The 56057-nt window shown below is 65.7% G+C and carries 58 protein-coding genes (1 of these 58 running past the window's edge); 52 read left to right on the forward strand and 6 right to left on the reverse strand.

Annotated elements, in window-relative coordinates; all coding sequences use genetic code 11:
• Nucleotides 1-394 precede the first annotated feature (394 nt).
• The 20 genes from AC1DXX_RS10610 to AC1DXX_RS10705 all read left to right on the forward strand — a co-directional run bounded on the left by AC1DXX_RS10610 (nt 395) and on the right by AC1DXX_RS10705 (nt 22408).
• Nucleotides 395-1474, forward strand: a complete 1080-nt coding sequence (locus AC1DXX_RS10610; protein ID WP_478134143.1) for a pilus assembly protein PilM — start codon at nt 395-397, stop codon at nt 1472-1474.
• On the forward strand, nt 1471-2091 hold the full coding sequence (locus tag AC1DXX_RS10615) for a PilN domain-containing protein (RefSeq protein ID WP_478134144.1): 621 nt from the start codon (nt 1471-1473) through the stop codon (nt 2089-2091). The genes AC1DXX_RS10610 and AC1DXX_RS10615 overlap by 4 nt, the downstream gene beginning before the upstream one ends.
• 6 nt (nt 2092-2097) lie before the next feature.
• Entirely contained in the window at nt 2098-2775 is a 678-nt protein-coding gene (locus AC1DXX_RS10620; protein WP_478134145.1) for a type IV pilus inner membrane component PilO, read from the forward strand.
• A complete protein-coding gene (locus tag AC1DXX_RS10625) occupies nt 2772-3311 on the forward strand; it encodes a pilus assembly protein PilP (RefSeq protein ID WP_478134146.1) in 540 nt (179 codons plus the stop codon). Before AC1DXX_RS10620 ends, AC1DXX_RS10625 begins: the two co-directional genes overlap by 4 nt.
• On the forward strand, nt 3308-5458 hold the full coding sequence (locus AC1DXX_RS10630) for a type IV pilus secretin PilQ (protein WP_478134147.1): 2151 nt from the start codon (nt 3308-3310) through the stop codon (nt 5456-5458). The genes AC1DXX_RS10625 and AC1DXX_RS10630 overlap by 4 nt, the downstream gene beginning before the upstream one ends.
• A gap of 23 nt (nt 5459-5481) precedes the next feature.
• Entirely contained in the window at nt 5482-6030 is a 549-nt protein-coding gene (locus AC1DXX_RS10635; RefSeq protein ID WP_478134148.1) for a shikimate kinase, read from the forward strand.
• Between the two features lie 34 nt (nt 6031-6064).
• Entirely contained in the window at nt 6065-7174 is a 1110-nt protein-coding gene (gene aroB / locus AC1DXX_RS10640) for a 3-dehydroquinate synthase (RefSeq protein WP_478134149.1), read from the forward strand.
• A gap of 61 nt (nt 7175-7235) precedes the next feature.
• A complete protein-coding gene (locus AC1DXX_RS10645; RefSeq protein WP_478134150.1) occupies nt 7236-8366 on the forward strand; it encodes a deoxyguanosinetriphosphate triphosphohydrolase in 1131 nt (376 codons plus the stop codon).
• The gene (locus AC1DXX_RS10650; RefSeq protein ID WP_478134151.1) at nt 8363-9619 is read left to right on the forward strand and encodes an MFS transporter; all 1257 of its coding nucleotides are present in this window, start codon (nt 8363-8365) and stop codon (nt 9617-9619) included. The genes AC1DXX_RS10645 and AC1DXX_RS10650 overlap by 4 nt, the downstream gene beginning before the upstream one ends.
• Nucleotides 9616-10191, forward strand: a complete 576-nt coding sequence (locus tag AC1DXX_RS10655) for a DUF1415 domain-containing protein (RefSeq protein WP_478134152.1) — start codon at nt 9616-9618, stop codon at nt 10189-10191. The genes AC1DXX_RS10650 and AC1DXX_RS10655 overlap by 4 nt, the downstream gene beginning before the upstream one ends.
• Nucleotides 10188-11069: a class I SAM-dependent methyltransferase gene (locus AC1DXX_RS10660; protein ID WP_478134153.1), complete on the forward strand. Its 882-nt coding sequence runs from the start codon at nt 10188-10190 to the stop codon at nt 11067-11069. The genes AC1DXX_RS10655 and AC1DXX_RS10660 overlap by 4 nt, the downstream gene beginning before the upstream one ends.
• Nucleotides 11070-11137: 68 nt before the next feature.
• On the forward strand, nt 11138-11833 hold the full coding sequence (locus AC1DXX_RS10665) for a transposase (RefSeq protein ID WP_478134154.1): 696 nt from the start codon (nt 11138-11140) through the stop codon (nt 11831-11833).
• A 185-nt stretch (nt 11834-12018) separates the two neighbouring features.
• Nucleotides 12019-16773 (forward strand): glutamate synthase-related protein, encoded by a 4755-nt coding sequence (locus AC1DXX_RS10670; protein ID WP_478134155.1) that lies wholly within the window; start codon nt 12019-12021, stop codon nt 16771-16773.
• Nucleotides 16774-16811: 38 nt separating this feature from the next.
• Nucleotides 16812-18290 (forward strand): glutamate synthase subunit beta, encoded by a 1479-nt coding sequence (locus AC1DXX_RS10675; RefSeq protein ID WP_478134156.1) that lies wholly within the window; start codon nt 16812-16814, stop codon nt 18288-18290.
• Nucleotides 18291-18355: 65 nt separating this feature from the next.
• Complete coding sequence (locus tag AC1DXX_RS10680; RefSeq protein ID WP_478134157.1) at nt 18356-19216, forward strand: ABC transporter ATP-binding protein; 861 nt, start codon at nt 18356-18358, stop codon at nt 19214-19216.
• Nucleotides 19213-19995: a lipid asymmetry maintenance ABC transporter permease subunit MlaE gene (mlaE, locus tag AC1DXX_RS10685; RefSeq protein ID WP_478134158.1), complete on the forward strand. Its 783-nt coding sequence runs from the start codon at nt 19213-19215 to the stop codon at nt 19993-19995. The genes AC1DXX_RS10680 and mlaE overlap by 4 nt, the downstream gene beginning before the upstream one ends.
• A 37-nt stretch (nt 19996-20032) precedes the next feature.
• Entirely contained in the window at nt 20033-20524 is a 492-nt protein-coding gene (gene mlaD / locus AC1DXX_RS10690; RefSeq protein WP_478134159.1) for an outer membrane lipid asymmetry maintenance protein MlaD, read from the forward strand.
• A gap of 26 nt (nt 20525-20550) precedes the next feature.
• Complete coding sequence (locus AC1DXX_RS10695; RefSeq protein WP_478134160.1) at nt 20551-21294, forward strand: MlaA family lipoprotein; 744 nt, start codon at nt 20551-20553, stop codon at nt 21292-21294.
• 169 nt (nt 21295-21463) lie between these two features.
• Entirely contained in the window at nt 21464-22120 is a 657-nt protein-coding gene (locus tag AC1DXX_RS10700; RefSeq protein ID WP_478134161.1) for an MlaC/ttg2D family ABC transporter substrate-binding protein, read from the forward strand.
• A 12-nt stretch (nt 22121-22132) separates the two neighbouring features.
• A complete protein-coding gene (locus AC1DXX_RS10705; RefSeq protein WP_478134162.1) occupies nt 22133-22408 on the forward strand; it encodes an STAS domain-containing protein in 276 nt (91 codons plus the stop codon).
• 4 nt (nt 22409-22412) lie between these two features.
• Here AC1DXX_RS10705 and AC1DXX_RS10710 read toward each other — a convergent pair whose 3' ends face one another.
• The gene (locus tag AC1DXX_RS10710; RefSeq protein ID WP_478134163.1) at nt 22413-23771 is read right to left on the reverse strand and encodes a serine hydrolase domain-containing protein; all 1359 of its coding nucleotides are present in this window, start codon (nt 23769-23771) and stop codon (nt 22413-22415) included.
• Between the two features lie 392 nt (nt 23772-24163).
• Between AC1DXX_RS10710 and AC1DXX_RS10715 the strand changes: the two genes are divergently transcribed.
• The 14 genes from AC1DXX_RS10715 to AC1DXX_RS10780 all read left to right on the forward strand — a co-directional run bounded on the left by AC1DXX_RS10715 (nt 24164) and on the right by AC1DXX_RS10780 (nt 35586).
• A complete protein-coding gene (locus AC1DXX_RS10715) occupies nt 24164-25111 on the forward strand; it encodes an ABC transporter ATP-binding protein (protein WP_478134164.1) in 948 nt (315 codons plus the stop codon).
• 82 nt (nt 25112-25193) lie between these two features.
• Nucleotides 25194-25958 carry an ABC transporter permease gene (locus AC1DXX_RS10720; protein ID WP_478134165.1) on the forward strand — a complete coding sequence of 255 codons (765 nt, stop codon included), beginning with the start codon at nt 25194-25196 and terminating at the stop codon, nt 25956-25958.
• Nucleotides 25959-25977: 19 nt separating this feature from the next.
• A complete protein-coding gene (locus tag AC1DXX_RS10725; protein ID WP_478134166.1) occupies nt 25978-26220 on the forward strand; it encodes a BolA family protein in 243 nt (80 codons plus the stop codon).
• A 50-nt stretch (nt 26221-26270) separates the two neighbouring features.
• Nucleotides 26271-27560, forward strand: coding sequence for a UDP-N-acetylglucosamine 1-carboxyvinyltransferase (gene murA / locus AC1DXX_RS10730; protein ID WP_478134167.1), 1290 nt, complete (start codon nt 26271-26273; stop codon nt 27558-27560).
• The gene (gene hisG, locus AC1DXX_RS10735; protein WP_478134168.1) at nt 27557-28198 is read left to right on the forward strand and encodes an ATP phosphoribosyltransferase; all 642 of its coding nucleotides are present in this window, start codon (nt 27557-27559) and stop codon (nt 28196-28198) included. The genes murA and hisG overlap by 4 nt, the downstream gene beginning before the upstream one ends.
• Nucleotides 28199-28206: 8 nt before the next feature.
• Nucleotides 28207-28617, forward strand: a complete 411-nt coding sequence (locus AC1DXX_RS10740) for a hypothetical protein (protein WP_478134169.1) — start codon at nt 28207-28209, stop codon at nt 28615-28617.
• 37 nt (nt 28618-28654) lie between these two features.
• A complete protein-coding gene (gene hisD / locus AC1DXX_RS10745; protein WP_478134170.1) occupies nt 28655-29977 on the forward strand; it encodes a histidinol dehydrogenase in 1323 nt (440 codons plus the stop codon).
• A gap of 38 nt (nt 29978-30015) precedes the next feature.
• Nucleotides 30016-30834, forward strand: coding sequence for a hypothetical protein (locus AC1DXX_RS10750; RefSeq protein WP_478134171.1), 819 nt, complete (start codon nt 30016-30018; stop codon nt 30832-30834).
• Between the two features lie 4 nt (nt 30835-30838).
• A complete protein-coding gene (locus tag AC1DXX_RS10755; RefSeq protein WP_478134172.1) occupies nt 30839-31210 on the forward strand; it encodes a hypothetical protein in 372 nt (123 codons plus the stop codon).
• Nucleotides 31207-32298 (forward strand): histidinol-phosphate transaminase, encoded by a 1092-nt coding sequence (gene hisC / locus AC1DXX_RS10760; protein WP_478134173.1) that lies wholly within the window; start codon nt 31207-31209, stop codon nt 32296-32298. The genes AC1DXX_RS10755 and hisC overlap by 4 nt, the downstream gene beginning before the upstream one ends.
• On the forward strand, nt 32295-32912 hold the full coding sequence (gene hisB / locus AC1DXX_RS10765) for an imidazoleglycerol-phosphate dehydratase HisB (protein WP_478134174.1): 618 nt from the start codon (nt 32295-32297) through the stop codon (nt 32910-32912). Before hisC ends, hisB begins: the two co-directional genes overlap by 4 nt.
• A gap of 19 nt (nt 32913-32931) precedes the next feature.
• The gene (gene hisH / locus AC1DXX_RS10770; protein WP_478134175.1) at nt 32932-33588 is read left to right on the forward strand and encodes an imidazole glycerol phosphate synthase subunit HisH; all 657 of its coding nucleotides are present in this window, start codon (nt 32932-32934) and stop codon (nt 33586-33588) included.
• A 63-nt stretch (nt 33589-33651) separates the two neighbouring features.
• Nucleotides 33652-34395 (forward strand): 1-(5-phosphoribosyl)-5-[(5-phosphoribosylamino)methylideneamino]imidazole-4-carboxamide isomerase, encoded by a 744-nt coding sequence (gene hisA, locus AC1DXX_RS10775; RefSeq protein ID WP_478134176.1) that lies wholly within the window; start codon nt 33652-33654, stop codon nt 34393-34395.
• A gap of 18 nt (nt 34396-34413) precedes the next feature.
• Nucleotides 34414-35586, forward strand: coding sequence for an AAA family ATPase (locus AC1DXX_RS10780; RefSeq protein WP_478134177.1), 1173 nt, complete (start codon nt 34414-34416; stop codon nt 35584-35586).
• Between the two features lie 39 nt (nt 35587-35625).
• On the opposite strand, the gene AC1DXX_RS10785 is transcribed toward AC1DXX_RS10780, so the two are convergent.
• Together AC1DXX_RS10785 and AC1DXX_RS10790 are read right to left on the reverse strand one after the other, a co-directional pair.
• Nucleotides 35626-36549 (reverse strand): amino acid ABC transporter substrate-binding protein, encoded by a 924-nt coding sequence (locus AC1DXX_RS10785; protein ID WP_478134178.1) that lies wholly within the window; start codon nt 36547-36549, stop codon nt 35626-35628.
• 8 nt (nt 36550-36557) lie between these two features.
• Entirely contained in the window at nt 36558-37865 is a 1308-nt protein-coding gene (locus AC1DXX_RS10790; protein WP_478134179.1) for a dicarboxylate/amino acid:cation symporter, read from the reverse strand.
• A 169-nt stretch (nt 37866-38034) separates the two neighbouring features.
• Here AC1DXX_RS10790 and AC1DXX_RS10795 point away from each other — a divergent pair, with 169 nt between their 5' ends.
• The 9 genes from AC1DXX_RS10795 (at nt 38035) to tatC (ending at nt 42887) form a co-directional block, all read left to right on the forward strand.
• The gene (locus tag AC1DXX_RS10795; protein ID WP_478134180.1) at nt 38035-38871 is read left to right on the forward strand and encodes a D-hexose-6-phosphate mutarotase; all 837 of its coding nucleotides are present in this window, start codon (nt 38035-38037) and stop codon (nt 38869-38871) included.
• Between the two features lie 20 nt (nt 38872-38891).
• Entirely contained in the window at nt 38892-39677 is a 786-nt protein-coding gene (gene hisF, locus AC1DXX_RS10800) for an imidazole glycerol phosphate synthase subunit HisF (RefSeq protein WP_478134181.1), read from the forward strand.
• Between the two features lie 31 nt (nt 39678-39708).
• Entirely contained in the window at nt 39709-40098 is a 390-nt protein-coding gene (gene hisI, locus AC1DXX_RS10805; protein ID WP_478134182.1) for a phosphoribosyl-AMP cyclohydrolase, read from the forward strand.
• Nucleotides 40095-40475, forward strand: coding sequence for a phosphoribosyl-ATP diphosphatase (locus tag AC1DXX_RS10810; RefSeq protein WP_478134183.1), 381 nt, complete (start codon nt 40095-40097; stop codon nt 40473-40475). The genes hisI and AC1DXX_RS10810 overlap by 4 nt, the downstream gene beginning before the upstream one ends.
• Before the next feature lie 11 nt (nt 40476-40486).
• A complete protein-coding gene (locus tag AC1DXX_RS10815) occupies nt 40487-40876 on the forward strand; it encodes a DUF4870 family protein (protein ID WP_478134184.1) in 390 nt (129 codons plus the stop codon).
• A complete protein-coding gene (locus tag AC1DXX_RS10820) occupies nt 40866-41225 on the forward strand; it encodes a histidine triad nucleotide-binding protein (protein WP_478134185.1) in 360 nt (119 codons plus the stop codon). Before AC1DXX_RS10815 ends, AC1DXX_RS10820 begins: the two co-directional genes overlap by 11 nt.
• A 65-nt stretch (nt 41226-41290) precedes the next feature.
• Nucleotides 41291-41539, forward strand: coding sequence for a Sec-independent protein translocase subunit TatA (gene tatA, locus AC1DXX_RS10825; RefSeq protein WP_478134186.1), 249 nt, complete (start codon nt 41291-41293; stop codon nt 41537-41539).
• 13 nt (nt 41540-41552) lie between these two features.
• Nucleotides 41553-42011, forward strand: coding sequence for a Sec-independent protein translocase protein TatB (tatB, locus tag AC1DXX_RS10830; RefSeq protein WP_478134187.1), 459 nt, complete (start codon nt 41553-41555; stop codon nt 42009-42011).
• 66 nt (nt 42012-42077) lie between these two features.
• Entirely contained in the window at nt 42078-42887 is an 810-nt protein-coding gene (tatC, locus tag AC1DXX_RS10835) for a twin-arginine translocase subunit TatC (protein WP_478134188.1), read from the forward strand.
• Between the two features lie 6 nt (nt 42888-42893).
• Here the strand turns inward: tatC and AC1DXX_RS10840 are convergent, their stop codons facing one another.
• Nucleotides 42894-44054 carry a S1C family serine protease gene (locus AC1DXX_RS10840; RefSeq protein ID WP_478134189.1) on the reverse strand — a complete coding sequence of 387 codons (1161 nt, stop codon included), beginning with the start codon at nt 44052-44054 and terminating at the stop codon, nt 42894-42896.
• A 289-nt stretch (nt 44055-44343) separates the two neighbouring features.
• On the opposite strand from AC1DXX_RS10840, the gene AC1DXX_RS10845 reads away from it, so the two are divergent.
• From AC1DXX_RS10845 to pdxA, 3 genes are all read left to right on the forward strand, one after another.
• A complete protein-coding gene (locus tag AC1DXX_RS10845; RefSeq protein WP_478134190.1) occupies nt 44344-45696 on the forward strand; it encodes an MFS transporter in 1353 nt (450 codons plus the stop codon).
• On the forward strand, nt 45693-46466 hold the full coding sequence (locus AC1DXX_RS10850; protein WP_478134191.1) for a Nif3-like dinuclear metal center hexameric protein: 774 nt from the start codon (nt 45693-45695) through the stop codon (nt 46464-46466). Before AC1DXX_RS10845 ends, AC1DXX_RS10850 begins: the two co-directional genes overlap by 4 nt.
• Before the next feature lie 129 nt (nt 46467-46595).
• Nucleotides 46596-47636, forward strand: coding sequence for a 4-hydroxythreonine-4-phosphate dehydrogenase PdxA (pdxA, locus tag AC1DXX_RS10855; protein WP_478134192.1), 1041 nt, complete (start codon nt 46596-46598; stop codon nt 47634-47636).
• Here the strand turns inward: pdxA and mscL are convergent.
• Nucleotides 47633-48055: a large conductance mechanosensitive channel protein MscL gene (gene mscL / locus AC1DXX_RS10860; RefSeq protein WP_478134193.1), complete on the reverse strand. Its 423-nt coding sequence runs from the start codon at nt 48053-48055 to the stop codon at nt 47633-47635. The two genes, pdxA and mscL, sit on opposite strands and share 4 nt — an antisense overlap.
• Nucleotides 48052-50604, reverse strand: coding sequence for a tetratricopeptide repeat protein (locus tag AC1DXX_RS10865; RefSeq protein ID WP_478134194.1), 2553 nt, complete (start codon nt 50602-50604; stop codon nt 48052-48054). The genes mscL and AC1DXX_RS10865 overlap by 4 nt, the downstream gene beginning before the upstream one ends.
• A 466-nt stretch (nt 50605-51070) precedes the next feature.
• On the opposite strand from AC1DXX_RS10865, the gene AC1DXX_RS10870 reads away from it, so the two are divergent.
• The 6 genes from AC1DXX_RS10870 to AC1DXX_RS10895 all read left to right on the forward strand — a co-directional run.
• Complete coding sequence (locus AC1DXX_RS10870) at nt 51071-51736, forward strand: LuxR C-terminal-related transcriptional regulator (protein ID WP_478134195.1); 666 nt, start codon at nt 51071-51073, stop codon at nt 51734-51736.
• A 157-nt stretch (nt 51737-51893) separates the two neighbouring features.
• Nucleotides 51894-52511 carry a ubiquinol-cytochrome c reductase iron-sulfur subunit gene (petA, locus tag AC1DXX_RS10875; RefSeq protein WP_478134196.1) on the forward strand — a complete coding sequence of 206 codons (618 nt, stop codon included), beginning with the start codon at nt 51894-51896 and terminating at the stop codon, nt 52509-52511.
• A 14-nt stretch (nt 52512-52525) separates the two neighbouring features.
• Complete coding sequence (locus AC1DXX_RS10880; RefSeq protein ID WP_478134197.1) at nt 52526-53962, forward strand: cytochrome b; 1437 nt, start codon at nt 52526-52528, stop codon at nt 53960-53962.
• A 37-nt stretch (nt 53963-53999) separates the two neighbouring features.
• Nucleotides 54000-54773: a cytochrome c1 gene (locus AC1DXX_RS10885; RefSeq protein ID WP_478134198.1), complete on the forward strand. Its 774-nt coding sequence runs from the start codon at nt 54000-54002 to the stop codon at nt 54771-54773.
• A 95-nt stretch (nt 54774-54868) separates the two neighbouring features.
• Complete coding sequence (locus tag AC1DXX_RS10890; RefSeq protein ID WP_062473683.1) at nt 54869-55480, forward strand: glutathione S-transferase N-terminal domain-containing protein; 612 nt, start codon at nt 54869-54871, stop codon at nt 55478-55480.
• A gap of 43 nt (nt 55481-55523) precedes the next feature.
• Nucleotides 55524-56057: the 5' portion of a ClpXP protease specificity-enhancing factor gene (locus tag AC1DXX_RS10895; RefSeq protein ID WP_478134199.1), read on the forward strand. 33 nt of this gene lie beyond the right edge of the window; 534 of the gene's 567 nt are visible here — the first part of the coding sequence; the start codon lies at nt 55524-55526; the stop codon falls past the right edge of the window.

Raw genomic sequence — 56057 nt, forward strand, 5'->3', positions numbered from 1 at the left:
CGCCAGGGCCACAGCGACCACGCACAGCACCGCCAGCGCGCTGGCCGCAACGATGCCGAGCCCCCAGAATACGAAGCGCAGCAGCCATTTCAGCCAGGCTGGGCGTGCGGGGGGAGGGGTCTTGGCTGGCCCTTTGGGGCGTGAAGTTTCTTGCATGGAGGCCCGGAGAGTCACCGGACATTATAAAAAGCCGCATCTCCGGCGCGATCCGATCTTTGTTACCCCGTGCACTCCTAATCCAAAAGTTACAGAATGCGGCTTTGACGTCAGGTTTTGACAACGATTGTCCGTTTTGGCCCCCCGGGTTGCTTGGTTGCCGCTACGCCTGCTGCTAGAGTGCAACCGTACGCATATTTTTCTATTGGTTACAAATACAGGGGGAGAGGGACCTAACTTGGCTGCTCTTGGATCATTGTTTCGTCGTCAAAACGCCCCCTTGCTTGGGCTGGATGTCAGTTCGTCCAGCGTCAAGCTGGTCGAGCTCGGCCGCGAGGCCAGCGGCAAGCTGGTTCTGGAGCGCTGCGCCATCGAGCCCCTGGAACGCGGCTGGATCACTGACGGTAACGTCGAGAAATTCGACGAGGTGGCCGAGGCCGTCCGGCGCGTCGTGCGCAAGAGCGGCACCAAGACGCGCAACGTGGCGCTTGCGCTGCCGCCGTCGGCCGTGATCACCAAGAAGATCATTCTTCCCGGTGGCATGAGCGAGCAGGAGCTCGAGATTCAGGTCGAGTCCGAAGCCAATCAATACATCCCCTTCTCGCTCGACGAAGTCAGCCTCGACTTCTGCGTGACAGGGCCAAGCACCACGTCCGCCGGTGATGTGGAAGTGCTGATCGCTGCATCCCGCAAGGAGAAGGTCCAGGACCGCGAAGGCCTGGCGGAAGCGGCTGGCCTGAAGGCCATGATCCTCGACGTCGAGTCTTATGCCTCGCGCCTTGCGACCGCGCGCCTGATCGAGCAACTGCCCGGCAAGGGCGTTGATTCGATCGTGGCGCTGTTCGAGGTGGGGGCGTTCACCACCAGCATGCAGGTGTTACGCAATCAGGAAGTGCTGTACGACCGGGATCAGGCTTTCGGTGGCGCCCAGCTGACCCAACTGATCGTCCGGCAGTATGGTTTTTCCGCCGAGGAAGCCGAAGCCAAGAAACGCAGCGGCGACCTGCCCGACGACTACGGCTCGGGCGTGCTCAAGCCTTTCGTGGAAAGCATTGCGCAGGAAATCGCTCGCGCACTGCAATTCTTCTTCACGAGCACGCCGCACAACCGCGTCGACTATGTGTTGCTGGCCGGCGGTTCGTCGTCGTTGCCAGGACTGACCAGCGCCGTGACGCGTCAGACCTCGTTCGCCTGCTCGCTGGTCAATCCGTTCGACGGCATGGATTTCGGGCCGGGCATTCGCGAGAAGAAGGTTCGGCGCGAGGCGCCTTCCTATCTGACCTCTTGCGGTCTGGCCATGCGGAGGTTCCTGCAGTGATCCTGATCAACCTGCTTCCGCACCGCGAAGCTGCACGCAAGCGGCGTCGCGAAGCTTTCTATGGAACTTTGGGCGGCGCTGCGCTGCTGGGCGCCCTGATCGCCGGCCTTGGCTACCTCTGGTTCGAGGCACAGATTTCGGCCCAGCAATCGAAGAACGGCTTCCTGCAGGCCGAGATCAAGAAGCTTGAGGTCGAGATCAAGGAGATTTCGACGCTGCAGGACGAAATTGCGGCTCTGCGCGCACGCCAACAGGCGGTCGAAGACCTGCAGGGCGATCGCAACCTGCCTGTGCATTTGCTCAATGAACTGGTCCGGCAACTGCCTGATGGTGTGTACCTGACCAGCATGAAGCAGGACAACCAGACCGTCACGCTGCAAGGCATGGCGCAGTCGAACGAGCGCGTCTCGGAGCTGCTGCGCAATCTGGGCAACAACAGCCCTTGGCTGGTGAAACCGGAGCTGGTCGAAATCACTTCCACGCTGGTGAGTTTGAGTCAGCGCGATCAACGCCGCGTAGCGAATTTCACGATGCGCATCGGCCTGAAACGGCCGACCGATGCCCAGAAAGCGGCTGCCGAGAAGGCATTGACCGCGGCGGCGCAATCCAAGGGGTAATCGATCATGGCAAGCAATCGCCCCTCCCAAAAAGTAGACGTCGGCGCCGCACTGCGGGGCTTCGGCGACCAGTTTCGCGGGCTCAATCCGAACGATCCGTCGATGTGGCCGGTGGTGCCGCGCTACGCCTTGTGCCTGGCCGTCACCGCGCTGGTGCTGGTGGCGCTGTGGTTCGTCTGGCTCACCAATTCCAACGACGCACTCGAAAGCGAGCGCGCCAAGGAAGTGACGCTCAAGGCCGACTACCAGAAGAAGGTCGCGCAGGCGGCCAATCTCGATCTGCTGAAGAAGCAGCGCGAGCAGGTGCAGCAGTACGTGACCTTGCTCGAGAAGCAACTGCCCAGCAAGGCCGAAATGGACGCGCTGCTCTCGGACATCAACCAGGCCGGGCTTGGTCGCAGCCTCCAGTTCGAACTGTTCCGGCCGGGCCAGGTGTCGGTCAAGGACTATTACGCCGAGCTTCCGATTGCCGTTCGCGTCACGGGGCGGTATCACGACATGGGCGCTTTTGCCGCCGATGTGGCCAGCCTCTCGCGCATCGTGACGCTCAACAACGTGACGATCACACCGCAAAAGGACAAGGACGTGCTGACGATGGATGCCACCGCGCGCACCTTCCGCTATCTCGATGAAGACGAGCGGGCCGCCCAGAAACGCGCTTCGGCGCCAAAGGCGAAGAAATGAGGGCGGCAAGCAAAGTTCTGTGGCTGGTGCTGGCCACGCTGGGCCTGAGCGCCTGCGATTCCGGGCAGGAAGACCTGCAACGCTGGATGGTCGAGCAGCGCGCCCAGGTGAAGCCTTCGGTGCCGCCGATTGCCGAGCCCAAGAAATTCATGCCCCAGGCCTATACCGAAGGCTCGTCCTTCGAGCCTTTCAACATGCTGAAACTGACGCAGGCACTGCGTCGCGAATCGAATCAGCCGAGCACTTCCGAGCTGATTGCCCCCGAGTTGGCACGCCGCAAGGAATCGCTCGAGGCCTTCCCGCTCGATTCGATGGCCATGGTCGGCAGCATGAACCGCAACGGCCAGCCGGTGGCGCTGGTCCGTGTCGACAAGCTGCTCTACAAGGTGCGCGTCGGCGAATACCTGGGACTCAATTACGGGCGCATTACCCGTATCAACGAAACCGAAGTCGCCTTGCGTGAAATCGTGCAAGACGCTGCCGGTGAATGGATCGAACGCGTGGCGACATTGCAGCTGCAAGAGAGTGCGAAATGAACCAAAAAAAATCAACGATGGCACAGTGGCTGCGCGCCGCCGGGCTGGGTCTGCTGGCCTTCGGTGCACTTGCCGTCGCCCATGCGCAAAATGCGATCGAGGCTGTGACCAGCTCGACCCAATCCGGCGCCGAGGTGATCCGGATCGATCTTGCGCAGCCGCTCACGGTGGCGCCGGCCGGCTTCGCCGTCCAGACGCCAGCGCGGATCGCGCTCGATTTTCCGGGTGTGACGAATGCCATCGGGCGCTCGGCCATTGAAGTGAACCAGGGCAACCTGCGCTCGGTCAACGTGGTGCAGGCCGGCGAGCGAAGCCGGGTGGTGCTGAACCTCAAGCAGGCCACGGCGTACAAGACGGAGATCCAGGGCAAGTCGCTGCTGGTCATCCTCGAGCCCGTGGCGGGTGCGGCGCTTGCCGCATCCTCGGGCACTGTCTTTGCAGAAAACCGCAATCGCGACACATTGCCCCTGCGCGACGTTGACTTCCGTCTCGGGTCCGACAGCACGGGCCGCGTCATCGTCGATCTGCCGAACAACCAGGTCGGTGTCGATGTCAAGCAACAGGGCAAGAACCTCGTGGTGGAGTTCACCAAGTCGACGCTGCCCGAGGGCCTGCGCCGCCGCCTCGACGTGGCCGACTTCGGTACGCCGGTTCAATTGATCACGTCGCAACAGTCGGGTGACCGCGTTCGCATGACGATCGAGGCCAAGGGCGACTGGGAGCACAGCGCCTACCAGAGCGAAAACCAGTTCGTGGTGGAAGTCCGGGCCCGCAAGGTCGACCCGACCAAGCTCACGCAAGGTGTCGGCTACAACGGCGAGAAGCTCTCGCTCAACTTCCAGAACATCGAGATCCGCTCGCTGCTGCAGGTGATTGCCGACTTCACGAACTTCAACATCGTGACCTCGGACTCGGTGACTGGTTCGTTGACGCTGCGGCTGAAGGACGTGCCCTGGGACCAGGCGCTCGACATCATCATGCAGGCGAAGAACCTCGGCATGCGCAAGAACGGCAGCGTGCTGTGGATTGCGCCCAAGGATGAAATCAATGCCAAGGAAAAGCTCGAATTCGAGGCCAAGGCGGCGATCGAGAACCTGGAGCCGCTGCGCACGCAATCGTTCCAGCTCAACTACACCAAGGCCATTGCCATTGCACAAGGGCTGACGGGTACGGGCGCTGGCGGTGGTGGTGGCGGTGGCGGTGGCACGACCACCCGCATCCTGAGCCCCCGCGGCAGCGTGATCGCCGAGTCGCGCACCAACCAGTTGTTCGTTTCGGACATCCCGTCGCGCCTGGCACAAGTGGCCGACCTGATCCAGAAGCTGGACATCCCGGTTCGTCAGGTGCTGATCGAGGCCCGCATCGTCGAGGCGTCCGATACGTTCGGCAAGTCGCTCGGTGTGCGGCTGGGCGGCGGTATCGCCGGAGAGCGCTTTGCCTCGTCGTCAGGGAACCGCGCCTTTGGCAACGTGGGCATGATGCCTACCGTGACCGCAGGCACCAATGGCGGCGCGAACACGGCGACCACCACCTGGACCAACTCCAACTTCATCAACCTGCCCGCAGGCGATGCAGGCGGCACGGGCAACGCAGCCGGCAACTTCGCGATCTCGCTCTTCAATTCGAGCTTCTCGCGCATGCTGAACCTCGAAATCTCGGCACTCGAAGCCGACGGCAAGGGCAAGCTGGTTTCCAGCCCCCGGGTCATCACCGCCGACCAGACCAAGGCGCTGATCGAGCAGGGCGAAGAAATTCCCTACCAGCAGGCGACTTCCAGCGGTGCAACCTCCATCTCGTTCCGCAAGGCGGTGCTGAAGCTGGAAGTCACCCCGCAGATCACGCCCGAAGGCAACATCATCCTGACCCTGGACGTGAGCAAGGATGCCCGCGGCGTCAACACGTCGGCAGGTCCGGCCATCAACACCAAGCATGTGCAGACCGAAGTGCTGGTCGAGAACGGCGGCACGGTCGTCATCGGTGGTATCTTCGAACTTACCGAAACCAATGACGAGTCGCGCGTGCCGGTGCTGGGTGAAGTGCCCTACCTGGGTGCACTGTTCCGCAAGCGCGAACGCGTTGCAAACAAGACCGAAATGCTCGTCTTTATCACTCCGAAGATGATTACCGACCGCAACGCCGCGCGCTGACGCGCGGGCGTAGCAGCCACCGCGTGGCGGTCGCACTCGTCGGCTTGCCCGGCGCCGGAAAATCCGCAGTGGGCCGGCGCCTGGGTATGCGGCTGGACCTTCCTTTCATCGACACCGATCACGTGATCGAGCAGCGCATCGGCTGCTCGATCCGCGATTACTTCGAGCGGGAGGGTGAAACGGTCTTCCGGGATCTCGAGCAGACGGTCATTGCCGACCTTGCCGCGAACGCCCAGGGCGTGCTGGCCACCGGTGGTGGCGCCGTACTGCGGGAAGCCAATCGCCGCCAACTGCGCGATCACTTCCACGTGATCTACCTGCGCTCCTCGCCCGAAGACCTGTTCCGGCGCCTGCGCCACGATGTCAAAAGGCCCCTTTTGCAGGTGGCCGACCCGTTGGGCCGGCTCCGCGAGCTGCATGACGCGCGCGACCCGCTCTACCGCGAGACGGCCCATGACGTGGTCGACACCGGCCGCCCCTCGATCGCCATGCTGGTGAACATCATCGTGATGCAACTCGAACTCGCCGGCATCGTCGCGCCGGGCTCCCGGCCCGAAGATCCCTCCGCCTGAGCCGGCCCAGGCCGCAGCGCCTAAACTCGCTGCCATGCCATTGCCCGTACTTTCCGCACCGCCAGAACGCGTCGACATCCAGCTTGGCGATCGCAGCTACCCGATCCTGATCGGCGCCGGCCTGCTGGACGATCCCCAGAGCTTTGCCGCGACGCCTGCGGCGGCCAGTGCGTTGATCGTCAGCAACACCACGGTCGCCCCGCTCTATGCCAAGGCCCTGCGCGCCGCGCTGGTGAAGCGCTTCCGCACCGTGCACCTCCTCGAGCTGCCCGACGGCGAAGTGCACAAGAACCTGCAGACCCTGAACCTGATCTTCGATGCGCTGCTCGGCCACGGCAGTGACCGAAAGACCGTGCTGTTCGCCCTGGGCGGCGGCGTGGTGGGCGACATGACCGGTTTCGCCGCCGCCAGCTACATGCGCGGCGTGCCTTTCGTCCAGGTGCCGACCACATTGCTGGCGCAGGTCGATTCGTCGGTCGGCGGCAAGACGGCCATCAACCACCCGCTCGGCAAGAACATGATCGGCGCGTTCTACCAGCCGCAGCTCGTGGTCTGCGACCTGGGTACWTTGCAGACGCTGCCGCCGCGCGAACTCAGCGCGGGCCTGGCCGAGGTGATCAAGTACGGCCCGATCCACGACATGGGCTTCTTCGACTGGATCGAGACGAACATCGATGCACTGGTCGCCCGCGATCCGGCCGCCCTGGCCTATGCCGTCAAGCGCAGCTGCGAGATCAAGGCCCTGGTGGTCGGCCAGGACGAACGCGAGACGGGATTGCGCGCGATCCTCAATTTCGGCCACACCTTCGGCCATGCGATCGAATCGGGCCTCGGCTACGGYGAATGGCTGCACGGTGAAGCGGTCGGCTGCGGCATGGTCATGGCGGCGCATCTGTCGCAGCGGCTTGGAGGCGTCGACGCAGCCTTTGTGGCGCGGCTCACGCGCCTCATCGAACGCGCCGGCCTGCCGATCGTCGGGCCGGCGCTGGGCGCCGAACGCTACCTGGAGCTGATGCGCGTCGACAAGAAGTCGGAAGCCGGCGAGATCCGTTTCGTGGTGATCGACAAGCCCGGTTCCGCCGCGGTCAGCAGCGCGCCGGATGCGCTGGTGCGCGAGGTGCTCGCGCAGTGCTGCGCGGGATGAGCGCAGCGCTGGGCCGCCCCGAGCAAGCGCGCACCGCAGCGCCAGGCGCGGAGGTCCGCTCATGAATCTCGCGGCCTATGCCTGCCACCCCGCGCAGTCGCGCGGACGCCGTCATGCCGAGCCGCCCGCGCCCACGCGCGATGCCTTCCAGCGCGACCGCGACCGCATCGTGCATTCCACGGCTTTTCGCCGGCTGGTCTACAAGACCCAGGTCTTCCTGAACCATGAAGGCGACCTGTTCCGTACGCGGCTTACGCATTCGCTCGAGGTCGCCCAGCTGGGCCGGTCGATCGCGCGTGCCCTGCGCCTCAACGAAGACCTGGTCGAGGCGATTGCCCTGGCGCACGACCTGGGCCACACACCCTTCGGCCATGCGGGGCAGGACGCGCTCAATGCCTGCATGGCCGACCATGGCGGCTTCGAGCACAACCTGCAGAGCCTGCGCGTGGTGGATGCCCTGGAGCACCGCTATCCGCAGTACGACGGCCTGAACCTCAGCTTCGAGACCCGCGAGGGCATCCTCAAGCATTGCTCGCGCGCGAACGCGGAGCGCCTGGAGGCGGCCGAGCCGAATGGCGTGGCCCGGCGTTTCCTGGACCGCACGCAGCCGGGCCTCGAAGCGCAGCTCTGCAACTTGGCCGATGCGATCGCCTACAACGCGCACGACATCGACGACGGCGTGCGTTCGGGGCTGATCGGCATCGAACAACTCGCCGAAGTGGAACTGTTCGAGCGCTACCGCCGCGAGGCGATGGCCGAACATCCCCAACTGCAGGACCGGCGCGTCCTCTACGAGACCATCCGGCGCATGCTGAGCGCCCAGGTCTACGACGTGATCGATGCCACGCGCGCCGCGCTCCAGGCGGTGGTGCCCACCGACGCGGACGGCGTGCGCAGCGCCCCGCCCATCGTCGCCTTCAGCGAAACCATGAAGGCGCAGTCGGACGAGCTCAAGCGGTTCCTGTTCCGCAACCTCTATCGGCATCCGCAGGTGACGCAGACCACCGACCAGGCGCAGCAGGTGGTGCGGGAGCTGTTCGAGGCCTACCTCGAGCGCGGCGCCGAAATGCCCGACTCCTATGCCCAGCGTCACGACCGGCAACGGGCCGTGGCCGACTACATCGCCGGCATGACCGATCGTTTTGCGATGCGCGAGCATGAGCGGCTGACCGGCCGGCGGGGCATCGCATGAGTTCGAATCCGTCTCCGCGCGTTCCTGCCGCCGCCTTCGCCGTCCTGCTGGGCGGTGTCAGTGCCGCATTGCACCTGGGCAAGCTGCCGCCTGCCGTACCGGCCTTGCAGGCCTCGCTCGGCATCGGACTGGTCGAAGCGGGGTTCCTGCTGTCGCTGGTGCAGGTGGCGAGCATGACGCTGGGTCTGGTGGCCGGGCTTGCGGCCGACACCATCGGCTTGCGCCGCAGCATGCTGACCGGGCTCCTGGTGCTGACGGCGGCCAGCCTGCTCGGCGGCGCCGTCGGCGCGGGCCTTTTCGGCGACGAACATGCGGTGCGGTGGCTGCTGGTCCTGCGCGCTGTCGAAGGCATCGGCTTTCTGCTGGCGGTGATGCCCGGACCCGGACTGATCCGCGCATTGACCCCGTCGGGCGCGGACAAGGCCGCGCTGGGCTTGTGGGGCGCCTACATGCCGCTCGGCGTGGCCCTCGCATTGCTGCTGGGGCCTGCCCTGATCGCCTGGGGCGGATGGGCCGACTGGTGGTGGACGCTGTCGGGCGTGTCGGCCGCCGCGGCGCTCTGGCTGTGGTCGGCTGTGCCGGCAGATCGGATTCGTTCCAGGGCGGTGGGTAGCGTGACTGGGGGATGGTTGTCGCGCCTGCGCGCCACCATCGGCGCGCGCGCGCCCTGGCTGATCGCGCTGACCTTTGCCGTGTACTCGGCCCAGTGGATGGCGGTGATCGGTTTCCTGCCGGCCATCTATGCGGGTGCGGGCGTGCCAGCCGGCTGGAATGCCGTGCTCACCGCGCTCGCGGCCGCGATGAACATCGTCGGCAACATCGCGGGCGGCCGCTGGCTGCAGCGCGGCGTGGCACCCGAACGCTTGCTGCAATTGGGTTTTCTGACGATGGCGCTGGGCGGCCTGGCCGCCTTTGCGCAAATGGGGCAGGGCACCGATGCCCTGGGCCTGCCCCCCGTGCTTCGCTATATCGCGGTCTGCGCCTTCTCGCTTGGTGGGGGCATGGTGCCGGCCACCCTGTTTCTGCTCGGCGTTCGGCTGGCGCCCGGCCCCACCACTGTCTCCACCACGGTCGGGCTCATGCAGCAGGCCTCTTCGCTGGGGCAGTTCCTGGCGCCGCCCGCAGTGGCGTGGGTCGCGAATCGCGTCGGCGGCTGGCACTGGACCTGGACGGCCACGCTGGCCTGCTCGCTGGCCGGCATGGCGGTCGCACGGCACCTCGGGCGAATACGCCCTGTGGCGGAGGTGGCATGACCGGCGCGGCGACAATCGAAGCCATTCAGGCTGAAGCCGATACCCGACGCTGGCTCGAGCGCGCGGTGATCGGACTCAACCTCTGCCCGTTCGCCAAGGCGGTGCATGTGAAGGCACAGATCCACTTTGCCGTGCACCTGCCCGCCGAAGACACCGCGTTGATCGAAATGCTCCTTGCCGAGGCCAACGAACTCGCCGCGCTCGATGCCTCCGTGCGCGACACCACATTGCTGATAGCACCCAACACCTTGGCTGATTTTCTGGATTTCAACGACTTCACGGCCTGTGCCGAACGCAAGCTCGCTCGCGCGGGCTTCGACGGCGTGTTCCAGCTGGCGAGCTTTCATCCGCAGTTCCAGTTCGGCGGCACCGAGCCGGACGACATCACGAACGCGACCAATCGCGCACCGTATCCCACGCTGCACCTGCTGCGCGAGGACAGCGTGAGCCGTGCGGTCGAGGCCTTTCCCGACGCCGAGGCGATCTTCGAACGCAACATCGAGACGCTGGAGGCGCTGGGCCCGGCGGGCTGGGCCGCGCTCGACGTGGGTCCCGGGAGTGCCCGATCATGAATGCACATGCGGCCAAGGCCCTGAAGACGAACAAGGCGGCCAAGGCCGACGCGGAGCTGGCCGAAGTCCTGCGCCCGGGCCAGTCCATCGAGCTGCTCAAGGAGCTGCACATCCTCACGCGCGAGGGCCGGCTCAACCAGGACTCGCGGCGCAAGCTCAAACAGGTCTACCACCTGTTTCAGTTCATCGAGCAACTGCTGCGTGAACTGCCGGGCGAGGGCGCCGAGGCCACGCTGGCCGACCATGGTGCAGGCAAGTCCTACCTCGGCTTCATCATCTACGACCTGTTCTTCCGCGGGCGCCAGGGCGGCCACGTCTATGGCATCGAGACGCGCAGCGAGCTGGTCGAGCGCTCGCGGGCGCTGGCGCAGCAACTGGGCTTCGGCCGCATGTCGTTCCTGAATCTCACCGTGGCCGAATCGGCGCAGGCGAGCGAATTGCCGGCGCAGATCGATGTCGTCACCGCGCTGCATGCCTGCGACACCGCCACGGACGATGCCATCGCCTTCGGCCTCGCGAAGAAGGCGCGCTGCATGGTGCTGGTGCCTTGCTGCCAGGCGGAGGTGGCCGCGTGCCTGCGCGAAACCAAGGCGCTGGCCCTGTCGCGCACGCCGCTCGCCGAACTCTGGCGCCATCCGCTGCACACGCGGGAAATCGGCAGCCAGCTCACCAACGTGCTGCGCTGCCTTTACCTCGAAGCCAATGGCTACAGCGTCACGGTGACCGAGCTGGTGGGCTGGGAGCACAGCATGAAGAACGAGCTGATCCTGGCGCGCTACACCGGGCAGCGCAAGGCGGGCGCGGCGACGCGGTTGGGCGAGCTGCTCTCCCAGTTCGGGCTCGATGCGCTGGGCGATACGCGGTTTCGCCTGAACTGAGTCCCAAGTGGCCGCGCCCGCCGGCGGATGCGCGGCTTAGGATAGGCGCCTGCGCGTCACTTCACACCATGGCCCGTCTACCCCGTCTCACGCTGGCCGACATGCCGCACCATGTGATCCAGCGCGGCAACAACCGCCAGCCGATCTTTGTCGATCGCGCGGACCACGAGCGCCTGCTCGGCCTGTTGGCCGACAACGCTGCGCGCTTCGGCATTGCGCTGCACGCCTACGTGCTGATGGACAACCATTTCCACCTGCTGGCCACGCCCGACAGCACAACGGGCCTGCCGCAGTTCATGCAGTCGGTGGGGCGCAGCTATGTGCGCTACTTCAACGACCGCCATGGCCGCAGCGGCACCCTGTGGGAGGGGCGCTACAGGTCGACGCTGATCCAGACGGATCGCTACCTGATGACCTGCATGGCCTACATCGACCTCAATCCCGTGCGCGCCGGCATGGTGGCCGACGCGCGCGACTACCCGTGGTCCAGCCATGGGCACTACGCCGGCTTGCGGCACGACAAGCTGCTGACGCCGCATCCGTTGTACTGGGAGCTCGGCAACACGCCGTTCGCGCGCGAGGCTGCGTATGTCGAGTTGGTGCGCTCCGGGGTGCGGGCGGCCGATCAGTCGGCACTGACCGAGGCCACCTTGAGGGGCTGGGCGGCGGGTGATGTGGATTTTCTGGACTCGTTGCAAAAATCGACTGAACGCCGTGTGGTCAAAGCCAAGGCTGGACGACCCCCCTCCGGTTCCAATTCCTGAACTGAAAAAAGCTGCCTGCCCGATATGTCGGCTGCATCTTTTGCTATCCTTTTTAATATGTCCCCAATTTAATTCCGATCATAAAACTCGGGATTTAATGAGAATCTGACCCCTATTAAAGTGTTTGGCATTCTTTGTGCATCGCAATATGCTCCCTTTCCCTGCGAAAACTGAAGGAGTGCGCCATGACGACGGCTGCCGAGATCGAATATCTTCAAAAACACGGTCTGTATTCCGGTGCCGATGAGCACGACGCCTGCGGCGTCGGCTTCGTGGCGCACATCAAGGGCGAGAAGAGCCATGCCATCGTGCTGCAGGGCCTGAAGATCCTCGAAAACCTTGACCATCGCGGCGCAGTGGGCGCTGACAAGCTGATGGGCGACGGCGCCGGCATCCTGATCCAGCTGCCCGATCACCTCTACCGCGAGGAGATGGCCAAGCAGGGCGTCGCGCTTCCGCCCCCCGGTGAATACGGCGTCGGCATGATCTTCCTGCCGAAGGAGCATGCCTCCCGCGAAGCCTGCGAGCAGGAAATGGAACGTGCCATCAAGGCCGAAGGCCAGGTGCTGCTGGGCTGGCGCGACGTGCCGGTCAACCGCGACATGCCCATGTCGCCCACCGTCCGCGCCAAGGAGCCGCTGCTGCGCCAGGTCTTCATCGGCCGCGGCAACGACGTGATCGTGCAGGACGCGCTGGAGCGCAAGCTCTATGTGATCCGCAAGACCGCCAGCGCCAACATCCAGCGCCTGAAGCTCAAGCACAGCAAGGAATACTACGTTCCGAGCATGTCGAGCCGCACCGTGGTCTACAAGGGCCTGCTGCTCGCCGATCAAGTTGGCACCTACTACCTCGATCTGCAGGACAAGCGCTGCGTTTCGGCCCTGGGCCTGGTGCACCAGCGCTTCTCGACCAACACCTTCCCCGAGTGGCCGCTGGCCCACCCGTACCGCTATGTCGCCCACAACGGCGAAATCAACACGGTCAAGGGCAACTACAACTGGATGAAGGCGCGCGAAGGCGTGATGTCGTCGCCCGTGCTCGGCGCCGACCTGCAGAAGCTCTACCCGATCAGCTTCGCCGGACAGTCCGACACCGCCACCTTCGACAACTGCCTCGAGCTGCTGACGATGGCCGGCTACCCGATCAGCCAGGCCGTGATGATGATGATTCCCGAGCCCTGGGAGCAGCACGCCACCATGGACCCGCGTCGCCGCGCGTTCTATGAATACCACGCCGCCATGCTCGAACCGTGGGACGGCCCGGCTTCGATCGTGTTCACCGACGGCCGCCAGATCGGCGCCACGCTCGACCGCAACGGCCTGCGTCCCTCGCGCTACTGCGTGACCGACGACGACCTCGTCATCATGGCGTCGGAATCGGGCGTGCTGCCCGTGCCCGAGCAGAAGATCGTGCGCAAGTGGCGCCTGCAGCCCGGCAAGATGTTCCTGATCGACCTGGAGCAGGGCCGCATGATCGACGACGAGGAGGTCAAGGCCACCCTCGCCAACAGCAAGCCCTACAAGCAGTGGATCGAGAACCTGCGCATCAAGCTCGACAGCGTCAAGGCCGAGCCGGTCTCCGCGCCGCTCAGCCAGGTTGCGCTGCTCGACCGCCAGCAGGCCTTCGGCTACACCCAGGAAGACATCAAGTTCCTGATGAGTCCGATGGCGCAGGCCGGCGAAGAGGGCATCGGCTCGATGGGCAACGACAGCCCGCTGGCCGTGCTCTCCAACAAGAACAAGCCGCTCTACAACTACTTCAAGCAGTTGTTCGCGCAAGTGACCAACCCGCCGATCGACCCGATCCGCGAGGCGATCGTGATGTCGCTGGTGTCCTTCATCGGGCCCAAGCCCAACCTGCTGGACATCAACCAGGTCAACCCGCCGATGCGGCTCGAAGTGAGCCAGCCGATTCTCGACTTCGCCGACATGGCGAAGCTGCGCGACATCGGCAAGTACACGCAGGGCAAGTTCAAGAGCTACGCGCTCGACATCACCTATCCGCTCGCCTGGGGCGACGAGGGCGTCGAAGCCAAGCTGGCGTCGCTGTGCGCCGAAGCGGTGGACGCCATCAAGGGCGGCCACAACATCCTGATCGTGAGCGACCGCGGCGTGAGCCCGACGCAAGTCGCGATCCCCGCCGTGCTGGCGCTGTCGGCCGTTCACCAGTACCTGGTGCGTGAAGGCCTGCGCACCACGGCCGGCCTCGTGGTCGAAACCGGCTCGGCCCGCGAAGTGCATCACTTCGGCGTGCTGGCAGGCTACGGCGCGGAAGCCGTGCACCCCTACCTCGCGATGGAGACGCTGGCGGCCATGCACGCCGACCTGCCGGGCGACCTGAGCGCCGACAAGGCGGTCTACAACTACGTCAAGGCCATCGGCAAGGGTCTGTCGAAGATCATGTCGAAGATGGGTGTCAGCACCTACATGAGCTACTGCGGCGCCCAACTGTTCGAGGCCATCGGCCTCAACACCGAGACCGTGAACAAGTACTTCACCGGCACCGCCAGCCGCGTCGAGGGCATCGGCGTCTTCGAGATCGCGGAGGAAGCCATCCGCATGCACAAGGCCGCGTTCGGCGACGACCCGGTGCTGGCCCACATGCTCGACGCCGGCGGCGAATACGCCTGGCGCACGCGCGGCGAAGAGCACATGTGGACGCCCGATGCCATCGCCAAGCTGCAGCACAGCACGCGCGCCAACAACTGGAACACGTACAAGGAATACGCGCAGCTCATCAACGACCAGAACCGCCGTCACCTCACGCTGCGCGGCCTGTTCGAGTTCAAGATCGATCAGGCCAAGGCCATTCCGGTCGACGAGGTCGAAGCGGCTTCCGAAATCGTGAAGCGCTTCGCCACCGGCGCCATGTCGCTCGGCTCGATCAGCACCGAGGCGCACGCCACGCTCGCGATTGCCATGAACCGCATTGGCGGCAAGAGCAACACGGGCGAAGGCGGTGAAGACCCCGCGCGCTACCGCAACGAACTGAAGGGCATCCCGATCAAGCAGGGTGACACGCTCAAGAGCGTGATCGGCACGGCCAACGTCGAAGTCGACCTGCCGCTCAAGGACGGCGACTCGCTGCGTTCGCGCATCAAGCAGGTCGCGTCGGGCCGCTTCGGCGTCACCGCCGAGTACCTGCACTCGGCCGACCAGATCCAGATCAAGATGGCGCAGGGCGCCAAGCCGGGCGAGGGCGGCCAGCTCCCGGGCGGCAAGGTCACCGAGTACATCGGCAAGCAGCGCTATGCGGTGCCGGGCGTGGGCCTCATTTCGCCCCCGCCGCACCACGACATCTATTCGATCGAAGACCTGGCCCAGCTGATCCACGACCTGAAGAACGCCGCGCCGCACGCGAGCATCAGCGTCAAGCTTGTGAGCGAAATCGGTGTCGGCACCATCGCGGCCGGCGTCGCCAAGTGCAAGAGCGACCACGTGGTGATCGCGGGTCATGACGGCGGCACGGGCGCATCGCCCTGGTCGTCGATCAAGCACGCGGGCAGCCCGTGGGAAATCGGCCTGGCCGAGACGCAGCAGACGCTGGTGCTCAACCGCCTGCGCAGCCGCATCCGCGTGCAGGCCGACGGCCAGATGAAGACCGGCCGCGACGTCGCCATCGGCGCGCTGCTGGGCGCCGACGAGTTCGGCTTCGCCACCGCGCCGCTGGTGGTCGAGGGCTGCATCATGATGCGCAAGTGCCACCTCAACACCTGCCCGGTGGGCGTGGCCACGCAGGACCCGGTGCTGCGCAAGAAGTTCTCGGGCAAGCCCGAGCACGTCGTCAACTACTTCTTCTTCGTTGCGGAAGAAGTGCGCCAGATCATGGCCCAGCTCGGCATCCGCAAGTTCGACGACCTGATCGGCCGCGCCGACCTGCTCGACACGCGCAAGGGCATCGAGCACTGGAAGGCCGCGGGCCTCGATTTCAGCCGTCTGTTCGCGCTGCCGAACGTGCCGGCCGACGTGGCGCGCTTCCATGTCGAGAACCAGGACCATGGCCTCGAGCGCGCGCTCGACGTGAAGCTCATCGAGAAGTCGCGTCCCGCCATCGACAAGGGCGAGAAGGTGCAGTTCATCGAGGTGGCGCGCAACGTCAACCGTTCGGTGGGCGCCATGCTGTCGGGCGCACTGACCAAGGTGCATCCGCAAGGCCTGCCCGACGACTCGATCCGCATCCAGCTCGAAGGCACGGGCGGCCAGTCGTTCGGCGCCTTCCTGGCACGCGGCATCACGCTCTACCTGATCGGCGACGCCAACGACTACACCGGCAAGGGCCTGTCGGGTGGCCGCGTTGTGGTGCGTCCGAGCCTCGACTTCCGCGGCGAAGCCGTTCGCAACACCATCGTCGGCAACACGGCGTTGTATGGCGCGACCACCGGCGAGGCTTACCTCTGCGGCGTGGCCGGCGAACGTTTCGCGGTGCGCCTGTCGGGCGCGACGGCRGTCATCGAAGGCACCGGCGACCACGGCTGCGAATACATGACCGGCGGCACCGTGGCTGTGCTCGGCAAGACGGGCCGCAACTTCGCGGCCGGCATGAGCGGCGGTGTCGCCTTCGTCTACGACGAAGACGGCCAGTTCGCCACGCGCTGCAACCTCTCGATGGTGTCGCTCGACAAGGTGCTGACCTCGGCCGAGCAGATTGCGAGCGTGCATCGCAAGATCTGGCACGGGGGCGAAACCGACGAGGCCCAGCTCAAGAAGCTGCTCGAAGAGCACCACCGCTGGACCGGCAGCAAGCGCGCGCGCGAACTGCTCGACACCTGGGCCGTGTCGCGCACCAAGTTCGTCAAGGTGTTCCCGAACGAATACAAGCGCGCCCTCGCCGAACTGCACGACCGCAAGGTCGAGCTGACGAGCAGCGGCAACAACGCGCACGTGGGCCTCGAGCCGCACGCGCTGGCGCCCGCACCGCAGACCGCGCCGGCTTCGGTCTGAGCGCCCACGAGAACGCAGAGAGAACAAAGGAAAGCACGATGGGAAAGATCACCGGCTTCATGGAGCATGAGCGCATTGAAGAGKGCTACAAGCCGATCGAAGAGCGCGTCAAGCACTACAAGGAATTCGTCGTCGGCCTGACGCCCGAGCAGGCCAAGGTGCAGGGCGCGCGCTGCATGGACTGCGGCACGCCGTTCTGCAACAGCGGCTGCCCGGTCAACAACATCATTCCGGACTTCAACGACCTCGTGTACCGCAACGACTGGCAGAACGCCTTCGCGGTGCTCGACTCGACCAACAACTTCCCGGAGTTCACCGGCCGCATCTGTCCCGCGCCTTGCGAGGCAGCCTGCGTGCTCAACGTGAACGACGACGCGATCGGCATCAAGTCGATCGAGCACGCGATCATCGACCGCGCCTGGGACGAAGGCTGGGTGGCGCCGCGCGTTGCCAAGCACAAGACCGGCAAGAAGGTGGCCGTGGTGGGTTCGGGCCCGGCCGGCATGGCGGCTGCGCAGCAGCTCGCGCGCGCCGGCCACGACGTGACGCTGTTCGAGAAGAACGACCGCATCGGCGGCCTGCTGCGCTACGGCATCCCCGACTTCAAGATGGAGAAGACCCACATCGACCGCCGCGTCGAGCAGATGAAGGCCGAGGGCGTCACCTTCCGCACGGGCGTGATCGTCGGTGCCGCGAAGGATCCGCTGGGCAAGGGCTCCAAGGTCACCAACCTGGCCAAGGAAATCGTCACGCCGGAACAGCTTCAGAAGGAATTCGACGCCGTGCTGCTCACGGGCGGTGCCGAGCAATCGCGCGACCTGCCGGTGCCCGGCCGCGATCTCGACGGCATTCACTTCGCCATGGAATTCCTGCCCCAGCAGAACCGTGTCAACGCGGGCGACAAGGTCAAGGGCCAACTGCGCGCCGACGGCAAGCACGTGATCGTCATCGGCGGCGGCGACACCGGCTCCGACTGCGTGGGCACCAGCAATCGCCATGGCGCAATCAGCGTCACGCAGTTCGAACTGATGCCGCAGCCGCCCGAGGAAGAGAACCGCCCGCTGACCTGGCCCTACTGGCCGATCAAGCTGCGCACCAGCTCCAGCCATGAGGAAGGCTGCGAGCGCGAGTTCGCGATCTCCACCAAGGAGTTCATCGGCGAAAAGGGCAAGGTCACTGGCCTCAAGACCGTGCGCGTCGAGTGGAAAGACGGCCGCATGCAGGAAGTGGCCGGCAGCGAGCAGATCCTCAAGGCCGACCTCGTGCTGCTGGCGATGGGCTTCGTGAGCCCGGTGGCCAACATCCTCGATGCCTTCGGCGTCGAAAAGGATGCGCGCGGCAACGCCAAGGCAACGGTCGATTTCATCGGCGGCTATGCCACGAACGTGCCGAAGGTGTTCGCAGCGGGTGACATCCGCCGCGGCCAGTCGTTGGTGGTATGGGCCATTCGCGAAGGCCGCCAGGCCGCGCGCTCGGTGGATGAATTCCTGATGGGATTCAGCGATTTGCCGCGCTGAATTTTGTTTCAATTTGGCGAGGCCGGCCGCGGCCCCGCTATCATTCGCGGAAACCGCATGCCGGGATGCCTGAAAAGGCGCCCGGCTTTTTTATTGAGATGGACCCAGCCGCACAGCCACAATCATTCGCAGAGTTCCGCGACGTCACGTTCGGCTACGGCGCGCGCGCGATCCTCGACGGCGTCTCGTTCACCGTCCCGCGTGGCAAGGTCACGGCCCTGATGGGCGCCTCGGGCGGCGGCAAGACCACGGTGCTGCGATTGATCGGCGGACAGCAGCGGGCGCAGCGCGGCGAAGTGCTCTTCGACGGCCACGACGTCGGCAAGTTCGACACCGCGGCGCTCTATGCGGCCCGGCGCCGCATGGGCATGCTCTTCCAGTTCGGTGCCTTGTTCACCGACATGAGCGTGTTCGACAACGTGGCCTTTCCATTGCGCGAGCACACGCAGATGTCCGAAGCGCTGGTGCGCGACGTGGTCCTCATGAAGCTCGACGCCGTGGGCCTGCGCGGTGCGCGCGACCTGATGCCGAGCGAAGTGTCGGGCGGCATGGCGCGGCGCGTGGCGCTGGCCCGTGCGATTGCCCTCGACCCCGATCTTGTGATGTACGACGAGCCCTTCGCCGGCCTCGATCCGATTTCGCTCGGCACCGCAGCGCGATTGATCCGCCAGCTCAACGACACGCTCGGGCTGACCAGCCTCGTCGTGTCGCACGATCTCGAAGAAACATTCCGGATTGCCGACCACGTGATCATCCTCGCCAACGGCAGCATCGCCGCGCAAGGCACGCCGAGCGAAGTGCGCGAAAGCACCGACCCGCTGGTGCATCAGTTCGTGAACGCGCTACCCGACGGGCCCGTGCATTTCCACTATCCCGGCGTCAGCATCGAGGACGACTTCGGCAATGTGGAAGGAGGGCGCTCATGAGTTGGTGGAAGCCCGCCGACGCCGGCTTTGCGGTGCGCAGCCATCTGGCGAGTCTTGGCCATGGCGCCAAGCTCTTCATGCGCCTTGTCGGTCCCGGCGCACAGATCATGCGCCGCTTCGGCCTGGTGCGCGACCAGGTCCATTTCCTCGGCAACTACTCGCTCGCAATCATCGGCGTGTCGGGACTGTTCGTCGGCTTCGTGCTGGGCCTGCAGATGTACTACGCGCTGCAGCGCTACGGTTCTTCCGAGGCGCTCGGGTTGCTGGTCGCGCTGAGCCTGGTGCGCGAACTCGGGCCCGTGGTGGCGGCCCTGCTTTTCACCGGCCGGGCCGGAACATCGCTCACTGCCGAGATCGGGCTCATGAAAGCCKACGAGCAGTTGAGTGCCATGGAAATGATGGCGGTCGACCCGGTGCAGCGCATCCTTGCGCCGCGCTTCTGGGCCGGCGTGATCGCCATGCCGCTGCTGGCCGCCGTGTTCAGCGCGGTCGGCATCATGGGCGGCTACGTGGTGGGCGTGCTGATGCTGGGCGTCGACCCTGGCGCGTTCTGGGGGCAGATGCAGGGCGGCGTCGACGTGTGGCGCGACGTCGGCAACGGCGTGGTCAAGAGCATCGTGTTCGGCTTCACCGTGACCTTCATTGCGCTGCTGCAGGGTTACGAGGCCCAGCCCACGCCCGAGGGCGTGTCGCGCGCGACGACGCGCACGGTGGTCATGGCATCGCTCGCGGTGCTCGGGCTCGACTTCCTGCTCACCGCCATGATGTTCAGTATCTAAAGGGGCATTGCTCCAATCGTTCTAGAGAGTGCAAACCATGCAACGTTCCAACAACGACATCTGGGTCGGCCTGTTCGTGATGATCGGCGGCGCGGCACTGCTGTTCCTCGCGCTGCAGTCGGCCAACCTGCTGAGCCTGAATTTCCAGAAGACCTACACGGTCACCGCACGTTTCGACAACATCGGCGGGCTCAAGCCCCAGACCGCGGTCAAGAGCGCCGGTGTTGTGGTCGGACGTGTGGAATCCATCGCGTTCAACGACAAGGCCTTTCAGGCCGACGTCACGCTGGCATTGCAAAACCGTTACAGTTTTCCCAAGGACAGCTCGCTCAAGATTTTGACCAGTGGCCTGCTCGGCGAGCAGTACATCGGCATCGAAGCGGGCGCCGAGGAGAAGAACCTGCAACCCGGCGACACCATCACCGCGACCCAATCGGCCGTGGTGCTGGAAAACCTGATCAGCCAGTTCCTCTATAGCAAGGCGGCCGAGGGAAATGCCTCGACGCCGGGAACCGCCAACAAAAAATGAAAACACGTTTCTCTTCGTCGAATGCTATGAAAAACATAGCTAATGGCGCCCGCTGGATGGGTGCCGCTACCGTTCTGGCTGTTGTGGCGGGATGCGCCACGGGGCCCAATGCCAATCCGGCCGATCCGTTCGAGCCTTTCAACCGCGGCGTCACGCGTTTCAACGACACGGTCGATGACGCAGTGCTCGTGCCGGCGGCCACGGCCTACCAGCGCGCGTTGCCCTCGATGGTCCGCACGGGGGTGAACAACTTCTTCGGCAATCTTGGCGATGTCTGGAACTTTGCCAACAACGTGGCGCAGCTCAAGCTGCAAGGCAGCGCCGAGACCTTCATGCGTCTGAACGTCAACACCTTCTTCGGGCTCGGCGGGCTGCTCGACGTCGCCACCGAAGCGGGAATCCCCCGCCACGAAGAAGATTTCGGCCAGACGCTGGGCTACTGGGGTGTAGGCGCCGGCCCGTATGTCGTGCTGCCGCTCCTGGGCTCCTCGACCCTGCGCGACACCGCGGCGCGTCCGGTGGACATGTATGGCGACCCGCTGGGGCACATGGAGGACGTGGCCTGGCGGAATTCGCTGACGGTCCTGCGCGTCGTCGATACGCGCTCGCAGTATCTGCGCGCCAGCCGGCTGCTCGGCGAGGCGGCACTCGACAAGTATTCGTTCACGCGCGATGCATTCCTGCAGCGTCGCCGCAGCCAGGTCTACGACGGCAATCCGCCGGACGATGGCGCCGGAAACAACCCGCCGGACGACGGCGGCGGAAAGTAAGAGGACGGCGGAAGTGGACGATGAAGCGCTTGCATCCGGTTGCAAGGCTTCACCTCCGCTTCAGGAACCCGGTCGGCCTGGGGCCGGTCGAATCCGTTCTTGTCGTAGCGCTTCAGCCGCCGGTGGCGACTCGGTGCTTCGTCGATTTTCAAATTTTGAGGGACTCTCCATGAACAACAAGATCTTGCAACGACGCGATGTGGGCCGCCTGGCTTTGGCCGGTGCCTTGCTGTTTGGCGCCGCTGTCGCTTTCGTCCGGCCCGCCTACGCTGCCGACGAGGCGCCCGACGCCCTCGTGAAGCGCCTGTCGACCGACGTGCTCGAAACGATCAAGGCCGACTCCTCCATCAAGGCGGGCGATGTCAACAAGATCATGCTGCTGGTCGACAGCAAGATCATGCCCAACGTCAATTTCCAGCGCATGACGGCCTCTGCGGTCGGTCCGGCCTGGCGCCAGGCCACGCCCGAGCAGCAGAAGCGCCTGCAGGAAGAATTCAAGGCGCTGCTGGTGCGCACCTATGCCGGCGCGCTCGACCAGGTGGTCGACCAGACCGTCACGGTGCGCCCGTTCCGCGGCTCGGCCGATGACAAGGAAGTGCTGGTTCGCACCGAGATCCAGGGCCGCGGCGATCCCGTGCAGCTCGACTACCGTCTCGAAAAGACACCCGGCCAGGGGGCAGGCTGGAAGGTCTACAACCTCAACGTGCTGGGCGTCTGGCTGGTCGATACCTACCGCACCCAGTTCTCGCAAGAGATCAATGCCCGCGGCATCGATGGCCTGATCGCCGCGCTGGCCGCTCGCAACAAGAACAACGGCAAGGGCTGACCGGGCAACGCCATGCTGGTCCTGCCCACCAAGCTCACCCACGACGAGGCCCCCGCCTGCATGCGCATGCTGCAGCAGGGGTTGAAGGGCCAGGCCGATTCGTCATCCACGGTGGTCGACGCCACCGCGCTGGCCCAGTTCGATTCGTCGGCGTTGGCGGTGCTGCTCGAATGCCGCCGCGAGTCCAGCGCGCTGGGCCGCGGTTTTGCAGTCAAGGGACTCTCGCCGCGTCTGCGCGAGCTGGCCGCGCTGTACGGGGTGGCGGGTCTGCTGCCCGCAGCACCCTGACACCCTAGCGCGTGCGTGGCACTGCTGCGGTCAGCAGCGTGAGCGCCTTGTTCAGGGTCGAGGTCGCGAATCGCTCTCCCTTGGAGTGGCCGATGCGCACGACGACGAGATCGTGCGACGGAATCACGAGCACGAACTGCCCCCCTGCGCCGAGCATGTAGTAGGCCGTCGTCGGCACCGCCAGCGCCCCCGTTCCATTGATCCAGAAGAATCCCCCGTAGATGGGGCGCTGGTCTGCGGCCCAGGCGGGTGCGACCGTGCTCACGAAATTGACGAACCCGTCGGGAAGAATGCGTTCGCCGTTCCACACGCCGTCCTGCAGGTAGAGATTGGCCAGTCGGGCCCAATCGCGGGCCGACATGAAGTCGTAGCCTTGCGTGAGGAAGTTGCCGTAGGGGTCGGTCTCGATCACCATGGAGCGGATGCCGATCTTGTCAAAGATGGCGCGCTGCGGGAACGAGAGGTACTCCTCACCGCGCTTCTCGACCGCGAGGCGGACCAGGTAATTGGCAAGCACCGGATCGGTGTTGCGGTAGCGGCCCACCGTGTTGGGCGGCCATTGCTGCGGCCGGGTCGCGGCGTAGTTGAACGCGTTGATCCGGCCCGTGTAGTAGTAGATGTGATCGGGGTAGGTGCCGTTGGGATCGAAGTCCGGATCGTCCGGTGCCTTGATGCGCAGCCCGCTGGACATGCGCAGGATGTCGGCAATGCGGATCTGCTGCCGGCCGTCGCCGGCACCTTGCCACTCGGGAATCGGCGCGGGCTGGTCGAGCTTGTACGCGCCCTGCTTGATCAGCACGCCCATCATCGTGGCCACGACGCTCTTGCCCATCGACCATGATTCGAGCGGCGTTGTCGTGCCGATGCCGTTCATGTAGCGCTCTCCGATGAGCCGCCCCTTGTGCGTGACCACGAAGGCCGCGGTGTAGGCCTCCGTTGTTTCGAAGGCGGCGTCGATGGCCTGGGTCACCTTGGTCATGTCGACGCCGGCGGGCGGCGGGTCGTTCGGCAGCACATCCCCCATGGGCCAGGGAACGGTCGCGGGGTCGGCCAGCGCGCTCTTGACATTGACGGGTGTGAAGAGAACATCGTCCTTGCCGGGCGGCAGCGTGATGCAACCCTGCGAACCGAAGTGGCGCGCCACCAGCGTCGGACCGCCGTTGGGTATCGTGATGCGGACCTCTTTCTTGACGCGGTCGACCACCGGTGTGCCCACCTTCTTGCGCTGCTCGTACGGCCCTGTGAAGTACCCGATGGTTTCGGCGGCGACAACAGGATCGAGTCCGGTGATGAATACCGCCGAGCACATCGCCTTGGCGTACCCGGACGTGTTGTGCTCCAGCACATCACCGGGTGGCGGCACGTAAGGCGTATTCAGTTCGAGGCACTTGGCGCGTGCAATGAGCGCCTCGCGGGCCGGCAGCTGGGCCGAACTGGAAGATGCGGTGCAAGGTTGGGCGGTGCCACCCCCTGTGCCAATGCCAACGCCAAGGCCGATACCACCCCCTCCGCCCCCGCCCCCTCCGCCCCCGCAAGCGGTCAGCACCATCGCCAGGAGCAGGGCGGTGACAGTTGAGAGGGGGCTGCGGATCAAACACTTCATGGGCGTTCCTCGCGGTGGGCGGTTGCGACGTGCAAACCGCAATACCGGCGGGATTGTGGGTGAAGTCCGGACCGATGCCTAGGGCGACCGGACCCTGCGTTCACCCCTGCACAGCGCTGAAAAACCCATCGCCCGTAAAATCGAAGGCTCCCATGCCCGCGATCTCATTCCAATCGGTCTCCAAGACCTACCCTCCCTCCAGACAGCAGAAAGCCCAAGGCAAACAAGGCTTGCGCGCAGTCGACGAGGTCAGCTTCCAGATCGAGCCGGGCGAGTTCTTCGGCCTGCTCGGCCCCAACGGCGCGGGCAAGACCACCCTGATCAGCATGCTGGCGGGCCTGTCGCGGCCGACGGCCGGTGCCATCAGCGTCCACGGCTTCGATGTGCAGCGCGACTACGCCCAGGCGCGCCGCCAGCTCGGCATCGTGCCGCAGGAGCTGGTGTTCGACCCTTTCTTCAACGTGCGCGAGTCGCTGCGCATCCAGTCGGGCTACTTCGGCATCAAGAACAACGACGGCTGGATCGACGAACTGCTGCACAGCCTCGGCCTGTCCGACAAGGCCGAGGCCAACATGCGCCAGCTCTCGGGCGGCATGAAGCGCCGCGTGCTGGTGGCCCAGGCGCTGGTGCACAAGCCGCCGGTGATCGTGCTCGACGAGCCCACGGCCGGCGTCGACGTCGAGCTGCGCCAGACGCTCTGGCAGTTCGTCGCCAGGCTCAACAAGCAGGGCAGCACGGTGCTGCTCACCACCCACTATCTCGAAGAAGCCGAGGCGCTCTGCAGCCGCATCGCGATGCTCAAGCAGGGCAGGGTGATCGCACTCGACCGCACCAGCGAGCTGCTGAAGTCGGCCGCCAGCAACGTGCTGCGCTTCAAGACCGACGCGATGCTGCCCTGGGCCATTGCCCAGCATGCGCGCATCACCGGGCGCATCGTGCAGCTGCCGGCGCAGAACGCCCACGAAGTCGAACAACTGCTGGCCGCCATCCGCGAAGCTGGCGTGGCGGTGGAAGACGTGGAAATGCGCAAGGCCGATCTCGAAGACGTGTTCATCGACCTGATGGCGGGCGAACAGACCCCGTTGGAGGTCGCAAGATGAGCGCCGCGCCGGGCCGCCCCAAGCAAGCGAAGCTCCCCCTCGGGGGGACGCGAGGACACGCAGTGCCGAGCAAGGGGGCCCTATGATGGCCGTTACCGGTTGGCGCGCGCTGCTCTACAAGGAGACGCTGCGCTTCTGGAAGGTCGGCTTCCAGACCGTCGGCGCGCCGGTGCTCACCGCGTTGCTGTACCTCATGGTGTTCGGCCATGTGCTCGAAGACCATGTGAAGGTCTACGGCACGGTCGGCTACACGGCCTTCCTGGTGCCGGGGCTCGTGATGATGAGCGTGTTGCAGAACGCCTTCGCCAACAGCTCGTCGTCGATCATCCAGAGCAAGATCATGGGCAACCTGGTGTTCGTGCTGCTCACGCCGCTGTCGCACTGGGGCTGGTTCTTCGCCTATGTGGGCTCGTCGATCATCCGCGGGCTGGCCGTGGGGCTCGGGGTGTTCGTGGTCACCATCTTCTTCGCGATGCCCAATTTCGTGGCGCCGGTCTGGATCGTCGTGTTCGCGCTGCTGGGCGCGGCCATGCTGGGCACGCTGGGCCTCATCGCCGGTCTCTGGGCCGAGAAGTTCGACCAGATGGCCGTGTTCCAGAATTTCCTGATCATGCCCATGACCTTCCTGTCGGGGGTGTTCTATTCGATCGGCTCGCTGCCGCCGTTCTGGCAGACGGTGAGCCACCTGAATCCGTTCTTCTACATGATCGACGGCTTCCGCTACGGTTTCTTCGGCGTGAGCGACGCCTCGCCCTGGCTCAGCCTGGGCATCGTCGGCACCGCCTGGCTGGTGGTGAGTGCCGTCGCCGTCCATCTGCTGCGTATCGGCTACAAAATCCGAGGCTGAAAGCCTCTTTCCAGACCCCATGACCGCTGAAGAACTCCAAGCCATCATCGTTGCCCACCTCCCCTGCGAGCACATCTCGCTCGAGGGAGATGGCCGACATTGGTACGCCACCATCGTCTCGGCCGAATTCGAGGGCAAGCGGGCCATTCAGCGCCACCAGCGGGTCTACGCCACCCTCGGTGCGAAAATGCATACCGACGAAGTGCATGCGCTCTCGATGAAAACCTACACGCCGGCCGAATGGGCGGCGGTGGAAAAGTAACTTTTCGGCCCCTTGTTCGCTTTGGGCCACCCAATTTCGCTGGATCCTCGATGGACAAACTTCTGATTCGCGGCGGGCGCCAGCTTCGCGGCGAGGTACTCATTTCCGGCGCCAAGAACGCCGCGCTGCCCGAGCTGTGCGCCGCGCTGCTGACCGACCAGCCCGTGACGCTGCACAACGTGCCGCGCCTGCAGGACGTGTCGACCATGCTCAAGCTGGTGCGCAACATGGGCGTCGCGGCCGAGCGCGACCACAACGGCACGGTGCAGCTCCATGCCGGCGACCTCGCCAACCCCGAGGCGCCCTACGAACTGGTGAAGACCATGCGTGCCTCCGTGCTGGCCCTGGGCCCGCTGCTGGCGCGCTTCGGCCATGCCAAGGTTTCACTGCCAGGCGGCTGCGCCATCGGCTCGCGGCCGGTCGACCAGCACATCAAGGGCCTGCAGGCCATGGGCGCCGAGATCGTGGTCGAGCACGGCTACATGATCGCCAGCCTGCCGGCGGGCCGCACCCGCCTGAAGGGCGCGCGCATCCTGACCGACATGGTCACCGTCACCGGCACCGAGAACTTCCTCATGGCCGCCGCACTGGCCGAGGGCGAGACGCTGCTCGAAAACGCTGCGCAGGAGCCCGAGATCGTCGACCTCGCCGAAATGCTGATCCGCATGGGCGCGAAGATCGAAGGCCACGGCACCAGCCACATCCGCATCCAGGGCGTCGAGAAGCTGCACGGCTGCGAGCACGCCGTGGTGGCCGACCGCATCGAGGCCGGCACCTTCCTCTGCGCCGTCGCGGCCACGGGCGGCGACGTGTTCCTGCGCCACGCCCGCGCCGACCACATGGACGCCGTGATCGACAAGCTGCGCGATGCCGGCTGCACGGTCGCGCCGGAAGAGGGCGGCGTGCGCATCAGCTCCAGGGCCCCGGCCTGCGAGCATCTCAAGGCGCAGAGCTTCAGCACCACCGAGTACCCTGGCTTTCCGACCGACATGCAGGCCCAGTTCATGGCCCTGAACGTGATCGCGCGCGGCGCGTCGATGGTCACCGAGACCATCTTCGAGAACCGCTTCATGCATGTGAACGAGATGGTGCGCCTGGGCGCCACCATCCATGTCGAGGGCAAGGTGGCGATGGTCGAGGGCGTGACCCAGCTCTCGGGCGCCACCGTGATGGCCACCGACCTGCGCGCCTCGGCCAGTCTCGTGATCGCCGGCCTCGTGGCCGAGGGCGAGACGCTGGTCGACCGCATCTACCACCTCGACCGCGGCTACGACCGCATGGAAGCCAAGCTGCGCGGCCTGGGCGCGGACATCGAACGGGTTTCGGGAGCCGCCGCATGATCACCCTGGCGCTCTCCAAGGGCCGCATCTTCGAAGAGACGATGCCCCTGCTGGCCGCGGCCGGCATCGAGGTCACCGAAGACCCCGAGAAATCGCGCAAGCTGATCCTCGACACCACCCGGCCCGACGTGCGGGTGGTGCTGGTGCGCGCGTCCGACGTGCCCACCTATGTGCAGTACGGCGGCGCCGACCTCGGCGTGACCGGCCTCGACGTGCTGCTCGAGCACGGCAACCAGGGTCTCTACCAGCCGCTGGACCTGCGCATCGCGGCCTGCCGCCTCAGCGTGGCGGTGCGCGCCGACTACGACTACGCGTCGGCCGTGAAGCAGGGCTCGCGCCTGCGCGTGGCGACCAAGTACGTCGGCCTCTCGCGCGATTTCTTCGCCACCAAGGGCGTGCACGTCGACCTGATCAAGCTCTACGGCAGCATGGAGCTCGCGCCGCTCACCGGCCTGGCCGACGCCATCGTCGACCTGGTCTCCACCGGCAACACGCTCAAGGCCAACCACCTGGTCGAGGTGGAACGCATCATGGACATCAGCGCGCGCCTCGTGGTCAACCAGGCCGCGCTCAAGCTCAAGCGCGAGCCGATCCGCCGCATCATCGACGCGTTTGCATCCGCCATTCCTGAGTCTTGAGGAACGCCGTGTCCGAAGAGAACAAGAGGGGCTTTTTTTCTAGACTCGACAGCCACTACGCGGCAGTCGAGATGATCAGGGACGCCTCCAAGGCGCTCTGGATCATTGCGGCGCTGCAAGCCATTTCGGCGCTGATCGGCGACAAGCTCGGATTGGTGGATGCCGCGCTGAATGCCGCCTGCGCGTTCGGCATTGCCCGCTTCCACAGCCGCGTTGCCGCGACCATTGCCCTGGTACTTGCGCTCGGAACCCTGATCTTTGCCGGTTATGGCATGGCAGCCGGCGGTCGCGTCAGCGGTGCGGGCGCATTAATCGCAGCTTTCGCCGTCTGGGCCTCGGCCCGAGCTTTGGAAGCGACCGTCAAAATTCGAGGCACGTTGGCCAACAAGCCGTCGCGTCTTTCAAGTGACCTCGAATGAGCATCCGTCCCGTTGGATATTTTTCTCGATACATACGATGAAACTGAAAGCAGCCCCCGCCCGTCTCTCCACGACTTCAGCCAGCTTCGACGCTGAATTCAAGGCGCGGCTGCATTGGTCCGCGGATGCGGACGCGGCGATCGAGAAAGTGGTGGCCGACATCCTGGCCGATGTGCAAAAGCGCGGTGACGAGGCGGTGCTGGAGTACACCAACCGCTTCGACAAGCTGGGTGTCGCCACGCTGCCCGAACTCGAACTCACGCAGGCCGAGCTGAAGGCCGCCTTCGAGTCGCTGCCCGCTGCGCAGCGCGACGCGCTCGGAGCTGCGGCCCGACGCGTGCGCAGCTACCATGAGGCCCAGAAGAAGGCGAGCGGCGAGAGCTGGAGCTACCGCGATGCCGATGGCACGCTGCTCGGCCAGAAGGTCACGCCGCTCGACCGCGTCGGCATCTACGTGCCAGGCGGCAAGGCCGCCTATCCGTCGAGCGTGCTGATGAACGCCATTCCCGCGCACGTTGCCGGCGTGGCCGAAATCATCATGGTCGTGCCGACGCCCAAGGGCGAGAAGAACCCGCTCGTGCTCGCCGCCGCCTACGTGGCCGGCGTGACGCGCGGCTTCACCATCGGCGGCGCGCAGGCCGTGGCCGCGCTGGCCTACGGCACCGCCACCATCCCCGCGGTCGACAAGATCACCGGCCCCGGCAACGCCTACGTGGCGGCCGCCAAGCGCCGCGTGTTCGGCACCGTGGGCATCGACATGATCGCGGGTCCGAGCGAGATCCTCGTGCTGGCCGACGGCAGCACGCCGCCCGAGTGGGTGGCGATGGACCTGTTCAGCCAGGCCGAGCACGACGAGTTGGCGCAAAGCATCCTGCTGTGCCCCGACGCGGCCTACATCGACCGCGTGCAGGCGGAAATCGACCGCCTGCTGCCCACCATGCCGCGTGCCGAAATCATCGCGGCCTCGCTCAATGGCCGCGGCGCGCTGATCCACACGAAGAGCATGGAAGAGGCCTGCGAGATCAGCAACCGCATCGCGCCCGAGCACTTGGAAGTCAGCAGCAGCGAGCCGCAGCGGTGGGAGCCGCTGTTGCGCCACGCCGGCGCGATCTTCCTCGGCGCCTTCACCAGCGAGAGCCTGGGCGACTACTGCGCCGGCCCGAACCACGTGCTGCCGACCAGCGGCACGGCGCGCTTCTCGAGCCCGCTGGGCGTCTACGACTTCCAGAAGCGCTCGAGCCTGATCGAAGTCAGCGAAGCCGGCGCCCAGGTGCTCGGCCCCATCGCCGTCACGCTGGCCGAAGGAGAAGGCTTGCAGGCGCACGCTGAAGCCGCCCGCATGCGCCTGCGTAAGATCTGAGGCTCTACAAAAACCCGTTTCCGGGAGGAGCTATCCAGATGATTCACCGTCTCTATCGTTCGCGGCTGTTCAAGTTCGCCACGGGCCTCGTTGCAGGCGCGGCCTTGCTGGCCGCCTGTACCCAGATGCCGCAGGTGCGCAACGAGCTGGCCGCAACGCCCAGCGCCGCCGCGCCTGCCGCGCCAGCACCGGCACAGCTCGGCACGCAATGGGGCGAAGGCATCGAATCGAAGACCCGCACGGTCGCCGCCAAGCGGCTGTCCCCGCAGCCCGACGAAGTGGCCTCGCTGGGCTACAACGACGCAGCCAGCGTGCGCCGCGATGCGGGCAGCAACCCCGAGCGCCGGCTCAACCTGCAACTGGCCCAGGGCGATGTCGAATGGTCGGTGCTCGACGAGAGCGACCGCCCCCTGCCGCTGCAGCGGGCGCGCCGCAGCAACGACATGTTCCGTCTTGCCGGCATCGAAGGCGCGCGCTACACGCTGCGCTTTCGCAACCTCAGCGACCGCAGCTACGAGGTGATCGCCACGGTCGACGGCCTCGACGTGCTGAACGGCAAGCCCGGCAGCCTGCGCAACGGCGGTTATGTGCTGCGCCCGCAGCAGACACTCGACATCGAAGGCTTCCGCAAGAGCCAGAGCGAGGTCGCGGCTTTCCGCTTCGCCGCACCGGGCCGCGCCTATGCGGCGAACACCGAGGCCGGCGACGTGCGCAACATCGGCGTGATCGGCACCGCATTGTTCGAGCTCGAGCAGCCCGAGGCACCGCGCCGCCCGCGCCGCGACGCCACGCCGCCGCAGCCCAACGCTTTCCCGGCCGACGGCTCGTACGCGCCGCCGCCGCGCTACCGCAAGTGACGCCATGAGCCGTGCCGCCGTCCTGCTGCTGCCGCGCCTGCCGGTGCTGTTGCTCGCACTGGCGGCCGGTGCCGGTGCGCAGGCGATGAGCATCCGCGAGTTGCGCGCACTCGAAACCAACGAGAAGGACGGCAAGGCCTACGCCAGCTATTACCTTGTCGGCGTGCTCGAAGGCCTGCGCGAAGGCGTCGAGTCGTCGCAGCGCAACGGCCAGAAGCCCAGCTTCTGCGTCGAGGGCCGCCGCCTCGAGCCCTCGATGGCCCGTTCGCTCTACCAGACCGAGCTGACCCGCAACGCCGACAGTTACGAAGCCGACATGCCCGTGCAACTGGTCATGTCCGGCGCCCTCAGAAACAGCTACCGCTGCACCCGATGAACACCTCCGACTCCGCCCCCCCGCCGTTCGACCGCATCCGTGCCGACGTACGGTCCATGCACGGCTACGCGGTGCAGGACGCACGCGGCTTTGTCAAGCTCGACGCCATGGAGAACCCCTTCGGCCTGCCACCCGCGCTGCAGGCCAAGCTCGGCGCGCGGCTCGGCGCGCTGGCACTCAACCGCTACCCGGGCGACCGCGGCGCCKACCTGCGGCGCGCGCTGGCCGCCCATGCGCAGATGCCGGAAGGCTTCGAGCTGATGCTGGGCAACGGCTCGGACGAGCTGATTTCGCTGTTGGCCATGGCCTGCAACCTGCCCGGGGCCACCGTGCTGGCCCCCGTGCCCGGTTTCGTGATGTACGCGATGAGCGCCAAGCTGCAGGGCCTGCGTTTCGTCGGCGTGCCGCTGACGGCCGATTTCGAGCTGGACGAGGCCGCCATGCTCGCCGCCATCGCGCGCGAGAAGCCCGCCATCGTTTACCTGGCCTATCCGAACAACCCGACCGCCAATCTCTGGGACGACGCCGTCGTCGAGAGGATCGTCGAGGCCCAGGGCGCGCAGGGCGGCCTGGTGGTGATCGACGAGGCCTACCAGCCCTTCGCCGCCCGCAGCTACATCGACCGCCTCGCGAAGCACGGCCATGTGCTGCTGATGCGCACGCTCAGCAAGTTCGGCCTGGCGGGCATCCGCCTGGGCTACCTCATGGGGCCGGCCGCGCTGATCGCCGAGATCGACAAGGTGCGCCCGCCCTACAACATCAGCGCGCTCAACTGCGAGTGCGCGTTGTTCGCGTTGGAGCACGTCGAGGTGTTCGAAGCCCAGGCGCGGCAGATCCGCGAGGAGCGCCACCGCCTGATGATGGGCCTGGGCCGGCTGCCGGGCGTCAAGACCTGGCCCAGCGACGCCAACATGATCCTTTTGCGCGTGCCCGATGCCGCCAAGACCTTTGAGGGCATGAAGGCGCGCGGTGTTCTGGTGAAGAACGTTTCTAAAATGCACGTACTGCTGGCAAATTGCCTGCGCCTCACCGTCGGAACGGCCGACGAGAATGCGCAGATGCTCGCGGCACTCGAAGCCTCACTATGACCACCCCCACCACCCAGTACGGTGCCGATCGCACCGCATCGGTCACCCGCAACACCGCCGAGACCAAGATCACCGTCAGCGTCAACCTCGACGGCACCGGCAAGGCGAAGCTGTCCACCGGCATCGGTTTCTTCGACCACATGCTCGACCAGATCGCGCGCCACGGACTGATCGACCTCGACATCGACTGCCAGGGCGACCTGCACATCGATGGCCATCACACGGTGGAAGACGTGGGCATCACGCTGGGCCAGGCCGTGGCCAAGGCCATCGGCGACAAAAAGGGCATCAGACGTTATGGGCATGCCTACGTGCCGCTCGACGAAGCGCTGAGCCGCGTGGTCATCGATTTTTCGGGCCGTCCAGGTCTGGTCATGCACGTGCCCTTCACCAGCGGCATGATCGGCACCTTCGACAGCCAGCTCACCTACGAGTTCTTCCAGGGCTTCGTGAACCACGCCTTCGTCACGCTGCACATCGACAACCTCAAGGGCGTGAACGCGCACCACCAGTGCGAGACCGTGTTCAAGGCCTTCGCCCGTGCGATGCGCGGCGCGCTCGAGCTCGATCCGCGCTCCGCCGGCGTCATTCCATCGACCAAGGGTTCGCTCTGAAATCCTCCAGCGAACAGCTATGAAATCTGTAGCAAATACCGTCGCGGTCGTCGACTACGGCATGGGCAACCTGCGCTCCGTCTCGCAGGCTGTGCAGCATGCGGCCGATCAGGTCGGTGTGCAGGTCTTCGTCACTTCCGACCCGGAGGTGGTGCGCAAGGCCACCCGCGTGGTGCTGCCGGGGCAGGGCGCCATGCCCGACTGCATGCGCGAGCTGCGCGACTCCGGCCTGCAGGAGTCGGTGCTCGAGGCGGCCGCCAGCAAGCCGCTCTTCGGCGTCTGCGTCGGCATGCAGATGCTGCTGTCGCGCAGCGACGAAGGCCCGACCGATGGCCTGGGCCTCATCCCCGGCGAGGTCGTCAAGTTCGAACTCGCGGGGCGGCTGCAGCCCGACGGCAGCCGCTTCAAGGTGCCCCAGATGGGCTGGAACCAGGTGCGCCAGGCCCAGCCGCATGCGGTGTGGGCGGGCGTTCCCGACCTGAGCTATTTCTACTTCGTGCACAGCTTCTATGCGCGGCCGGCCGACGCCCGGCACAGCGTGGGCGAAGCTGATTACGGCGCGAGCTTTACCGCAGCCATCGCACGCGATAACATTTTTGCCACCCAGTTCCACCCGGAGAAGAGTGCGGACCATGGGTTGCAGCTCTACCGAAATTTCCTCCACTGGAATCCCTGACCTTATATTTCCGACCGGGCCGAACCTTCCTCTGCCCGGATTCCGCACACTCGCGTCACTTCCATGCTCCTCATTCCCGCCATTGATCTCAAAGACGGCCACTGCGTTCGCCTCAAACAGGGCGACATGGACCAGTCCACCATCTTCAGCGAAGACCCCGCCGCCATGGCCCGCAAATGGGTCGAGGCCGGCGCGCGCCGGCTGCACCTGGTCGATCTGAATGGCGCCTTTGCCGGCAAGCCGCAGAACCACGCGGCGATCAAGGCCATCCTGCAGGAAGTGGGCGACGATATTCCGGTGCAGCTCGGCGGCGGTATCCGCGACCTCGACACCATCGAGCGCTACATCGACGACGGACTGCGCTACGTGATCATCGGCACCGCCGCGGTCAAGAACCCGGGCTTCCTGAAGGACGCCTGCAGCGCCTTCGGCGGCCACATCATCGTGGGCCTCGACGCCAAGGACGGCAAGGTCGCCACCGATGGCTGGAGCAAGCTCACGGGCCACGAGGTGGCCGACCTCGGCAAGAAGTTCGAGGACTACGGCGTCGAGTCGATCATCTACACCGACATCGGCCGCGACGGCATGCTCTCGGGCATCAACATCGAGGCCACAGTCAAGCTGGCGCAGGCGCTGACCATTCCGGTGATCGCCTCGGGCGGTCTGTCCAACATGCGCGATATCGACATGCTGTGCGCGGTCGAGTCCGACGGCGTCGAGGGCGTGATCTGCGGACGCGCCATCTACTCCGGCGACCTCGACTTCGCCGCCGCGCAAGCGCGCGCGGACGAACTGGCCGGCGCCTGACGCTTTCCCCCGCAGCGCGTGCTTTCCGCGCTCGCCATTGCCAACTACCGCTCGCTGCGCCAGCTGACGGTGCCGCTCGGCCGCCTCACGGTGGTCACCGGGGCCAACGGCAGCGGCAAGTCGAGCGTCTACCGCGCGATGCGGCTGCTGGCCGACATTGCCAACGGTGGGGTGATCCGCTCGCTGGTGCGCGAGGGCGGGTTGTCTTCCACGCTCTGGGCTGGGCCCGAGCGCTTCTCGGCGGCGATGCTGCGCGGCGACGTGCCGGTACAGGGCACCACGCGCAGCGAGCCGGTCGCGCTGAAACTGGGGTTCGCCGGGGCCGAGGCGGAAGATTTCGGCTACGCCATCGACATCGGCCTGCCGCCGCCGATTCCGTCGACAGCCTTCTCGCGCGACCCCCAGATCAAGCACGAAGCGATCTGGAGCGGCCCGCTGCTGCGGCCCTCGACGCAACTGGTCGACCGCAAGGGCGCGGCGCTTCGCCTGCGTGAAGGGAAGAGCTGGCAGGCCGTCGGCCGGCCGATTCCGGCCTTCGCCAGCATGATGACGGAGCACGCCGACCCTCGCGACGCACCCGAGATGCTCACGCTGCGCGAGCAGATGCGCTCCTGGCGCTTCTACGACCACTTCCGTTCCGACGCCGAAGCGCCGGCGCGCCAGCCGCAACTGGGCACCTACACGCCCGTGCTCGCCAACGACGGCGCCGACCTGGCCGCGGCGCTGCAGACCATCCGCGAGATCGGGGACGGCGAGGCGCTCGATCGTGCGGTGGACGACGCCTTTCCGGGCGCCCGCATCGAAGTCGGCGTGGAGGGCGACCGCTTCCAGACGCTGATGCACCAGCACGGCCTTCTGCGGTCCTTGACGGCGGCGGAACTCTCGGACGGCACCCTGCGCTACCTGTTGTGGATTGCGGCGCTGCTGACGCCCCGTCCGCCCGCGCTGCTGGTGCTCAACGAGCCCGAGACCAGCCTGCACCCCGACCTGCTGCCGGCCCTCGGCCGTCTCATCGCGCAGGCGGCGCGGCAGTCGCAGGTGATCGTGGTGTCGCACGCGGCGCGCCTGATCGCCGCGTTGGACGACAGCGAAGGCCTGCAACAAGTGGTGCTCGAAAAGCAGTTCGGCGAGACGCGCATCGCGAATCTCGACATGAGCGAAATCCCGCGCTGGGAGTGGCCAGCGCGGTGAGCTGCTTGTCGGCCCCCGGCTTTTGGCGTCCGCAAAGTTCTATTCAGCCTTCACCGACATCGTCTGGATGATCGTTTCCAGCTGCTCGCTCATCGGCAGGTTGATGCTCTCCCCCGTCGGCAGCTTGCGCATGAACCAGCGCTTGTACTGCCGGTGGATCTCGCCGTCTTCCGCCAGCACCTGGAAGGTGTCGTTGATCACCTTGGCCAGTTGCGGATCGCCCTTGCGGTACATGATCCCGTAGGGGTCGTAGGAGAGGAAGTCGCCGACCACCTCGTACTCGGCCTTGGCGGCGTCCCGCGCGATCAGCCCGTAGAGCAGCACGTCGTCGGTGGCGAACGCATCGGCCTGCCCGCTCTTCACGAGTCCGAACGATTCCGCGTGGTCGCGCGCCACCTGCAGGTCGATGCCGAGCTTGAACTTCTCCGAGAGCTCGCGCAGTGTCTTCTCGTTGGTCGTGCCGGCCGTCACCGCCACCTTCCTGCCGGCGAGGTCGCGGAACGACTTGATCGGCGAGCCCCTCTTCACCAGCACCTTGGTGCCCGAGACGAACATCGTCGGCGAGAAGCTCACGCGCTTCTGGCGCTCGAGGTTGTTGGTGGTCGAGCCGCACTCCAGGTCGACCTGGCCGTTCACGACCGCATCGATGCGCGAGTCGGAGGTCACGGGCGCCCACTTGATCGTGAGGCTCTTGTTCACCGCGTCCTCGATGGCCGTCACCAACGCGCGGCAGAGCTCGATCGAATAGCCGATCGGCTCCTTGCGCGCGCTGAGGTACGAGAACGGCACCGACGACTCGCGGTAGCCGATGGTGATGGCGCCCGTTTCGCGGGCCTTGGCGAGGGTGCCGGTGAGCGCCGTGGGGGCCTGTTGCTCCTGCGCCTGCGCCGGTGCTGCCGTGGCGAGCACGGCAGCCGCCAGCAGTCCGGCAAGGAAAACCGACAGCGTGGCCTTGGGCTTCATGGCGCGCCTCACGCGTGGGCGGGATGGGCGAGGGTGGCGGCGGCTTCTTCGTCGATCGCCCGGGCGTTGACCTCGGCATCGCTCTCGGACATCAGCTCGCCCTCCCACTTGGCCACCACGGCGGTGGCGATGGAGTTGCCTACCGCGTTGGTGGCCGAACGGCCCATGTCGAGGAAGGTGTCCACGCCCAGGATCAGCAGCAGGCCGGCCTCGGGAATGTCGAAGTGGTTCAGCGTGGCGGCAATCACCACCAGCGAGGCGCGCGGCACGCCGGCCATGCCCTTGGAAGTGAGCATCAGGATCAGCAGCATCGTGATCTGCGTGCTGAGCGGCATGTGGATGTTGTAGGCCTGCGCGATGAAGAGCACGGCAAAGGTGCAGTACATCATCGAGCCGTCGAGGTTGAACGAGTAGCCCATCGGCATCACGAAGCTGGAGATCTTGCGCTTCACGCCGAAACGGTCGAGCGCCTGCAGGATCTTCGGGTAGGCCGCTTCGGAGCTGGCCGTGGCGAAGGACAGCAGGAAGGCTTCCTTGATGAGCACCAGCAGCTTGAACACGCGTGGCCCGAGGAACAGGAAGCCCGCCAGGATCAGCACGCTCCACAGCACGAACAGGCCGAGGTAGAAGTCGCCCATGAACACCGCGAACTTCAGCAGGATGCTCAGGCCGTTCACCGCCACCGTGGCAGCCATTGCGGCCAGCACGGCCAGCGGCGCGAGTTTCATCACGTAGCCCGTGATCTTGAGCATGGCGTGCGAGAGTTCCTCGATGGCCGCCACCAGCGTCTTGGCCTTGTCGCCGAGCGAGGCGAGCGCAACGCCGAAGAACATCGAGAACACCACGATCTGCAGGATCTCGTTGTTGGCCATGGCCTCGACGAACGACTTGGGCACCGTGTGGCTCACGAAGTCTTTCAGCGTGAACTTGGAGGTGGCCAGGTTGGCCGAGGCGCCGATGTCGGGCAGCGGCAGGCCGAGGTTCTCGCCGGGCTTGAGCAGATTGGCCATGACCAGCCCGATGACCAGCGAGATCAGCGAGGCGGTGAGGAACCAGCCGATCGCCTTGCCGAACACGCGGCCCACCGCCTTGGCGTCGCCCATGTGCGCGATGCCCACCACCAGTGTGGAGAACACCAGCGGCCCGATCAGCATCTTGATCAGGCGCAGGAACACGTCCGAGATGATGGAAACATAGTCCGCGATTTCTTTCGCGGCCTTCTTGTCCGGAAAGCTCGTGAAGATCATGTAGCCAACGATGATGCCGAGCACCATGGCAATCAGGATCCAGGCGGCCATCGGCAGCTTCTTCTTCATGCGTATCCCCTTTGTCGTGTGTGAGTGATTTTTTTCGAGGGCACGGGACCGACTTGCACGTTGTCCCCCGATGCAAGCAGCGACAGGGTATCCAAGAAGGCCCCGGGCACGCAATGGCTCCCAATGCCAATTCCGTGCCATGACATGGGCGCTGCCTACAATTCCTCACATGGAAATCACCCCGATCGAGTTTCGTGGCCAGCCCGCAGTCCGTGCCATCGGCGCCGACGGAAGCACCCTGACCGTGGCGCTGCATGGCGCACAAGTGCTCTCCTGGAGCACGTCTGACGGGGTGGAGCGGTTCTTCGTCAGCCCGCGCGCGGTGTTCGACGGGAAGACCGCGATCCGGGCCGGTGTGCCGATTTGCTGCCCCCAGTTCAACATGCGCGGCATGTTGCCCAAGCATGGATTCATGCGCAATTTGCCTTGGGAGCCGCAGGCCTCCCGCACCGCGGCCGGCACCGTGGCGTTCAGGCTGCGCGACAACGAGGCCACCCGGGCACTCTGGCCGCACGCTTTTGAGGCACGCCTCGAAGCGACGCTGGCGCCCGGCCAGCTGCGCATTGCGCTCACGCTGGCCAACATCGACCACGCACCCTGGACCTTTGCCGCGGCGCTGCACTCCTACCTGCGCGTCGACGACATCGCCGATGTGCGCCTCGAAGGCCTGCAGGGTGCCAACCGCTGGGATTCGCTGCGCAACGACCGCCATGTGGAGATGTCGGCCGCATTGCGGTTCAACGCCGAATTCGACAGCGTCTACGCCGCTCCGGCGAAACCGCTGCGCCTGGTGCAGCCAAGCGGTACGCTCGAAATCACCCAAAGCGCGAGCTGTACCGAAACCGTGGTCTGGAACCCGGGCGCGGCGCTCTGCGCTACGCTGCCCGACATGCCGGCCGACGGCTACCGCCACATGCTCTGCGTCGAAGCGGCCCGCATCGACGAACAAGTGCTGCTGGCGCCCGGCGCCCAATGGCAGTGCTGGCAACAGCTCAACGTCCTCTGATTTCCTTCCGGTCCATTCCCATGCTTGCCAAACGCATCATTCCCTGCCTCGACGTCACCGGCGGCCGCGTCGTCAAGGGCGTCAACTTCCTCGAACTGCGCGATGCCGGCGATCCGGTCGAGATCGCGGCGCGCTACAACGCGCAGGGGGCCGACGAGCTCACTTTCCTCGACATCACCGCCACCAGCGATGGGCGCGACCTGATCCTGCCGATCATCGAGGCGGTGGCCTCGCAGGTCTTCATTCCGCTGACGGTCGGCGGCGGCGTGCGCACCGTGGCCGATGTGCGCCGGCTGCTCAATGCGGGCGCCGACAAGACCAGCTTCAATTCGGCGGCCATCGCCAATCCGCAGGTGATCAACGACGCCTCGCAGAAGTACGGTTCGCAATGCATCGTGGTGGCCATCGATGCCAAGCGCCGCAGCCCCGAAGAAGCTGCCACGCGCGGCCCGGGCTGGGACGTGTACAGCCACGGCGGCCGCAAGAACACCGGCCTCGACGCCGTGGAATGGGCAACCGAGATGGTGCGCCGCGGCGCCGGCGAAATCCTGCTCACCAGCATGGACCGCGACGGCACCAAGAGCGGCTTCGACCTTGAACTCACCCGCGCGGTGAGCGACGCCGTCAACGTGCCGGTGATCGCCTCGGGCGGCGTCGGCAGCCTCGACGACCTGGCCGACGGCATCCAGACCGGCGGCGCCGATGCGGTGCTGGCCGCCAGCATCTTCCACTACGGCGAACACACCGTGGGCGAGGCGAAAGCCCGCATGGCCGCACGGGGTATCCCGGTGCGAATCGACCGCTGAGGGGTCTTTGCCTATCCCCGACAATATCCCGATGAACTGGCTCGATGAAGTGAAATGGGACGCGAACGGCCTGGTGCCCGTGATCGCGCAGGAACAAGGCAGCAACGACGTGCTGATGTTCGCCTGGATGAACCGCGAGGCGCTCGAAAAGACCGCCAAGCTGGGCCGCGCCGTGTATTTCAGCCGCTCGCGCAACAAGCTGTGGTTCAAGGGCGAGGAGTCGGGCCATGTGCAGACGGTGCACGAGATCCGCCTCGACTGCGACAACGACGTGGTGCTGCTCAAGGTCACCCAACTCGGCCACGAGCCCGGCATCGCCTGCCACACCGGCCGCCACAGCTGTTTCTTCAGCAAATACGAGAAGGGCCAGTGGACCGTGGTCGAGCCGGTCTTGAAAGACCCGGAGTCAATCTACAAATGACGGCCATTGTGAACACCTCCGACGCCCTCGCACGCCTGGCTGCGGTCATCGAAAGCCGCCTGCCCGCGCAAGGCGGCGATCCCGAGAAGAGCTACGTCGCGCGCCTGCTGCACAAGGGCCCCGACGCCTTCCTCAAGAAGATCGGCGAGGAAGCCACCGAGGTCGTGATGGCCGCCAAGGATGCCGACCACGGCGGCGACCGCTCGAAGATAGTGAACGAAGTGGCCGACCTGTGGTTCCACACCATGGTGGCGCTCGCCCACTACGGTTTCTCGCCCGCCGAAGTCGTTGCGGAGCTCGAGCGCCGCGAAGGCACCAGCGGCATCGAGGAAAAAGCCCTGCGCAAGGTGCAGGCCCGCGAGGCAAGCAACGATTGAAAGGACATCTCATGGCCAACGACATCGTGAACGTGGAACCCGACGACTCGCTCAAGACCTGGGGCTGGGTCAGCTACATCCTGCATCTGATCGTCGCCATCGGCGCTGTCGTGCCGGGGGCGCAGGCGTCCATCGTCCTGCTGCTCGTGGCCCTGGTGATCGATTTCGTGAAGCGCGACGACGCGGCCGGCACCTGGCAGGCCACGCACTACAGCTGGCGCATTCGCTCGGTGCTCTGGGCCGGCCTGCTGTACATCGTCACTTCGTGGCTCTGGCTGCTGCTTTTCGTGCCCGGCTGGATCGCCTGGAGCCTGATTTCGCTGTGGTTCCTGTACCGGATCGTGAAAGGCATGATCCGCATGAACGACAGCCGTCCCATGGAACCCAAAGATGTCATCTGATCCGAACTGCGTCTTCTGCAAAATCATCGAAGGCAAGATTCCTTCGCGCAAGGTCTACGAGGACGACGACCTGTTCGGTTTTCACGACATCGCGCCCTGGGCGCCGGTGCATTTCATGCTGGTGCCCAAGAAGCACATCGCCTCGATGGCGCAGCTCACGCCCGAGGACACCGCGTTGATGGGCAAGATCATGACCCTGGCGCCGAAGCTGGCGCTGGAGCAGGGCTGCAGGCCCTATCCGGACGGCGGCTACCGCATCCTCGTCAACACCGGCACCGAGGGCGGGCAGGAGGTTCACCATCTCCATGTCCATGTCATGGGCGGGCCCCGTCCCTGGCTTCGCGGTTGAATCGCATTAAGCCAAACTGTCACATTCCGCCCGACTAAAATCGGACACATTCTTAGGAGTCTTCTATGGGTTCTTTTTCTATCTGGCACTGGCTGATCGTGCTGCTCGTCGTGGTCATGATCTTCGGCACCAAGAAGCTGCGGAACATGGGTTCCGACCTTGGTGGCGCCGTGAAGGGCTTCAAGGACGGCATGAAGGACGGCAGCACCACCGATGCCTCCGCCGCCTCGTCGGCCCCCGCAGCGCAAGTGACCGGCCAGCCGGCCAACAGCGACAAGTCGACGATCGACGTCGAAGCGCGTCAGAAGTCCTGAGCGCGGACCGCACGTGCTCGACCTCGGCATTGAGAAGCTGGCGCTGATCGGCGTCGTGGCGCTGATCGTCATCGGACCGGAAAAGCTGCCGCGCGTGGCCCGCACGGTCGGCACCCTGCTCGGCAAGGCGCAGCGCTATGTGAACGACGTCAAGGCCGAAGTCAATCGTTCGATGGAGCTCGACGAGCTTCGCAAGATGAAGACCACGGTCGAGGATGCGGCGCGCGACGTCGAGCACAGCATCCACACCGGCGCGAGCGAGTTCGAGAAGCAGTTCTCCGGATCGGGCGAAACACTTTCCGCGCTGGCCGAGCCCGAAGCTCCGGTGCCCGAATACAAGCACCCCCGCAAGAACTGGCGCCTGAAGCAGGGCGCCACGCCACAGTGGTACAAGGCGCGCAACGGCGTGCGTACCAAGGCGCTGTCGGGTGCGGCGCGGGTTGCCCGCTTCCGCCCCCACAAGATCAACTAGCGCTTCAACACCCCCGCGTTTCTCGCTTGCCGCACGCCGGCCGGAGCCACGCTCTTTCCTTTCCCAATGGCCGATTCCGACGACAAGAACAAAGACAAAGAAGACGAGCTGGCGGGCACCGAGCAGCCGTTCGTGCAGCACCTGGTCGAGCTGCGCGACCGCTTGCTCTACTGCGTCTACGGCCTGGCGATCGCGGGCATCCTGCTGGCCATCTGGCCCGGTCCGGGCGGACTGATCGACCTGATCGCGATGCCGATCCGTGCGCACATGCCACCGGACGCCAAGCTCATCGCCATCGGCGTGTTCTCCCCATTCTTCGTGCCGCTCAAGGTGCTCATGATGACGGCCGTGCTGCTGGCGCTGCCGTGGCTCATGTACCAGGCCTGGATGTTCGTTGCGCCGGGGCTCTACAGCCACGAGAAGCGCTTTGCCCTGCCGCTGATCTTCTTCGGTAGCCTGCTGGCCTATGCGGGCATCGCCTTCGTGCAGTTCTTCGTGCTGGACAAGATGTTCAGCTTCATCCAGAAGTTCACGCCGGCCGCCGTGGCGGCCACACCGGACATCTCGTCGTACGTCGAGGCCATCCTGTCGCTCTACATCGCGTTCGGCGTCGCCTTCCAGGTGCCGATCGTCGTGATGCTGCTGGTGCGCTTCGAGATGGTGACCATCGAGAAGCTGAAGTCGTTCCGTGGCTACTTCATCGTGGTGGCCTTTGTGGTGGCCGCGGTGCTCACGCCGCCCGACGTGGTGTCGCAGCTGGCGCTGGCCGTGCCGATGTGCCTGCTGTACGAAGTGGGCATCATCGGTGCGCGCTATTTCGCGCAGGGCAGCAAGAAGCCAGAAGAAGAAAACGCCGATTCCTCGGCGTCTTCCTGATCGCGGTTATTCCTGCTGGTTCGGCACTTGCCGGACCGGGCTCTTGGGCCGCAGTCCCGGCGTCACGTCCAGCTCCATCTTGTCGCTGCCCCGCTGCAGCGCAAAGCGCGAGGTGCTGCCGGGCTTGAGTCCGGCCACCGCGGTCAGCAGGGCCTGCACGTTGTCGGTCTTCTTCTCGCCCACCGAGGTGATCACGTCGCCGGGCCGGATGCCGGCCTTGGCGGCGGGGCCGTTCTGCAGCACGCCGGTGATGATCACGCCCGCGTCGGCCTTCACGCCGAAGGTCTCGGCCAGTTCGGGCGACAGGTCGTTCGGCTCGACGCCGATCCAGCCGCGGCGCACCTGGCCTTCCTTCACGATGCCTTCGAGCACGATCTTGGCCATCGACACGGGAATCGCGAAGCCGATGCCCATGCTGCCGCCCGAGCGCGAGTAGATCGCGGTGTTGATGCCCTGCAGGTTGCCGCTGACGTCGATCAGCGCGCCGCCCGAGTTGCCGGGGTTGATGGCCGCATCGGTCTGGATGAAGTTCTCGAAGTTGTTGATGCCGAGCTGGTTGCGCCCGAGCGCCGAGACGATGCCGCTGGTCACGGTCTGGCCCACGCCGAAGGGGTTGCCGATGGCCAGCACCTGGTCGCCCACCAGCAGTTCGTCGGAATTGCCCAGAACGATGGCCGGCAGCTTGTCGAGCTCGATCTTGAGCACGGCGAGGTCGGTGTCGGGGTCGGTGCCGATCACCTTGCCGTGCGCGTGGCGGCTGTCGTTGAGGGTGACCTCGATCTCGTCGGCGCCCTCGACCACGTGGTTGTTGGTGAGGATGTAGCCGTCGGTGCTCACGATCACGCCGCTGCCCAGGCCCACCTGGGGCTGGTCGGCCTGGTCGCCGAAGAAGAAGCGGAACCAGGGGTCGTTGCTGCGCGGATGGCGCTGTGCGGCCTTGCTGGTGTTGATGCTCACGACCGCCGGCGAGGCCTTCTTGGCCGCCGCACTCAGGCTGCCGGGGGCGGGCACCGCGGGAGCGCCTGCCGGCGCCTCGACGATCGACACCACGCCGCCCAGCGAGGTCGCGCGCTTGTTGACCCATTCGGGCTTGAGCGTCGCAACGACGAAATAGGCCGCCAGCAGGACGGTCACGGCTTGGGCGAAGAGCAGCCAGGTGCGTTTCATGAAAATTGGATGAAATGACGTTTGAAGGCGCCGTCGGAGGCGGTGCTGGATGCGATTGTCCCTCAATGGGGTTGGCGATAAACCGCACCGCCTGGTCGAGATTGGCGCACGCCGCTGCGTGAATACGGGATAACCCTTAGCATCGCAAGGCGGTCTCATCCGGCCCGCGTTTTCAGGCCTCCCGCGCTGCCCACCCGGCAGGTGCGGCCAGGCGTTTCGTCGGCGCACCAATTCCCGCTTTCCCACCCGGTTTCGTGGCTGGCGCGCGGTCACGATCTCCCTGCCAGCCATGACTTCAGAAGCAATTTTTCCGGACGGCGCGCAGCCGGCCCCGGCACGCACGCTCGATGCGCGCGACTACAAGACCCTCGCCCTCTCGGCCCTCGGTGGAACGCTCGAGTTCTACGATTTCGTCATCTACGTCTTCTTTGCCACCGTCCTGGGCGCGCTCTTTTTCCCGGCCGACATGCCCGACTGGCTGCGGCAGCTGCAGACCTTCGGCATCTTCGCGGCCGGCTACCTGGCACGGCCGGTGGGCGGCATCGTCATTGCGCATTTCGGTGACCTGCTGGGCCGCAAGCGCATGTTCACGCTGTCGATCTTCCTGATGGCCGCGCCCACGCTGGTGATCGGCCTGCTGCCCACCTACGCGAGCATCGGCATCGCAGCGCCGCTGCTGCTGCTGGCGATGCGCGTGCTGCAGGGCGCGGCCATCGGCGGCGAGATGCCTGGCGCCTGGGTGTTCGTCGGCGAGCATGTGCCGGCGAAACGCTATGGCTTCGGCATCGGCACGCTGACTTCGGGCATCACGGGCGGCATCCTGCTGGGCTCGCTGGTCGCCGTGGCCATCAACCGCCACTATTCGCCGGAGCAGGTGAGCGGCTTTGCCTGGCGCATTCCCTTCATCCTGGGTGGCGTGTTCGGCCTCGTGTCGGTCTACCTGCGCCGCTTCCTGCACGAGACGCCGGTCTTCAAGGAACTGGCGGGCCGCAAGACGGTGGCGCGCGAACTGCCGCTGCGCACCGTGCTGCGCGAGCATCGCCTCCCGAGCGTGTATGTGGCGCTGCTGACCTGGGTGCTGTCGGCCGCGATCGTCGTGGTGGTGCTGTACACGCCCACCTACCTGCAGAAGGTGCACCACGTCCCGGCCGCGCTGGCGCTCGAAGCCAACGCGCTCGCCACCCTGACCCTGACCATCGGCTGCGTGCTGGTCGGCTGGCTCAGCGACCGCATCGGCACGCGCACGGTGATGCTCGTCGGCTGGGGCGGCCTCTTCGTCACGGCCTACCTGTTCTATACGGGGCTGCCCGGCACGCCGGCCACGCTGTTCTGGCACTACGGGCTGGTCGGCCTGTTCGTGGGCACCATCGCCACAGTGCCGATCGCGGGCGTGCGCGCCTTCCCGGCGCCGGTGCGCTTCACCGGTCTGTCTTTCGCCTACAACATGTCGTACGCGGTCTTCGGCGGCCTGACGCCGGTGATCCTCACGCTCTGGCTGCAGCATGACACGATGGCGCCGGCGCACTATGTCGCCGCGCTGGCGGCGCTGGGCTTCCTGCTGGCCCTGTGGCCACTGGCGGCGCGAGGCCATGCCATGCGCGATGGCGCGGGAGCCGCAGGGAGCGCGACAATGTCGCGATGAGCACCACACGCCACGAACTGCTCCACGCATTCGACCTGTTGTTGGCCCCCGGGCGCTTCAAGGACTACGGACCCAACGGCCTGCAGGTCGAAGGCCGCACCGTGGTCCGGAAGATCGTCTCGGGCGTGACCGCCAGCCGCGCGCTGATCGAGGCCGCGATCCACGCCGAGGCCGATGCCATCTTCGTTCACCACGGCCTGTTCTGGCGCGGCCAGGACGGCTGCGTCACCGGCTGGATGAAGCAGCGCCTGAGCCTCCTGCTGGGCGACGACGTCAATCTCTTCGCCTACCACCTGCCGCTCGATGCGCATCCGGAGCTCGGCAACAACGCTCAGCTCGGCCTGCAGCTGGGGCTCGTGGCCCATGCGGGCTCGACCGGGCGATTCGGCGAGCAGGAGTTGGGTTTCCTCGGCGCACGCGAAAACGGCGAGAACTTCGCCAGCGCCAAGGCCCTGGCCACGCACGTCGAGAAAGTGCTGAAGCACCCGGTCACGCTGGTCGATACGGCGCATCGCGCTATCAAGAACATAGCGTGGTGCACGGGCGGCGCCCAGGGCTACTTCGAGGCGGCCATCGCGGCCGGCGCCGACGCTTTCATCACCGGCGAGATCTCGGAGCCCCAGGCGCACTACGCGCGCGAAATGGGCGTGGCCTTCCTTGCCTGCGGGCACCACGCGAGCGAGCGCTACGGTGCGCAGGCCGTGGCCGCGCATGTGGCGGCGCAGCTCGGCCTGAAGCACGAATTCATCGACATCGACAATCCGGCATGAGCGCCGCGCCGGGCCGCCCCAAGCAAGCTCGCACCGCAGTGCGCAGCACGAAGGTTACCCAATGAACGCAGCCCCCGGACGTCCCGAGCCAACTCGCACCGCAGCGCGAAGTGCGGAGGTCAATAACCAATGAGCGGTGCCATCGCCATCACCCTGGGCGACCCAGCAGGGATCGGCCCCGAGATCATCGTCAAGGCCTTTCGCGACGCACCCGATGCGACCCGCGGTGCCTTCGTGGCCGGTGACGTGGCGGCCGTGCGGCGGGCATCGCAGGCGCTGGCCGGGCCGGGACAGCCGGCATGGCCTGTGGCGGAGATCGAGAGCGTGGCCGAGGCAGCAACCGTGCCGCCCGGCTGCATCCCGGTGCTGCAGGTGATTGCGTCGCCGGTGAACATCGTCCCGGGCCAGATCAGCGCCGAGGCCGGTCGTGCGGCGGGCGATTGCGTGGTCTGGGCCGCGCGGGCGGCGTTGCGCGGCGAAGTCGCCGCCATCGTGACGGCGCCCTTGCACAAGGAAGCGCTGGCCGCGGCCGGCTTTCCGTATCCCGGCCATACCGAACTCCTGCAGGCCGAGGCGGCGGCGCACCTGGGCCGCAGCGTGGCCGAGGTGCCGGCGCGCATGATGCTGGCCAACGACGAGCTGCGCACCGTGCTCGTGAGCATCCACATGTCGCTGCGCGACGCCATCGAGGCCGTGCGCTTCGAGGGCGTGCTGGAGACGCTGCGCATCACGCACCGCGCGCTGTCCCACGCGCTCGGCCGCGCGCCGCGCATCGGCGTCGCGGGCCTCAATCCGCATGCAGGCGAGGGCGGGCTGTTCGGTTCGGAAGAGCGCGAGATCATCGCGCCGGCCATCGCCGCCGCGCGTGCCGAAGGCATCGACGCCAATGGGCCGCATGCGCCCGATACCGTGTTCATGCGCGCCCGTGCCAAGGCGGGCGTGYCGTCCAGCGGCGAGTTCGACGTGGTGATCGCGATGTACCACGACCAGGGGCTGATTCCGGTCAAGTACCTCGGGGTGGAGAAGGGGGTGAATGTGACGCTGGGGCTGCCGCTGGTGCGAACCAGCCCCGATCACGGCACCGCGTTCGATATCGCGGGCACTGGCCTCGCCGATGCGTCGAGCCTCGTCGAGGCGCTCCGCATGGCCAGGACGCTGGGCAGCGCTTAAGGGCGTTTGAGGCTGTCGCGGATCTCGCGCAGCAGCGTGATGTCTTCCGGCGTCGCGGCCGGCGCCGCCTCTTCGGTCTTCCGCAGCTTGTTGATCTGCTTGACCATCATGAAGATGATGAACGCCAGGATCACGAAGTTGACGGCCACGGTAATGAAGCTGCCGTAAGCCAGCACCGGCACGCCGGCCTTCTTCAGGTCGGCCAGCGTGTTCGCCACGCCGGCAGGTGCCGTGCCCAGCACCACGTAGAGATTCGAGAAATCGAGCTTGCCGAACACCACCCCGACCAGCGGCATGATGACGTCGCTCACGAGCGAGTCGACGATCTTGCCGAACGCAGCGCCGATGATCACGCCGACCGCGAGATCGATGACATTGCCCTTGACGGCAAATTCCTTGAATTCACTGAGGATGCTCATGATTCAAAAGGCTTCTGGAGCTCTGCTGTTGAAGGAGTGCCGAGTATGCCCGCGATCGCTCGCTTCTCCGGAGGACGCAGCGCAACGCCGATGTGCTCCGCAGGCAGCCCTTCACGGCTGCGCGCGGCGATCTGCCTGAAGCCGTCTTCCAGGTGCCGCACGAAGCGCGGCGTGTCGAAGTAGCCGCTGCGCACTTCCTTCGCCGCGGCGAGCCGGCTGCGCAGCATGGCCAGTTCGTCCGGGTGCGTCGCGCAGTGCACCGCCTTCTCGACGTAGTCGTCATGGCTGGTGGCCACGAGCTCCGGCAGACCGATGGCCCCGAGCAGGCTGCCCGCCATGCGCGACACCATCGTCGTGCCCGTGAGCGCCAGCAGCGGCACGCCGGCCCACAGCACGTCGTTCGCCGTGGCGCCGCTGCTGTAGGGGAAGGTGTCGATGAACAGGTCGCCCAGGCCGATGCGGGCCAGGTGCTCGTCGATGGGCATGCGCGGCGACACGATCAGCCGCTCTGGCGGCAGGCCTGCTGCCACCCACTGCGCGCGCAGGTTGTCTTCGAAGCCGTTCGGCCCCTGGGCCAGCCAGAGCACCGCGTTCGGTATCCGCTGCACGATGCGCACCCATGCCGCGAACATCTCCGGCTGGATCTTGAAGGACTGCGAGAAGTTGCACAGCACGAAGGCATCGTCGGGCAGGCCGTGGTCGGGCCGCGTGGCCTTCCGGCTGCTGGTGGGACGCTGCGAGTCGATCACCTGGAAGGTCTCGGGCAGGCGCAGCAGCTTCTCGCAATAGCAGGCCTCGGTGCCCGGCGGCGAGAGGAAGTTGTCCGAGACCAGGTAGTCGTAGTTCGGCGTGCCGCTGGTGCCCATGTAGCCCAGCCACATGAGCTGCGCCGGGGCCGCGTGGTAGGCCATGACCTGCGGCTTGGCGCCGCGCGTGTCGCCAGAGAGGTCGATCAGGATGTCGACCTCGTCCTCGCGGATGCGTTCGGCCATCTGCTGGATCGACTGTCCCTGCATGTCGACGAAATGTTCGACCGATGCGGCAATGCGTGCACGTGCCGGATGGCCGTCGTCCGGGCCGTACGAGTACGCGAAGACCTCGAAGTCCTTGCGGTCGTGCCGGCCGAACAACTCTGCCGTCAGGTGCGCGACCGGGTGGTTGCGGAAGTCGAACGAGTAGTAGCCCACGCGGATGCGCGGCGACGTGCGGCGCGCCCCGGCATCGCTGAAGGGCTTGATCGCGGTGTTCCTGTCGGCCAGCGCGGCGGAGCGCTGCGTCCAGGCCATCAGCCGTTTCGCATCGTCGTAGTTCGACATCAGGATGAACGACGACACGGTCTGGTCGTTGCCCGGGTTGTCCAGGTGGGCTGCGATCTTCTCGCGCAGTTCGGACACGCCGTTCCAGTCGGCGATGTGGGCCTTCTCGCCCAGCATCCACACCATGGCCGGCATGAAGTTCGGGTCGTCGCGCAGGCACTGCTCGAACTCCGCGATCGCGGCCTTCGACTGGCCGGCCATCACGTAGGTCACACCCAGGTTGCATCGTGCGAGCACCTGGCGCGGATGCACTTCCAGCGCCTTCTTGAGCACTTCGATGGCCGTGTCGAAACGTCCCAGCCGGAAGTTGACCGTGCCCAGGTTGTTCAGCAGCAACTCGTGCTCGGGCAGGCTTTCCAGCGCCAGCTTGTAGAGCTCTGCCGATTCCGCGAAGCGCATCGACGCGCCCTCGAGCGCGCCGCAGACGCCGTAGAGCGCCGTGACGCCTTCGGGGTCCGACAGCGCCTTGTGGCGCTCTTCGGCAGGCCAGTTGCGCATGGCGCGCTGCATGGGCGCGATGGCGTCCTCGGTGCGGCCGGCGCTGAGCAGCGCCCTGGCGAGCAGGTAGGACGCTTCGAAATCGCGCGGGTCTGCCGTGGCCTGTTCGAGCGATGCGAGTGCGGCGGCCCAGTCCTTCTGGTGCGCGCGGATCTTGCCGATGTTCTTGTGCGCACTGGTGTAGCCGGGGTCGAGCTTCAGCGCCTGGTCGAACTGCGCGATCGCTTCGTCGAAGCGGTCCTGCTCCATGTCGATCGCCCCGGCGTTGTTCCATGCCGCGGGGGCCTGCGGTGCGAGTCGCGTGGCGTTGGCCGCGGCCTCGCGGGCCTGCCTGAACTTCTTCTGCTGGCGGTAGACCGCCGACAGGTTGACATACGCCTCGGGGTAGTTCGGAAACGCCTTGATCGCGCGGCGAAGATCCTGCTGGGCTTCGGCCAGCAGCCCCATGTACATGAAGATCGTCGCGCGGGTATTGAAATAGAAATGGTGCGGCGACTGCGCAATCGCCCGGTTCACGTAGTTCAGCGCCAGCTTCGGCCGGCCTTGCCGGTACAGCGCTTCGCCCGTCAGGTGCAGCGCGTCGGGATGTTCGGGAAATCTGGAGAGCAGGTACTCGTAGACCTGCAGTGCTTCTGCGAACCGGCCCTGGCGATGCAGCACGAGGCCTTGCTCCAGCAGGCGAGGGGCGTTGTCCTCGGACGCGGCAGGTGCTGGGGCAATGGAAGAAGTGGTCATGAAGCCGTGTGATGGACAGGGCCGGAGGGTCGCCGAGGACACTGGCCCCGACCTTGCTGCAACGAAAAAGACCGGTCATCCAGTATAGGTGGCCGGCCTTCGATTTCATCCTCTGGAATGCTCGCGGAACGACATGGCGCTACGTAACGCACGCGCTGGCTCGCGCGTAACAACGACGCAAAAGCGACCTCGCCAAGGCCGTGTCGAGGGCGCGCCGAGAACTCCGTTTGCGGCGAATTTCTCAATGAAATCAAAGTGCCGCAGCCAACGGCGACGCTGCTTCGACCGGCGTGCGCTCGCGTGGGCATCTTTCCTGCGACGTCCGAAACGAAAGTCAATATCTGGACGCTGCCTCAGGTAGCCAAGGGACGTACGCGCGGTCATGAATCTCTTTTGTCATCCCTTGCGGTCGGCACCGATGTCGTCGGTTTCGCAGATGCCGTGCGGCAGCACATTCCATGGCGCGTTGATCGTCGAAGACGATCCCGCAGTGGCCGACCGGATGCGGCGCATATTGGGCAGCCTGGCGCCCGGACGCCGCGTCGTGGTCGCATCCACACGCGCTGAAGCCTGCAGCCAGCTCGCCGCGCTGCCGTACGACCTCGTGCTGGTCGGCATGCGCCTGCCGTGCGGCGACGGCGTCTCCCTGATCCTTCACATACGCCAGACCTACCCGCACATCGAGACCATCGCCATGTCGGCGGCCGACGACCATGACCTGGTGAACGCCGCGATCTCCGCTGGCGCCATCGGCTACCTGCTGACCGAGGCGGACGACGCGGAGCTCTCTTTCCTGCTGCGCTCGATCGAACGGGGCGGCGCCCCGATGGATTCGCGGGTCGCGCGGCGCATCCTCGGCCTGATCGCCGCATCGGCAAAGACGCGGACGATCGAGCCGATACGTACCGCGCCCTCATCCGCACCGCGGCCCGCGCCGGTGCTCTTGTCTCCGCGCGAACTCAAGGTGCTGCGCCTGATCGCGCAGGGCTGGAGCAACCGGCAGATCGCCGAAGCGGTCTATCTGTCGGTCAATACGATCGAATTCCATGCCAAGAGCATCTACCGCAAGCTGGCCGTCAAATCGCGAACCCAGGCGGTTCACGAGGCCACGCAACACGGGCTTCTGAACTGAAGTCCGGCCGGCGGCAAGCCTCGTCGCCGCATGGCGGGCGCGCCGCACCACCCCCCGGCCGTCGGCCAGGCGCATGGCGGCCATTGAATATCCCTTCGGCGGCCCGCTACAATCGCCGGTTGACCCCTGCTCCAGCGAAGAAGACAAGAGGATCCCCATGAGTGACATGACCTCCGGCTCGCCCCGGATCGACACAAGCAAGCGGACGTGGTTGATCGCATCCAGCTGTGCCGGCGTAGCGGGCGGCGTGGCCACCGCAATTCCCTTTGTGAGCACTTTCCAGCCTTCCGAGAAGGCCAAGGCCGCTGGCGCAGCTGTCGAAGTCGACATCTCGGGCCTCAAGGTCGGCGACAAAATCACGGTCGAATGGCGTGGCAAGCCGGTCTGGATCCTCAAGCGCACGCAGGAGCAGGTTACCGAACTCGCCAAGCTGGACGGCCAGCTCGCGGATCCGCTCTCCAAGCGCCACCCTGACGAATTCACCCCCAAGTACGCTCAGAACGGACACCGGTCGATCAAGCCCGACGTGCTGGTCGTGGTTGGCATCTGCACCCACCTCGGTTGCTCGCCGACCGACCGCTTCCAGGCCGGCCCGCAGCCCTCGCTGCCGAACGACTGGGAAGGCGGCTTCCTCTGCCCCTGCCACGGCTCCACGTTCGATCTGGCCGGCCGCGTCTTCAAGAACAAGCCCGCACCCGACAACCTCCCTGTGCCTCCGCACATGTACCTGTCGGACACGAAGCTCCTGATCGGCGAAGACGCCAAGAAGGCCTGAGGCAGAAGAAGAACATGGCTGAATTCCACGAAATTTCCCCCAACGCGCCCGCCGGCGCCAAGCTGCTCAACTGGGTCGACAACCGCTTCCCGCTCAGCAAGCTCTGGAACGACCAGTGGGGCCAGTACTACGCGCCGAAGAATTTCAACTTCTGGTACATCTTCGGCTCGCTGGCGATGCTGGTCCTGGTGATCCAGATCGTCACCGGCATCTTCCTCGTGATGCACTACAAGCCCGACGCGAACCAGGCGTTCGCATCGGTCGAGTACATCATGCGCGACGTGCCGTGGGGCTGGCTGATCCGCTACATCCACTCGACGGGCGCCTCCGCGTTCTTCATCGTGGTGTACCTGCACATGTTCCGCGGCCTCATGTACGGCAGCTACCGGAAGCCCCGCGAGTTGATCTGGGTGTTCGGCTGCGCGATCTTCCTGTGCCTGATGGCCGAAGCCTTCATGGGCTACCTCTTGCCCTGGGGCCAGATGTCCTACTGGGGCGCCCAGGTGATCGTGAACCTGTTCGCCGCCATCCCGTTCGTCGGCCCCGACCTGGCCCTGCTGATCCGCGGCGACTACGTGGTGAGCGACGCCACGCTGAACCGCTTCTTCAGCTTCCACGTGATCGCCGTGCCGCTGGTGCTGCTCGGCCTGGTGGTGGCCCACCTGATCGCACTGCACGAAGTGGGTTCGAACAACCCCGACGGCATCGAGATCAAGGCCAAGCGCGGCGCCGACGGCCATCCGCTCGATGGCATTCCGTCGCATCCTTACTACACGGTGCACGACATCTTCGGCGTGGTGGTGTTCCTCACGATTTTCTCGGCCGTGATCTTCTTCGCGCCCGAAGCTGGTGGGTACTTCCTCGAGTACAACAACTTCATCCCCGCCGATTCGCTGAAGACGCCGAACCACATCGCCCCGGTCTGGTACTTCACGCCGTTCTATTCGATGCTGCGTGCGACCACCGACGACATGGTCAACGTGTTTGCGCTGATCATCGCCGCAGCGGCCGTCCTGAACTTCGTCAAGGGCAAGTCGAGCACTGCGCTGAAGATCGCGATCGTCGTCGTGGCGGCCGTGGTGATCTTCCTGCTCAAGGCCTTCGACGCCAAGTTCTGGGGCGTGCTCGTGATGGGCGGTGCGGTCATCATCCTGTTCTTCCTGCCCTGGCTCGACCACAGCGAGGTCAAGTCGATCCGCTACCGTCCGAGCTGGCACAAGTATGTGTACGGCCTGTTCGTCTTCTTCTTCCTGATCCTGGGCTACCTGGGCATCCAGCCGCCTGGCGTCTGGGGTGAGCTGGGCATCGGTTCGTTCAAGCTGGACATCGCGCAAACCATCTCGCAGATCGGCACGCTCGTCTATTTCGGCTTCTTCCTCCTGATGCCCTGGTGGAGCCGGAAGGGCGAATTCAAGACCGTGCCCGAGCGCGTGGTCTTCGCCGCCCACTGAGACGCCGACAAGTGCAAGAGAGCTTGAGAGAAACACGATGAAGAAAAGAATTTCCGGCTGGCTCGCGGTCATGGGTCTCGCACTGGGGCTGACCTTCTCCGCCGCCGCATCGGCCGAATCCGGGGGCATTGCATGGGACAAGGCGCCCAACAAGACCACCGACGTCGCTGCCCTGCAGAACGGCGCCAAGCTGTTCGTCAACTACTGCCTGAACTGCCACTCGGCGGCTTTCATGCGCTTCAACCGCCTGCAGGACATCGGCATCACCGAGCAGCAGATCAAGGACAACCTTCTGTTCACGACCGACAAGGTCGGCGAAACCATGAAGGCCAACATCGACGCCCGCCAGGCCAAGGAATGGTTCGGCACCACGCCGCCCGACCTCACGCTGGTCGCGCGCTCGCGCGCCGGCCACGGTGGCACCGGTGCCGACTATCTCTACACGTACCTGCGCACCTACTACCGCGACGACACCAAGGCCACCGGCTGGAACAACCTGGTGTTCCCGAGCGTCGCCATGCCCAACCCCATGTGGGAACTGCAGGGCGAGCGCCGGCCGGTCTATGCCAAGGTCGCGCAGCACGGTCATGAAACCGACGTGTTCAAGGGCTGGGAGCAAATCACGCCCGGCACCCTGACGCCGGTGCAGTACGACAATGCGGTTGGCGACCTGGTGAGCTACCTGCAGTGGATGGCCGAGCCCGCACAGAACACCCGTATCCGCATCGGCGTCTGGGTTCTGCTGTTCCTCGGCATGTCGGTGGTTTTCGTGTGGCGACTGAACGCCTCGTACTGGAAAGACGTCAAGTAGTTCCGTCCACGCCGACCGGGCGCCTCGTGCATCCGGTCCCACAGAGTGGGTTGCCAACGCGACCCACTCTTTTTGATTTTTAGGAGTCTCTCGCCATGATGGTCTTGTATTCAGGAACGACCTGCCCGTTTTCCCACCGCTGCCGCTTCGTGTTGTTCGAAAAGGGCATGGACTTCGAGATTCGCGACGTCGATCTCTACAACAAGCCCGAAGACATCAGCGTGATGAACCCGTACGGCCAGGTGCCCATCCTGGTCGAGCGCGACCTGATTCTGTACGAGTCGAACATCATCAACGAGTACATCGACGAGCGCTTCCCGCATCCGCAACTGATGCCCGGCGACCCGGTCGATCGCGCCCGCGTGCGCCTGTTCCTGCTCAACTTCGAGAAGGAACTGTTCGTGCACGTGGCCACGCTCGAGAACCGCACCGCCAAGGGCAACGAGAAGGCACTCGAAAAGGCCCGCTCGCACATCCGCGACCGCCTCACCCAGCTGGCCCCCGTGTTCCTCAAGAACAAGTACATGCTGGGCGACAATTTCTCGATGCTCGACGTGGCGATCGCGCCGCTGCTCTGGCGCCTCGACTACTACGGCATCGACCTCAGCAAGAACGCGGCACCGCTTCTGAAGTACGCTGAGCGCATCTTCTCGCGCCCGGCCTACATCGAAGCACTCACGCCTTCTGAAAAGGTCATGCGAAAGTAAGTAAGCTGCGCGCCTGCTTCCATCGTTCTTCGCCGTCTCTTTCATGATCAACGCGCTCGAGTCGTCCTCCACCCGCCCGTACCTCATCCGGGCGCTGTACGAATGGTGCACCGACAACGGGTTCACGCCCTATGTCGCGGTGCAGGTCGACGACACCGTCCAGGTTCCGCGCGAGTACGTGAAGAACGGCGAGATCGTGCTCAACATCAGCTTCGACGCGACCAGTTCGCTCAGGCTCGGCAACGATTTCATCGAGTTCAAGGCCCGTTTTGCGGGCAGTGCGCGGGAAATCAGCGTGCCGGTGGGGCGCGTGATTGCGATCTATGCACGCGAGAACGGGCAGGGCATGGCGTTTCCGGCGCCGACACCTGCTGCCGAGCATGACGGCGATGCGCCGGCAACGCCCACGGGCCCCGCACGCATGCCGTTGCGCGATGCCTCGCGCGGCACCGAAGGCGACGCCGGCAAGATCGTCCATCTGGTGACGGGCGAGGACGGCGGCGAAGTGATCGATGCAGGCAATGCCGGCTCGGCCACCGATCCTGTCGACGAGCCGCCGCGGCCTCCGGCCGGTGGC

The sequence above is a fragment of the Variovorax sp. P4_B10 genome (assembly GCF_056402375.1).

Excerpts from the sequence above, each read along its gene's own strand:
- AC1DXX_RS10620 (WP_478134145.1), top strand. The coding sequence starts at position 2,098 with ATGGCAAGCAATCGCCCCTCCCAAAAAGTAGACGTCGGCGCCGCACTG.
- AC1DXX_RS10625 (WP_478134146.1), top strand. The coding sequence starts at position 2,772 with ATGAGGGCGGCAAGCAAAGTTCTGTGGCTGGTGCTGGCCACGCTGGGC.
- AC1DXX_RS10630 (WP_478134147.1), top strand. The coding sequence starts at position 3,308 with ATGAACCAAAAAAAATCAACGATGGCACAGTGGCTGCGCGCCGCCGGG.
- AC1DXX_RS10645 (WP_478134150.1), top strand. The coding sequence starts at position 7,236 with ATGAATCTCGCGGCCTATGCCTGCCACCCCGCGCAGTCGCGCGGACGC.
- AC1DXX_RS10650 (WP_478134151.1), top strand. The coding sequence starts at position 8,363 with ATGAGTTCGAATCCGTCTCCGCGCGTTCCTGCCGCCGCCTTCGCCGTC.
- AC1DXX_RS10655 (WP_478134152.1), top strand. The coding sequence starts at position 9,616 with ATGACCGGCGCGGCGACAATCGAAGCCATTCAGGCTGAAGCCGATACC.
- AC1DXX_RS10660 (WP_478134153.1), top strand. The coding sequence starts at position 10,188 with ATGAATGCACATGCGGCCAAGGCCCTGAAGACGAACAAGGCGGCCAAG.
- AC1DXX_RS10665 (WP_478134154.1), top strand. The coding sequence starts at position 11,138 with ATGGCCCGTCTACCCCGTCTCACGCTGGCCGACATGCCGCACCATGTG.
- AC1DXX_RS10680 (WP_478134157.1), top strand. The coding sequence starts at position 18,356 with ATGCCTGAAAAGGCGCCCGGCTTTTTTATTGAGATGGACCCAGCCGCA.
- mlaD (WP_478134159.1), top strand. The coding sequence starts at position 20,033 with ATGCAACGTTCCAACAACGACATCTGGGTCGGCCTGTTCGTGATGATC.
- AC1DXX_RS10695 (WP_478134160.1), top strand. The coding sequence starts at position 20,551 with ATGAAAAACATAGCTAATGGCGCCCGCTGGATGGGTGCCGCTACCGTT.
- AC1DXX_RS10700 (WP_478134161.1), top strand. The coding sequence starts at position 21,464 with ATGAACAACAAGATCTTGCAACGACGCGATGTGGGCCGCCTGGCTTTG.
- AC1DXX_RS10705 (WP_478134162.1), top strand. The coding sequence starts at position 22,133 with ATGCTGGTCCTGCCCACCAAGCTCACCCACGACGAGGCCCCCGCCTGC.
- AC1DXX_RS10715 (WP_478134164.1), top strand. The coding sequence starts at position 24,164 with ATGCCCGCGATCTCATTCCAATCGGTCTCCAAGACCTACCCTCCCTCC.
- AC1DXX_RS10720 (WP_478134165.1), top strand. The coding sequence starts at position 25,194 with ATGATGGCCGTTACCGGTTGGCGCGCGCTGCTCTACAAGGAGACGCTG.
- AC1DXX_RS10725 (WP_478134166.1), top strand. The coding sequence starts at position 25,978 with ATGACCGCTGAAGAACTCCAAGCCATCATCGTTGCCCACCTCCCCTGC.
- murA (WP_478134167.1), top strand. The coding sequence starts at position 26,271 with ATGGACAAACTTCTGATTCGCGGCGGGCGCCAGCTTCGCGGCGAGGTA.
- hisG (WP_478134168.1), top strand. The coding sequence starts at position 27,557 with ATGATCACCCTGGCGCTCTCCAAGGGCCGCATCTTCGAAGAGACGATG.
- hisD (WP_478134170.1), top strand. The coding sequence starts at position 28,655 with ATGAAACTGAAAGCAGCCCCCGCCCGTCTCTCCACGACTTCAGCCAGC.
- AC1DXX_RS10750 (WP_478134171.1), top strand. The coding sequence starts at position 30,016 with ATGATTCACCGTCTCTATCGTTCGCGGCTGTTCAAGTTCGCCACGGGC.
- AC1DXX_RS10755 (WP_478134172.1), top strand. The coding sequence starts at position 30,839 with ATGAGCCGTGCCGCCGTCCTGCTGCTGCCGCGCCTGCCGGTGCTGTTG.
- hisB (WP_478134174.1), top strand. The coding sequence starts at position 32,295 with ATGACCACCCCCACCACCCAGTACGGTGCCGATCGCACCGCATCGGTC.
- hisH (WP_478134175.1), top strand. The coding sequence starts at position 32,932 with ATGAAATCTGTAGCAAATACCGTCGCGGTCGTCGACTACGGCATGGGC.
- hisA (WP_478134176.1), top strand. The coding sequence starts at position 33,652 with ATGCTCCTCATTCCCGCCATTGATCTCAAAGACGGCCACTGCGTTCGC.
- AC1DXX_RS10785 (WP_478134178.1), bottom strand. The coding sequence starts at position 36,549 with ATGAAGCCCAAGGCCACGCTGTCGGTTTTCCTTGCCGGACTGCTGGCG.
- AC1DXX_RS10790 (WP_478134179.1), bottom strand. The coding sequence starts at position 37,865 with ATGAAGAAGAAGCTGCCGATGGCCGCCTGGATCCTGATTGCCATGGTG.
- AC1DXX_RS10795 (WP_478134180.1), top strand. The coding sequence starts at position 38,035 with ATGGAAATCACCCCGATCGAGTTTCGTGGCCAGCCCGCAGTCCGTGCC.
- hisF (WP_478134181.1), top strand. The coding sequence starts at position 38,892 with ATGCTTGCCAAACGCATCATTCCCTGCCTCGACGTCACCGGCGGCCGC.
- hisI (WP_478134182.1), top strand. The coding sequence starts at position 39,709 with ATGAACTGGCTCGATGAAGTGAAATGGGACGCGAACGGCCTGGTGCCC.
- AC1DXX_RS10810 (WP_478134183.1), top strand. The coding sequence starts at position 40,095 with ATGACGGCCATTGTGAACACCTCCGACGCCCTCGCACGCCTGGCTGCG.
- AC1DXX_RS10815 (WP_478134184.1), top strand. The coding sequence starts at position 40,487 with ATGGCCAACGACATCGTGAACGTGGAACCCGACGACTCGCTCAAGACC.
- AC1DXX_RS10820 (WP_478134185.1), top strand. The coding sequence starts at position 40,866 with ATGTCATCTGATCCGAACTGCGTCTTCTGCAAAATCATCGAAGGCAAG.
- tatA (WP_478134186.1), top strand. The coding sequence starts at position 41,291 with ATGGGTTCTTTTTCTATCTGGCACTGGCTGATCGTGCTGCTCGTCGTG.
- tatC (WP_478134188.1), top strand. The coding sequence starts at position 42,078 with ATGGCCGATTCCGACGACAAGAACAAAGACAAAGAAGACGAGCTGGCG.
- AC1DXX_RS10840 (WP_478134189.1), bottom strand. The coding sequence starts at position 44,054 with ATGAAACGCACCTGGCTGCTCTTCGCCCAAGCCGTGACCGTCCTGCTG.
- AC1DXX_RS10845 (WP_478134190.1), top strand. The coding sequence starts at position 44,344 with ATGACTTCAGAAGCAATTTTTCCGGACGGCGCGCAGCCGGCCCCGGCA.
- AC1DXX_RS10850 (WP_478134191.1), top strand. The coding sequence starts at position 45,693 with ATGAGCACCACACGCCACGAACTGCTCCACGCATTCGACCTGTTGTTG.
- mscL (WP_478134193.1), bottom strand. The coding sequence starts at position 48,055 with ATGAGCATCCTCAGTGAATTCAAGGAATTTGCCGTCAAGGGCAATGTC.
- AC1DXX_RS10865 (WP_478134194.1), bottom strand. The coding sequence starts at position 50,604 with ATGACCACTTCTTCCATTGCCCCAGCACCTGCCGCGTCCGAGGACAAC.
- petA (WP_478134196.1), top strand. The coding sequence starts at position 51,894 with ATGAGTGACATGACCTCCGGCTCGCCCCGGATCGACACAAGCAAGCGG.
- AC1DXX_RS10880 (WP_478134197.1), top strand. The coding sequence starts at position 52,526 with ATGGCTGAATTCCACGAAATTTCCCCCAACGCGCCCGCCGGCGCCAAG.
- AC1DXX_RS10885 (WP_478134198.1), top strand. The coding sequence starts at position 54,000 with ATGAAGAAAAGAATTTCCGGCTGGCTCGCGGTCATGGGTCTCGCACTG.
- AC1DXX_RS10890 (WP_062473683.1), top strand. The coding sequence starts at position 54,869 with ATGATGGTCTTGTATTCAGGAACGACCTGCCCGTTTTCCCACCGCTGC.